Source organism: Photorhabdus aegyptia (assembly GCF_000612035.1).
In the GTDB taxonomy this organism is placed as follows: domain Bacteria; phylum Pseudomonadota; class Gammaproteobacteria; order Enterobacterales; family Enterobacteriaceae; genus Photorhabdus; species Photorhabdus akhurstii.
This window is the reverse complement of sequence record NZ_JFGV01000043.1, coordinates 1-45,102: the sequence shown is the minus strand read 5'-3', so window position 1 is coordinate 45,102 and position 45,102 is coordinate 1. Positions and strand designations below refer to the sequence as shown.

The following is a 45,102-nucleotide window of genomic DNA, read 5'->3' as shown; positions in this document are numbered from 1 at the left end:
AAAAGCTCCTGAAGACGTTTTTGCTTGTATTGGCTAATCCGACTTTTTCTCATTTGGATATCCTAGATCAAATTACTTATCTAGGACAGCCCCTATTAAAACTATCATGATACTTAGGATAGCGACCAGTTATACTGACAAAAATAATAAAGAAGAAAGAATAAAAAAGCAGAGGAGAAAAAAATAATATAATAATAACACTACTTGAGAATGTTATTTTCTCATCCATTTTGACTAAAGAAACTAAATTTCCCCCTGCCAAAAAGACAGCGAATAACGTCAAAATAAAAATAGCAAGAGTACCGATAATACGTATAATCTTTTTTTTATTTTCCATACTGCCCCCAATTATGAAGAAATTGATTGAAGTCAAATATAACAATATCAACCACATAGCTTCATATCTTTTACATAAGTATTCGGAGACATCCAAGATATTCTTGGACATACCAAATAGTTATCACTTCTTAACTTATAATTCACATACAAAGATGTAGGAAAACTTAAAAAAAGTGAAATAATGGCTATCGAACCAAAGTATTTTATAAAACTATCATGGTACTTTGGGCAACGGTTTGTTATATTAGAAAGAATAATAGAAACCATACAATACCAAATCAAAGGAGAAAAAAATAACATAATAATAACACTACTTGAGAATGTTATTTTCTCATCCATCTTAACTAAAGAAACCAGATTTTCTCCTGTCAAAAAGAACCCTAGTGATACTAAAACAAAAGTAGCAGCAGCAACGGTGATATGTATAATCTTTTTTTTATTTTCCATACACCCCCCAATTATGAAGAAACCGATTAAAATTAGCTTCTGGAATTCTTGGTTTTCTTTCCATCTCTTTTTTGAGGAGATTAATGATAGTTTCACTAATTTTAAATTTTTTATCTACACTATCAAGTATATACACTGTGAAAACACCTATACCAAACACAATACCAGCTACAACAATTACACCAAAAGTGACAATAGATGTAGATATCATCAAAGCCCCAACAGCCCAAGAAACAAAAGCTGTTACTACTGTCTTAGCCAGATCTACCGCAATATTACCTAGAAAATCAGCCAGTGTGTATTCATCCTTAAACATAAGTTCAACCGTTCGATAAGCCGCAGAAAAGAATATACTAAACTTCATTCCTTTAACTATGCCGCTATTTAATCCTTTCTGCCCAATCCCCATAGATACCACCTTCATGTTAGAAGCTTTATATCTTGAAGCAGTAATGATCTTTCTAACGCCCGCATAACCTGATATTTTAATATATCTATTTCCATCCTTACCCACATACTCTGTCGCTTTAATCCCTAATCTTTTAAATTCCCCTATAACATTAAAGAGATCAAAAGAATCATGAATGTTACCTGCATAGGGTGATATGGGATCGGTAATCTCAAATATTTTCTTTATAAATGGACTTTTTGGTTTTGGCGAATCAATATCTTCCAGAACATCTTTCGCTTCATCTAACGATAGCAGCGCAATATAGGTTGTATTCTCTCTTAACTGCTTTTCAAGACCAATGGCATCAAAGAATTCATGCTGAGGTTTTAATTGGTTAACCCCAACCTGACCTCTCAGGAAATCCCCCATATAGCCCTCTGGCGAGGGGTTGTATTTTTTATATGTCATTGTGAAACCCTTTTAATATTCTTACTGCCTATCCCAATAAGACTATTGGGATAGGCACTTTAAAATCAAAAATCATCACATCAGTGTTTAACCGCCGGAGCTTCCATTTCCAATTTGAGTGAAAGGACGCGGCCATCTGAAGTCTTCATATCTATCGCACTGGCTTGAGTTGACAATAATAGCTGAAAACACTGCATCATCATCATTGCCAGTTTTTCCTCTGGGATTAACGGACTATTCATTAATACGTCGGTGAGCTGTTGTAATAACTGTTGTCTATCTCTATCGTTCATACGGCTAATCCCATTAACAATTAAAGGTTCAAATACCGCACTATATTACATAAGAAATAGCCATGTCGACCATATAATAGCAAAAAATTAAAAAACCGTAGAATACCAACAGTTAAGTTCCTGTATAGCAACACAAAAATAACAGCTGATGTTTAAGCGTGAAAGTAATAAATACATCATCGATCAAAGAATTTTTATTTTTTATCACTGATACTATCCTTTAAGAAAAAAACCAACATTGAACTCTTAATTTCTTTATATTTTAGTGTTAAGGTCGTACCTTGACAGCCTAAACATATCGTTTTAGGTAACTTAAATAAAGAATTTGTATGGTAATCGCTTATGTCACATATAATCTATTTATCGTTAAATGGTAAGACGCAAGGTTTAATTTCTGCCGGTTGTTCAACGCTAGACTCTATAGGGAACCGATATCAAAATGGGCACGAAGATCAAATACAAATATTGAGTTTAAAGCACTCGATAACTCGCCAACAACATGTCGATCATCACCCTATACAATTTCTCAAGCCAATAGATAAATCATCCCCGCTGTTAGCCTCCGCAATATCTTCAAACGAGCTAATCAATGCGATTTTCTTCTTTTACAGAACAAATATGGCTGGACAATTAGAACTTTTCTATGAGGTCAAATTAACAGAAGCGAGTATTACTGATATTGCTTGCGTTTACCCGCACTCAATAAATGATAATGAAGTGATGCCGTACGAAAAAGTCTTTCTCAAATATAGATCCATATCTTGGAATCACATAACCGCCGGCACATCTGCTTACAGTATATGGGATGATAGAGTTTATTGAAAATAAACCGAGTTAAGCATATATATTTATATATGCTTAACTCTTTCTAATACGCAAAAAAACAAAAATGGTAACAACAACAATACCTAATAATGTCAATCGACCCCACATATCAGGAAAACAACCGGCAGCCATAGCCGACCAAGCTATAATCACTATAAAAGGAACTGTGTTCCATAAAAGATCTTTAATCCATATAAAAAAAAGATCCTTTAACCATGCCTTACTAAACATCCTTCTTTTTTCATTCATATTAATATCCTAATTCATCATTTCAACAAATGCAGAAATTATATCATTTTTCCCAATTTATAGCCCTTTTTGCTCTACACCCCATAAAATGCATTCACAAAGCTATCACTTTTATCGAAACATTGACCAAATTTGCTCTTTATGACAAATAAGAGTAAATAACTATTTATCACTTCAAGAATATTCCCACTAGGAAAATAATATGAAAATCAATCTCAACAGTATGGTCACTGAAAGCCGCAATCCCGTCAGTGCCAATATTGATACTTTACCAACCCTTGAAATGCTAAAACTGATTAACGATGAAGATAAAAAAGTCGCACTGGCTGTAGAGCAAACTTTGCCGAAAATCGCTGAAACGGTAGATAAAATTGCCGAAGCATTTCGTCACGGCGGTCGTTTAATTTATATCGGTGCCGGTACATCGGGCCGATTAGGGATTTTGGATGCCAGTGAGTGTCCACCCACTTATGGCACCAAACCGGAACAAGTGGTTGGATTAATTGCTGGTGGATATCAGGCCATTCTACATGCGGTTGAGAATGCAGAAGATAACCAACAACTGGGCGCAAATGATCTTCAAGCGCTAAACTTTAATGCAAAAGATGTACTGGTTGGCATTGCCGCCAGCGGCCGTACACCTTATGTCTTGGGTGCGATGGCGTATGCGAAATCCGTCGGCGCCACCGTTGCCTGCATTAGCTGCAACCCGGCAAGTCCGATGACACAAGCAGCCGATATCGCTATTACACCAATAGTTGGGCCAGAAATCGTCACAGGCTCATCACGTATGAAAGCCGGTACAGCACAAAAGCTAATTCTGAATATGCTGACCACCGGCGCCATGATCCGTACAGGTAAAGTTTATGGCAACCTGATGGTGGACGTAGAAGCGACGAATGCCAAACTGGTTGAAAGGCAGAAAAATATCGTTATGGCCGCCACCGAATGTAACCGTGAACAAGCGGAGCAGGCACTGGCTGAATGTGATGGACATTGTAAAACCGCCATTGTGATGATTCTGGCTGGCGTCAATGCTCAACAAGCAAGGGCTTTACTGGAAAAACATCACGGTTTTATTCGACCGACGATCTCAGCCGTTCGGTAACAACTTCCCTGCTAAGGAGGAGTAAGATGGCTAAAATTAATCAGACAGTCATTGCCCAGATCCTTAAAGCTATCGGCAATGCAAATAATGTGGCGCAATGTGGCAACTGTATGACCCGTCTGCGACTAACACTGCGTGACAGTACGCAAGTGGATAAAACCGCGCTAAAACAGATCCCCAATGTGTTAGGTATTGTCGAAAGCGACAATCAGTTTCAGATTGTGCTTGGGCCGGGAAAAGCTCAAGCAGCGGCTGAAATAATGAATGAATTACTAAATTCTTCTCCCCCTACAGAACAATCAAAACCAAGCGGCACTGATTTAACCAATATTGCTTCTGCTAATAAAAAGCAACTTAAAGAGAAACAGGTAAGTGCGGTACATAAATTCCTGACCAAATTCGCTACCATTTTTACGCCATTGATCCCCGGTTTCATTGCCGTTGGTTTACTTCTCGGTTTTGCCACTTTACTTGAACAGATAGCCATTCAAGGTGTTAAACACCCTAATACCATTTTGGTTGAAATCATCGGCTATATGAAAGTTTTCAGTAAAGGCATATTCAGTTTTCTGAGTATTCTGATCGGTTATAACGCGCAAAAGGCATTTGGTGGTTCGGGAATAAACGGTGCCATTATTGCTTCGCTGTTTGTGCTCAGTTATAACCCAGATGCCACCAGCGGTTTTTATTCCGGTATTTCTACTTTCTTTGGTTATAGCATCGATCCACGCGGCAATATTATCGGCGTTCTTATCGCCGCTATTCTGGGAGCATGGGTAGAACGGCAAGTGCGTAAGATCATTCCAGATAATCTGGATATGATCCTCACTTCGGCTATTACTCTGCTAATCATGGGAGCCATTGCCTTTATCTTTATCATGCCATTGGGGAGTTATCTATTTAGCGGCATGTCATGGTTATTCCTTCACCTTAACGGTAATCCTTTTGGCACGGCGATATTGGCCGGGCTATTTTTACTCGCTGTTATGTTTGGTATTCACCAAGGGTTTGTTCCCGTCTATTTCGCACTCATGGACGCACAAGGCTTTAATTCTCTGTTCCCAATCCTGGCAATGGCAGGCGGCGGACAGGTTGGCGCAGCGCTGGCGCTGTATGTCAAAGCGAAAAAAGGCTCTCTGCTGCGCACGCAGATAAAAGGCGCCATTATTCCTGGCTTGCTCGGCATCGGTGAACCCTTGATTTACGGCGTCACACTTCCACGGATTAAACCTTTTATCACCGCCTGTTTGGGCGGTGCCGTCGGTGGTTTCTTTATCGGTTTAGTGGCTTATTTGGGATTACCTGTTGGGTTGAATACGGTTTTTGGTCCATCTGGATTGGTAGCACTGCCACTGATGACCTCGAACAGCGGTATTTTTGTCGGAATGGTAGTGTACGCCGCCGGGCTAGTAGTTGCTTATATCAGCGGCTTTGTCATGACTTTGCTATTTGGCAGTAAGAATGTCGATTTGACCTGATGATAGTGAATGATTCCTTTCATTCACTATACCCGTTATCTTTCAAGTTGCCTCTTTGTTGGCTGCACTCACCCCGGTCACATAGTTATCTATGCTCCCGGGGATTCGCTCCCTTGCCGTCGCGATGCATCTTGAAATCCATAAGGTATATCAACTCACTTTTTCATTGGCGCTATAAAAATAACGCGGTTTGTCACCCAGAATCGTTGCTCGGTGCATAATCCTGCGCTGAGGCAGATAATCCGCATTAGCATAGTGTTGAGTCACCCGATTATCCCAGATAGCAATGTCATTTTCCTGCCAGCGCCAACGCACCTGAAACTCAGGTTTAGTAACATGAGCAAATAGAAAGTTCAAAATCGCTTCACTCTCCTTATCACTAAGGCCAACAATCCGGGTGGTGAAGCCTTCATTAACAAACAGTGCTGAACGACCAGAAACAGGATGTGTCCTGACAACCGGATGTAACAGAGGCGGGTTTTTCTCTTTACCCGCTAGCCAGCGCTGATGTTGATCTTTAGAACTTCGATGTCGATGTTCAGGAAAAGATTTAGTGAAATCATGCTCCGCCTCCAGCCCTATCAGCAATGTTTTGAAAGGCTCTGACAATGCTTCGAACGCAGCGATACCACTGCACCACAGCGTATCTCCACCAAACGGCGGGACTTTTTTAGCCGCCAAAATGGCACCCATCGGTGGTGTTTCAATGAAAGTCACATCCGTATGCCAGTTATCATTATCAGGCGGATTGTTGTCATGAGTATCCAAAACAATAATCTCTTCACTTTCTGGTGTATGAGGGTAAACCGGATGAATATGTAAATCACCAAATTGGCCTGCTAAATCACGTTGCTGTATTGGTGTAATAGGTTGATTACGAAAGAATAATACCTGATGCTTTAACAGTGCGTGATACAGTTGTTCAAACTGAATATCTGTCATCGGCTTAGTGAGATCGGTCTGTTCCACCAGCGCGCCAATATAAGGTCCCAACGGGATGATGTTTAGACGTTCATTCATGACTGTTTACCCCATGCCACGGCATTAAGTGACGTTGAATGGCCCGCAACCCCAACTCTAAGCCACATGCAATCAGCGCAATGACAATGATTCCCGCCACCACCATATCAGTTGCCAGAAACTCACCCGCCGATTGCACCATAAAACCTAACCCTTGTGTGGCGGCAATCAGTTCTGCGGCCACTAAAGTCGACCAGCCAACACCAAGCCCGATACGCAGGCCAGTCAATATCTCCGGCAAAGCATTAGGCAGAATGACGTGTTTCAATAGTTGCCAACGACTGGCGCCCAACGCCTGGGCCGCTCTTATTCGCACTTGCTCAACATTTTGTACCCCTACCACGGTAGATAACGTCACCGGCGCGAAAATTGCCAGCCAGATCAGTAAAATTTTTGAGGTTTCCCCGATCCCAAACCAAATGACAATCAAGGGTAAATAAGCTAACGGCGGGACAGGTCGGTATAACTCAATCAAAGGATCTATCACTGCCCGGATTTTTTCATTCAGCCCCATTGCTATTCCTACCGGAATAGCAATGGCTACCGCGGCTAATAAAGCCAGCAACATTCGGCTCAAACTGGCGGCTAAATGTTGCCATAATGTCGCCCCCATAAACCCTTGTTCACTCGCTGCGGTTATTAATTGATGTACCACCTGACCCGGCGCCGGTAATAATACGGATTCAATCAAGCTCAATGTTGTCACCAGCCACCAGATAAATAATAAAGTAACCACGGTAATTAATCGCCATAACACCCCGACAGGAATCGGTTTAAAACGTCTTTTACTATTTTTCAGCAATGCCACCACACCGGCTTCCTGTTCCTGATAAAGAGTCATACCAAAGCCCTCCGGTATCTGAACACGCGTTCCAACACGTATTCACGGCAGATAATAAAATCGGGATCAGATTTAATACTGCGGCTACATTCTCCATCTGCAAATCGTTGACCAAAATCGAGGGTAATCCGTTCAACAATTCTTCCCGGCGAAGATTCCATTAAATAGAGATCAGTTGCCATAAATATGGCTTCCTCAATATCGTGAGTAATCAACAGACACTGTTTTTTGCTGTCACGCCAGATAGTCAGCAACAGTTCCTGCATCTGTTCTCTGGTATAAGCATCAAGCGCTGCAAACGGCTCATCCAGCAGTAACAGTTGAGGTTCCACCGCCAATGCACGCGCAATACCCACCCGCTGTCGCTGGCCGCCAGACAGTTGCCAAATATATTTATCCTCGCAATCCCTCAAACCAACTTGATGAATGATCTGCCGAGCGGTCTCCAATCTCTGTTTTTTAGGCACACCGGCAAATTTCAGCCCCAAAGCCACGTTATCCAGTACCTTCAGCCACGGCATCAATCCTTCATGTTGAAACACCACTCCACGCTCCACTCCGGGACCAGTTACTGGTTTACCATTTAGCCAAATATCACCGGAGAAAGGGGTGAGAAAACCCGCGATCAGATTCAACAAGGTTGTTTTGCCACAACCGGATGGCCCAAGGATCACCACAAATTGCCCGGCGGTAATATCAAAACTGATATCACGAAGAACTTCTTCGTCCTGATATCTGGCTGTTAAGCCACTAATTTGTAGCATCGTTCCCCCCTGTTATGGTTGATGAAACGATCTCCTTGATAAATTTATCCGTCACATAATCTTGATAATTATCAGCAACCTGTGAAACTTTACCCTGTTGTTGCAGAAATCTAGCCGTATCACGAATCACTTTCGCCATTTCTGACTTTAATAAACTCAACTGCTGATCAGCATTCAGATAACGATTGGTGAGTATCCATTGACTGATTTTGTCTTCCGCTAACCCACTCAATCTCGATACCGCCGCAATATTCTTTTTATTTGCCAACCATTTTTCAGGAGAAGTCAGATAGCGCTGATTTTCATCCAGCACACTTTTCACAAATATCGTGACCAATTCAGGATGTTGTTCCGCGAAATCATTACGAACAACCCATACGTCCAGCGTTGGCGCTCCCCATTGAGCAATTTGTGCTGCATCGGTCAGTACACGGCCCGTTGCAGCTAATTCATTCACGGCAGGTAACCAGACAAAAGCTCCATCAATATCACCGCGCTTCCATGCAGCAACAATCGCTGGTGGTTGTAGATTAATAATCTTGATCAGCTTTGGATCTATCTGCCAGTGATGTAATGCCGCCAACAGGCTGTAGTGGGCGGTGGAAATGAAAGGAACGGCAATTCGTTTGCCGATAAGCTGAGAAGGTTCAGTGATTTTTTGATTAACAATCAGTGCTTCCGATTGCCCTAACTGGGAAGCAATCAGAAAAATTTTTACCGGCAATTTTTGGCTGGCAGCAACCGCTAACGGACTAGAACCCATATTGCCGATCTGCACATCACCAGAAGCTAACGCTCGCAGCACCGCAGAACCGCTGTCAAATTTCCGCCATTGAACATCAGCACCCGATCGCCGGGCAAAATCGCCGTTATACTGAGCAACTTTTGCCGGCTCTGGTGAAGTTTGATAAGCAATCGTGACTTGCTGACTGTTCGCCTGAACAGCGGGAGCCAATAGCAAGAGCGCCAGAAAAAAAAGATAAACCACAAGAGCGGATCTACCCACTTAAACACCTCCAATGTCATAATTAAAGACGAGGTACATCAGAGTAAGTGTTGTAGATATTTGCTAAAGTAAAAAAGAATAAAATAATATTTTCTATAACTAAAAACGCAATTAACTGCTTGAATTACCCAATCCAGATTAATGGCACACAAGTTGCCGTTAATACGCCCATCATGATATTGAAAATAAACCAAGCATTGCGACTACGGAGTAACGTCCCTATCAACGAACCAAAACCCGCCCACACCATGCCGCACAAGAAATTAATAAACATCACTGCAATACTGATCACGATGATGGAATAGAGATAGTGATCACCGGCAATACTGTAGCTGCCAACCGCACCCAACCCCATCAACCAGGCTTTGGGATTTAAAAACTGCAACAACCAACCTTGATACCACCGTACCGGCTTGATAACAGCGCTGTCTTTGGTATCCAGACGCCGGTAACTGGCCGTTGCTGTTTTCCATGCTAACCACAGCAAATAGAGGCTACCTGCTATTTTCATCACCGTGTGAATAGCAGGATAGACCAACAGTAACGCCGCTATTCCGAAAGCAGCCAGATATAAAATCGTCTGCATGCCCAAAACAACGCCAAAGAGCAAACCCAAAGAACGGGTAAAACCGAAGTTAGCGCCTGATGAAGTCAACAACATGTTGTTTGGACCCGGGGTAATGGCAGAAATAAACAAAAAAGTCGTTAATGAAAAAATCAGGCTTGCTGTCATGAAGCGTTTCCTTTCATCCTGAATAATGGCGTTTCCCTTTCACAGAAAATATCAGTATGTTATTCACCATACAAGATAACTAATCAATTTAACTCGAAACCATTATGACCGATATCTTTCGTCCTCTAACCGGAGCCAGTAATCCGCATTTGCAGACATTACTCCCGCGTCTGGTGCGGCGGTATCCTGAACTGCAACCATATTGGCAACGACTTAATTTACCGGATAACGATTTTGTTGATCTGGCGTGGAGTGAAGATCCCGCCACCGCAGCACATAAGCCGCGACTGATCCTGTTTCATGGTCTGGAAGGCAGTTTCCACAGCCCTTATGCCCACGGTTTGCTCCATATCTGCCAAGAAAAAGGCTGGCTTGGGGTTGTCATGCATTTCCGCGGATGCAGTGGTGAACCGAACCGCCAAAAACGTCTCTATCATTCCGGCGAAACAAGCGATGCCCGTTATTTTCTGAGTTGGTTAAAACAGGCCTACGGTGATGCGCCCACCTCAGCCGTAGGTTATTCAGTCGGCGGTAATATGCTGGCCTGCTATCTGGCAGAAGAAAAAACAAACGCCCAGATCAATGCTGCCGTCATTGTTTCCGCCCCTTTGATGCTGGAAGCCTGTTCTTCTCGGATAGAAAAAGGATTTTCCCAGGTTTATGAACGCTATTTACTTAATAGCCTGAAACGTAATGCCACCCGTAAATTGTTACGCTACCCCGGTTCACTCCCCATAAATCTGTCTCAGGTAAAAAGATTGAAACATATTCGAGAATTTGATGAAATTGTAACCGCAAAAATTCACGGTTTTAAAAATGCAGCGGACTACTACCGCCAGTGCAGTGCTCTGCCGCGTCTGCCTGATATTACTGTGCCACTGTTGATTATTCATGCTAAAGACGATCCCTTTATGGCACCGGAAGTTATCCCTGATCTCAAAATGTTACCCAAAAATATTGAATACCAAATGACAGAATATGGTGGACATGTCGGCTTTGTCAGTGGTTCGTTGAAGAAACCACAAATGTGGCTGGAACAACGCATCCCAAGTTGGCTGTCATCTTATCTGGAGCAACCACAATGATTATTCCATGGCAACAACTGGAACCAAACACTCTGCTAAATTTGATAGAGAGCTTTGTCCTGCGGGAAGGCACTGATTATGGCAAAGATGAAAAATCGCTGGAGCAGAAGGTCACTGACATACGCCGTCAGTTGGAACGGGGAGATGTTATGCTAGTGTGGTCTGAACTGCATGAGAGCATCAATATTGTGCCAAAAGAAATGTTCCATTCTTAACATTATGGAGTTTACTGTATGTCCGCCAAACATCCGATTATTGCAATTACCGGCTCTAGCGGCGCCGGAACCACCACCACCAGTTCAGCTTTCCGTAAGATTTTCCAGCAACTTAACATCAGTGCCGCACAAATAGAGGGGGATAGTTTCCACCGCTATACCCGCCCTGAAATGGATGCCGCAATCCGTAAAGCCAAAGAGCAAGGCAGGCATATCAGTTATTTTGGGCCGGAAGCCAATGATTTTGGCATGCTGGAAAAAACCATGATTGATTATGGTGAAACCGGTGAAGGCCGCCGTCGGAAGTACCTTCATACCTATGACGATGCCGTCCCTTACAATCAGCTCCCCGGTACATTTACGCCGTGGGAATCTTTACCCAAGCAGACCGATGTACTGTTTTATGAAGGTCTGCACGGCGGCGTTGTCACACCACAACATAACGTTGCCAGTCATGTTGATCTGCTAGTGGGAGTTGTGCCGATTGTCAACCTTGAATGGATACAGAAACTGATCCGCGATACCGGAGAACGAGGGCACTCGCAGGAAGCCGTGATGGATTCCGTCGTGCGTTCTATGGATGATTATATCAACTACATTACGCCACAGTTCTCGCGCACACATATCAACTTTCAACGTGTCCCTACCGTTGATACATCCAATCCATTTTCAGCTAAAGCCATTCCATCATTGGATGAAAGTTTTATCGTCATCCGCTTCCGTGATCTGACTCAAATTGATTTCCCATACTTGTTAGCCATGTTACAAGGCTCATTCGTTTCAAGCCTTAATACCATCGTGGTCCCTGGCGGAAAAATGGGATTAGCAATGGAATTAATTATGACGCCATTGGTACAGCGACTGCTGGAAGGGGGAAAAATTAGTTAATCAGCGCCTGAGATAAATCGAGAAAATCCGGCAGTTAAAATTTACATCTTATATTATTCAGTTAAAAAAACAGGTAACTGAGATATTAGTTACCTGTTGTTATTTTCCAACCAAGAAATAATTTTTCAATCTATATCTTTAATTTCAAAACTGTGAGTAATTTCAACTGATTTCCCCAACATCAATGAAACAGAGCAATATTTTTCCGCGGACAACATGACGGCACGTTCCACCGCTTTATCTGTCAAATCCTTACCCGTAACAATAAAATGCAGATTAATATGAGTAAACAAGCGTGGCGCCTCTTCACGACGGCGGGAAGTTAATTTTACTTCACAATCTCTTATGTCGTACCTGCCTTTCTGCAAAATAGAAACTACATCAATCGTACTGCAACCACCGGCTGCCATTAATACCATTTCCATTGGGCTCGGCGCCTTATCGCCGGCATTACCATCCATCATGATCTGATGACCGGAAGATGACTCCCCCAAAAGAGACAATCCTTCAACCCATTTTACCCGCGCTTGCATAAATACCTCTTAAGTCGTTCTTTGCATTCAAGCCTACTCTTTCAGTATTAAACTGGCAATCTAATGAGCAGTTTAATATGCTGAAAACAATACAAGACAAGACAGAAGCCTTTTCCTGTGTTAAAAACAGAAGTGGGCCAGGTATATATAGGTTAAGATCAATACGTAAGGTTCAAATTTCAGATAACCTATATAAAAACCTTATCTGTCAGTTTTTCAACAAACAATATGTTAAGCTAGTGTCTTTATAAGCCAGCCTGACGAGAAACTTTTAGATTCTCGTGTTATTTAGGCAGCGATAACAACAGAGGATGAAACGAATGGTTCTCGGCAAGCCACAAACAGACCCGACTCTTGAATGGTTTTTGTCACACTGCCATATTCATAAATATCCATCTAAAAGTACGCTTATTCATCAAGGCGAAAAGGCAGAGACGCTTTACTACATCGTAAAAGGCTCTGTTGCGGTTTTGATTAAAGATGAAGAAGGCAAAGAGATGATCCTCTCCTATTTAAATCAGGGGGATTTCATTGGTGAACTTGGATTATTTGAAGAGGGGCAAGAGCGTACAGCCTGGGTACGGGCCAAAAGCGCCTGTGAAGTGGCTGAAATCTCCTACAAAAAATTCCGTCAACTGATTCAGGTAAACCCGGATATTTTGATGCGTTTATCTGCCCAAATGGCAAACCGTTTGCAAACAACTTCTGAGAAAGTCGGTAATTTGGCTTTCCTGGATGTTACCGGCCGGATTGCCCAAACTTTATTGAATCTGGCGAAACAACCAGATGCAATGACCCACCCGGACGGAATGCAAATCAAAATCACGCGTCAGGAAATTGGTCAGATTGTTGGCTGTTCCCGTGAAACGGTTGGTCGTATTCTGAAAATGCTAGAAGATCAAAACTTGATCTCCGCACACGGTAAAACTATTGTCGTCTACGGTACACGTTAACGCTTGATTAATCAGCGCATAATCCTGCGCTGATTTTTCTTGTACTTAATTACACCAACTGATTAATTGCCTGTTCCAGCCGTTCCATGCCCTGAGCAATCTCTTCTTCACTGATAATCAACGAAGGCGTGAAACGCAATACATCACCACCCGCACTCAACAACATCAAGCCATTTTCAGCCGCCAGTTGCAGAATATCTTTTGCTTTTCCCCGATACGGCGCTTTGAGTTCAGCGCCAATCAGCAGGCCCTTTCCTCGGATTTCACCAAATATCGAATATTTCTGATTAATATCATTCAGAAAATTCACTATCAAATTATGGCGTTTTTCAACTCCCGCCAGAACCGTTGGTGTATTGATAATATCAAAAGCAACATTTGCAACCGCACAAGCCAACGGATTACCGCCATAAGTTGTACCGTGAGTTCCCGGCGTCATCGCCGAAGCAATATTCTCTGTCGTCAGCATAGCGCTGATAGGAAAGCCATTTCCCAATGCTTTTGCTGTGGTAATGATGTCCGGCGTAACATCATAATGCATATAAGAAAATAGTTTACCGGTACGCCCCATCCCACTTTGTACTTCATCAAACACCAACAATACCTGATGCTTATCGCAAAGCTCACGCAACCCACGAATAAATGCCGGTGCTGCCGGCGTAACTCCCCCTTCTCCCTGAACAGGCTCCAATACAACAGCACAAGTATGGTCATCTATGACGGCCTTCACTGCGTCTAAATCATTAAAAGGCACATGAATAATATCCGCGGGTTTTGGCCCAAAACCATCAGCATATTTTGGCTGACCACCCACAGAGACGGTAAATAAGGTGCGACCATGAAAACCCTGATGAAATGCGATAATTTTGGTTTTATAGGGGCTGTGACGAGTAATTGCATAGTGGCGAGCCAGTTTAAGTGCCGCTTCATTCGCTTCCGCTCCTGAATTGGCAAAAAATACCCGCTCAGCAAAAGTCGCATCAATCAGTTTCCGCGCCAGAATCAAAGCGGGTTCATTGGTGAAAATATTACTGATATGCCAAAGTTTCTCCCCTTGCTGCTTCAAAACATCCACTAACGCAGGATGACAATGGCCCAAAGCCACAACAGCAATCCCCCCCGCAAAATCAATATACTCTTTCCCTTGTTGATCCCATACATGACTACCTTGCCCTCTCACCGGAATAAACTGCGCCGGTGAATAAATTGGCAACATAACTTGATCGTATGTGTTTCTATTTACTGCGGCATGCCCCTTCATTTTCCCACCCGTTTTTTATATATACACCATTCAGAAGTGAAATTATAATCACTGAATATGCATAAAAAATCAAAGATGGGCAAATGAAAAAGGTGGATAAATGAAGAAATTATCGATATCTGGTTAATATCTCAGAAAGTTGCTCAGTAACTGGTGACCTTGTTCACTGAGAATACTTTCAGGATGGAACTGTACCCCTTCCAACGGTAGAGTGCGATGACGAATGCCCATAATTTCATCGACATTGCCATTATGCTGGCTCCATGCGGTGACTTCAAATGAGGCCGGTAATGTCTCTGCGGCAATCACCAATGAATGGTAACGCGTCGCGGTTAATGGCCGGTTAAGACCTTTGAACACACCTTGCTGATTATGGTGAATAGCAGAAGTTTTTCCATGCATCACTTCCCTGGCTTTTACCACGCTGGCGCCAAACGCCTGCCCAATTGCCTGATGCCCAAGGCAAACACCAAGAATCGGCAATTTATCCGAAAAATGAGAAATCGCCTCCAGAGAAATTCCGGCTTCATTTGGGGTACAAGGACCTGGGGAAATCACCAAATGAGTAGGCATCAACCTCTCAATATCTTCAAGTTGCAATTCATCGTTGCGCTTAACTAAAACATCTGTACCCAATTCACAAAAATATTGATATAAGTTATATGTAAAAGAATCATAGTTATCTATTATTAGTAACATAGGAGTCTATCCTACTCATTTTTATCGCTGTATTTGTTGCCCTGCCACTCCTGCAATTTGTTTATCCTGCACAACATGGCTCCAGGTAAAACGGCCTCGCGACAACGGGGCGGCTATCATAGCACATCAATATTTGTAGCATAGTATAACAAAATAGATGGCTATTTTTTCCTCAATCAACCTACTCTCATACCCTACAAAACATAGGCTCTATTTTGATATTCAATAAGTAAAGGTAATTGTTATGAAGACAAAACTGATTATAGCATCTCTTTTTTTACTGTCCTTCTCCACGCTGGCTGTGACTAAAACTGCCAACATTTTCTTCCCGGAAAAAGGGGTGGTTTGTGATAAAAAAGGAAAATATTGCGCTGATCAACAAGGGGTATCGATAAAATTAACCGAAAGGTATTTAGGGAAAAAAGCCGCAGGACGCCTGAAAAAAGAGTTTGGTGATGGGCAATATATTGACTTTTCATCTTACACTTTAAGTAATGGGGTACATTGTGAGAGTAAAGAGAAAAAATGTTACAAAGACAGATATTATCCACAAACCGAAGTAAATAAAGAATTTACCCAAAAGATGTATGAATAACGGCGAAACTGGCCTTCATTTAATGCAGGCCAGTTTTTCAATCTGATGAGAGTTAACTAGAAACTACCACAATCAAGATAATAAAATTAAGGAATAATCTCCGCAGATAGAATAACGACAGGCTTAACCGGCACATTCTGATATGGACCAACGTTTCCCGTTTTGACTTGAGAGATTTTATCCACAACATCCATGCCTTTTACGACCTTACCAAATACTGCATAACCAAAGTCACGCTGACCGTGATCAAGGAAAGCATTATCCGCTACATTAATAAAGAATTGGCTGGTAGCACTGTCTTTATCGGCGGTACGTGCCATAGAGATAGTTCCGCGTAAATTACGCAGTCCATTATCTGCCTCATTTTTAATAGCGGCTTTAGTCGCTTTTTGCTGTAAATCTTTGGTAAAACCGCCACCCTGCACCATAAATCCAGGGATTACCCGATGGAAGATTGTATTGTTGTAATAACCCTCATTGACGTATTCAATAAAGTTTTTCGTTGTAATTGGCGCTTTCTGGTCATTTAATTCCAGTTCAATATTACCCTCCGTTGTGGTCAGCTTCACATGGGTTTCTCCCACAGCCAAAGCCAGAGGCGCCATTGCGCTCAGAGAACATGCAGTTACAAGTGCTACTAAAATACGTTTAAACATTCTGGGTTCCTATATTATTAAGGTCAACAACACAAATTAAATCAATTCTAATAATCTCTTCAACATCGTGCTCAATATTTACCTACATTTACGCTATCAATCGACGGGGGCTTTAAAGAAAAATTTATCCTTGCAATAATAGGTTAGATTTTATTTCACAAACCGGATCATCATCGCTAACAAAATAGCAAGCTCAGTTCAACCCATCAGAAATATGTCATTATTTTTAATCCTGTCAACCAACAGTGGCTATCGGTATAATCTCCTTTGCCATATATTCAGTGCATTTCTCAGGGAGATAATCATTTTGACCATCAAAAACCACAACTATCATATGACCCGTTTTATCACGAGCGCACCTGATATTCGCCATCTGCCTCAAGATATGGGCATTGAAGTCGCGTTTGCCGGTCGCTCAAATGCAGGTAAATCTAGCGCTCTGAATGCTCTGACGAACCAGAAAAGCCTCGCCCGTACCAGTAAAACGCCTGGCCGAACGCAACTCATCAATTTATTCGAAGTAGAAGAAGGTATTCGCCTGGTTGACTTACCGGGTTATGGTTATGCCGAAGTGCCGGAAGAGATGAAACGCAAATGGCAAAAAGCATTGGGTGAATATCTGCAAAAACGCGAATGCCTGATCGGACTGGTCGTACTAATGGATATCCGTCACCCATTGAAAGATCTTGATCAGCAGATGATCCAATGGGCAGTCACAATGCAAGTACCGGTTATGGTGTTGTTGACTAAAGCCGACAAACTGGCATCCGGCGCCCGTAAAAGTCAACTGAATAAGGTCCGTGACGCCCTGCTCGCGCTTAATGGGGATATTCAAGTGGAATATTTCTCGGCCCCGAAAAAAATCGGTATTGATAAACTACAACAGAAACTGGATATGTGGTTCAGCCAGAAAGCCGCTCAAGTTGAAAACCATAGTTAATCCATCCTTTCTTTATACACTTACGTGTTAAATTCAGTTGAAAAAAATGCCCCAGTCAAAATTGACTGGGGCAGCTAATATTCAGCTAAATCCGATTACGTGAAGTAAAAGGTCTGAAAGATAGAACATCTTACCTCTGTACCCTACGCCAATAACTCTACCCTATTTTATTTATTAGAAAAAGCCTTTTTGTAATTTATTTTCATAAATTATCTCGATTCAGCTAGGAATTTTGCTCATTTTGACACCATGAAATGTAGTTTAATTACATATTTATGCGATCTGGATCTAAATATGCATTACATGGACAACAAATCAGTACTAATGCGTACAAAAAATATTACATTAGCTATGTTGACCTTACAGCAACACATGAACTTAAAACCACCCAGGAACCGTTTCACATTACACTTATCTACCCTTTCATTCTGCAATTACCCAGCTACAAGATATCGGTCAAAGAAGGAGAAACCATAAGAGCCAAAACCAGGATTGAAATTGGATCACATAGAACCACAGATATTCCGAGATAATATCAGGGTAAAAACATGTGAGGATGACTCAAAAGAAGAAATTTATATGATTTATCTGATCCTTAGTTGCCATGCAAAAAAGTCATTATTAACGATGAATTCGAAACTTATGCGTAGGGAGGAAAGATGATTTATATAAGTATTATTTAAATGAATAAACTAAAATAACGTTAAAACAAAAAAATCTAATTTAGAAACAATCGTTGTATCTCCCCAGTTAGAAAACTAGGGAAACACGAATAAACTGGATACAACTTGTTTTATTTCAAATACTTAAACAAATACCAAACATAATATCACAGCTCATGAGAGCTTTGTTTTGCAAAAATATATCAGCCATACAATCATCTGATAGCTTTTTCTTATTACACTTTTCCACATTAACCAATTAATATTACTTAATTAAAGTAGCAATATAACTTAGCCCACAAAGGGTAAGTGTCACTGTACAGACTCCCTGCGGGCAAAGGTAAATCCAATACAACCTTATCAGGAGAGCAATATGAACCAACATGATAACTCATCACCAAACACAAGTAATGATAATAGTTCTTCTTGGGAAGGATATGCATTTGAAGATAATTGGCCACTTTATTGGAAAAAATATTCATTTAACAGCAACAACAGAGTTATTGCATCTACTCTCTCAGCAACTGCCATGCTATTGAAAAATGGTAGTGTCATCGCCTGGGGGAATACAAGGTTTGGCGGCTATGTTCCGCCTGAAATTGCTCAACTACGGGATATCGTCAGCCTGAGTTCAACAACTTATGCTTTTACAGCGCTACGAGCGGACCGTAGTGTGGTTATTTGGGGAGACATCGACCCAGTTTCACCCGAAATTACCCGACTAAAAGATATCGTCAGCCTAAGTTCAACCCCTTTTTATTTCATAGCGCTACGAGAGGACCGCAGCATAGTTGCTTGGAGCAGTATAATAATTCCACCCGAAATTGCCCAACTAAAAGATATCGTCAGCTTGAGTTCAACAACTTTTTCTTTCGCAGCGCTACGGGCGAACCGTAGCGTAGTTGCCTGGGGAGATCTGAGTTCTGGTGGTAATCTCCCATCCGAAATTGCCCAACTACAGGACATTGTTAGTCTACGTTCAATAGGAGGGGGATTCGCAGCCTTACGGGCAGACCGTAGCATGGTTGCTTGGACCAGCGGCATAATAGCCTCACCCGAAATTACCCAACTAAAAGATATCGTCAGTTTGAGTGTAGCTAGCTATGCATTCGCGGTGCTGCGGGCAGATCGTAGCGTAGTTGCCTTGGGAAGTATAATTCCACCCGAAATTGCTAAACTGAACGATATTGTCAGTCTGAGTACGACAAATCAAGCATTCGCGGCGCTACGGGCGAACCGTAGCGTGGTTGCCTGGGGACTTCCGGATCATAATGTCTGTATCCCACCCGATATTGCCCAACTACAGGATATTGTTAGCTTGAGTACAACAGCAGATGCATTTACAGCTTTGCGGGCGAATCGCAGCATAGTTTGCTGGGAAGATTCGGGTAAGGATAATCGAGTTCAAATTCCATACGAGATTTCTCAACTAAAAGATATCATCAGCCTAAGTTCAACAGAGGGAGCATTCGCAGCGCTGCGAGCAAACGGTAGTGTAGTCGCCTGGGGACACGGACAACATGGTGGTTATGTTCCCCCCGAGATCGCAAAATTAAAAGATATTGTCAGTCTGAATTCAACAGCCACTGCTTTTTCAGCTTTGCGAGTAGACGGCCGGAGAGTCGGCTGGGGCGGAGGAGATCTTTTAGAACATGGCGAATATAATTAGCTGGCTATTAGACATTATATTTTCATCACAAATAAGAAGACCATTGATATCCCTAAACGAAAGCGGCCCCCCAACTTAGCCCGTAAGGGTAAGCAAGTTTCACGACAACAAACTCCCTATGGGCAAAGGTAAATCCGATACGACCTTATCAGGAGAGTAATATGAATCAACCTAATGATTTCTCACCAGATATAAATACTGACGATAGTTTTATAAAACAATACTGTAAATCTGCAAGATATAGTAATGATAGTAACATTGATCATAATAATAGCTATATTGTCACCAATGAAAGAGTAACCGCCATGTTATTACAAAATGGCAGTGTAATCACTTGGGAAAGCCCCTTTTACTGGTGGGACGGTGACAATCATGGCAGCCTAATCCCCCCTGAGATTATTGCATTGCGAGATATCACCAGCTTGAGTGCAACTAACCGTGCATTCGCAGCGCTACGGGCAAATCATAGCGTGGTTGCCTGGGGAGATGAGAATTATGGTGGTCAGCTCCCACCCGAAATTGCCCAACTACAAGATATCGTCAATCTGAGTTCAACACGTGGAGCATTCGCAGCTCTGCGGGAAGACCGCAGTGTGGTTTCTTGGGGAGATCTTTATTTAGGCGGAAGAATGCCACCCGAAATTGCCAAATTGAAAGATATTATCAGCCTAGGTGCAACACAATTGACATTTATAGCTATACGGGAAAATGGCAAGAGAGTAGCTTGGGGAGGCGGTGACACCAGAGCACATGGTGACTATGATTAGCAGAACTATTAAACATTGCTGTTTATGGTGAACAGTTCAAAAAAGGCTGAGCCAAATACATAGCTCAGCCATCGCGGGTTAACTCAGAATATCAATGCGCCTGATCCCAATTGTCACCGATACCTACATCTACTTTCAATGGAACATCAAGCACCATACTCTTCTCCATCAATTCACGAATTTTCTGTTCTGCATTTTCAAGTTCTGATTCATGAACCTCAAATACCAGCTCATCGTGCACCTGCATAATCATACGAACTTTCGGCGCTTCACTGACAATCCAGTCATCCACCGCAATCATCGCTTTTTTGATGATATCCGCCGCAGTTCCCTGCATTGGCGCGTTAATAGCTTCACGCTCTGCTGCCTTACGGCGCATGGCATTGCGAGATTTGATATCTGGCAGATAAAGACGACGACCATCCAGCGTTTCAACGTAACCCTGCCCTTCCGCTTGTTTACGAGTACGCTCCATATACGCCAATACCCCCGGATAGCGCTCAAAATAGAGATCCATATAGCGTTGAGCTTCACCGCGAGGAATACCTAACTGACGGGAAAGACCAAATGCACTCATTCCATAGATCAAACCAAAGTTAATCGCTTTGGCACTACGGCGCTGCTCACTGGTTACTTGTTCCAACGGCAAACCAAAGACTTCCGCCGCCGTTGCCCGATGAATGTCTTTCCCCTCAGCAAAAGCCTTCAACAACCCTTGATCTTGAGACAAATGAGCCATTATCCGCAACTCAATCTGAGAATAGTCAGCGGCCATAATCCGATAACCTTCAGGAGCCACAAATGCCTGACGAATGCGGCGGCCCTCTTCATTACGGACAGGAATATTTTGCAAATTAGGATCACGTGAAGAGAGACGCCCGGTTGCCGTTACCGCTTGGTGATAAGAAGTATGCACCCGTTTGGTCAGCGGATGGACCATTTGTGGTAGTTTATCGGTGTAAGTGGATTTCAATTTTGCCAACCCACGATGCTCTAAGATCACTTTCGGCAATGCATGGGTATCTGCCAACTCTTCCAATACCTCTTCATTAGTGGATGGCGCACCATTTGGCGTTTTCTTTACCACCGGCAATTGCAATTTTTCAAACAATATCGTCTGTAACTGTTTTGGCGAAGCCAGATTGAAAACCTCACCTGCTAATTCGTGTGCTTCTTTTTCCAACTCATCCAGACGAGCAGTAATCTCTTTTGAATGCTCAGCCAAAATATTTGCATCAATGAGTACACCTGTACGCTCCATGCGGGAAAGCACCATAACCAGTGGCATTTCTGTATTCAGGAATACTTTTTCTAGCGTCGGCGCTTTCTCCAATTGCGGCCACATAGCCTGATGCAGCAATAAAGTAACATCTGCATCTTCTGCGGCGTACATTGCGGCCTGTTCCACCGGGACTTGATTAAAAGTGAGCTGATTTTTACCTTTACCAGCAATCTCTTCAAAAGTCGTGGTCTTATGATTCAAATGACGTTCAGCCAAGCTATCCATATCATGCCGACCCATGCCTGCAACGCTATTAAGTACGTAAGATTCCAGCATAGTATCGTAAGCAATGCCTTGCAGTTCAATGCCGTAACGCGCCAACACGCCACGATCAAACTTAATATTCTGACCAATTTTCAGCAGGTTACTATCTTCAAGCAGCGGTTTTAATGCCGCCAACACAACTTCTCTGTCAAGTTGTTCAGGCGCTCCCAGATAGTCATGGCCTAGAGGTAGATAAGCTGCATCGCCGGCAGAAATCGCAAATGACACTCCCACCAGATTAGCAGTTAAAGTATCAAGGCTGTCAGTTTCAGTATCAAAAGCAAAAACCAGCGATTTTTTCAGTTTCTCAATCCACTCATCAAAGCTTTGCTGATTAAGAATAGTCTGATAATTATCAGAAGAGAGTGTGGCCGCCGCAGATTTATCCTCCGTCGGAGATGATTCATCATTGCCAGTGGATACCGGTTTTTTGCCTTTCTCTGCCAGCCAATCACCGTTTGCCACATCACTTAACCAGCGTTTAAACTCATAACGAGAAAACAACTGATGCAGCTTCTCCGTATCAAGCTCTTTGACTGACAAAGCAACGCAGGTTTTATCCAACTCAACATCGGTTTTGATAGTTGCCAGTTGATAGGAGAGATAAGCGACATCTTTATGCTGCACCATCTTATCCGCCAGCGTTTTCGCCCCACGGAAACTGAGCCCGGCAATTTTATCCAGATTGGCAAAGATATCATCCATGCCACCAATCCCTTGCAGTAATCCCAGCGCGGTTTTTTCTCCTACGCCAGGTACGCCAGGAATGTTGTCAGAAGAGTCTCCCATTAATGCCAGAAAATCGATAATCAACTCTGGCGGCACACCATACTTTTCAACGACCTCTTCCGGCCCCAAAATGGTGTTATTCATGGTATTGATAAGAGTGATATTTGGCGTTACCAGTTGCGCCATATCTTTATCGCCAGTGCTGATAAGTACCGCACGTCCCTCTTTTTCTGCTTGTAACGCCAAAGTCCCGATAACATCATCAGCTTCTACTCCTGGCACCACCAGCAATGGTAATCCCATAGCTTCGACCATCTGATGTAGCGGTTCTATCTGAGTACGCAGATCATCCGGCATAGGAGGACGATGAGACTTATACTCAGCGAACAATTCATCACGAAAAGTTTTGCCTTTAGCATCAAATACCACCGCTACATGGCTTGGTTTGTACTGCATTATCAAGCTGCGTAGCATATTCAATACACCATACATGGCTCCGGTCGGCTCCCCTGCGCTATTTGTCAGCGGAGGGAAAGCATGATAAGCACGATAAAGGTATGAGGAGCCATCAACCAAAATCAGGGGATTGTCTGCTATCTGAGCCATAAATCTTCTTCATTATCTGTATTTGTTACGGGTGTGATAAGGAAATAGGATGCCACAGCAAGAAGTAGGAAACGAACTTTATGTGAATTTTCTTTTGAAACCCGATTCTGATATTCACATCCTGCTATAAAATCTGTGGATAACTTTGTGTATAGATATTACAAGTTTTATTTAGGTATTGATCGTTGATAAAAAAAACTTATCAACCTTAGGTAAAAAATCAATGACTTATAATCTTAGTCATAAAACTGTCATATTGCCTTATAGATCACGGAGTTGTGGATATAACCAGAGTTTGTTTTACATAAAATCTTTTTAGCATGCATTGTGCCAAAGATTCTCAAGTTGGTGGGTAGGCCGTTTGTGATGTAACTTACTTTTGCCTTACCAGAAGTTGTTCGATTTCAATGTCAATTCTTGCTTTTTTATATCCTTTATATAAGCACGTGAGTAGTGTTAAATATGAGTGAAAACGAGATTTACAGACGCATAAAGCTTGCTTTTGACAAAGCGCCAAGAAACCAGTTTACGGTTGAGTTACATTTGCAAATGCTCAAACATGCCGACGAATTAAAACACATTATAGCGAGGGAGTTTTGTGAAGGTGTAAGTCTTCACCCGAGCTTCGGCACGGAGTTTAGTAAAATACGTAATTTGACCTCTCATCTTAAAGCTGCTGGTCTTGACACGAATCTTCTTTGAACAAAATATTTTTGGAAGGGGGTATTAATGAGTGACGACACTTTTGAATATGGCAGCCGGTGGCTCAAGACGGATTTTCACCTCCATACCCGTGCGGATAAAGAGTTCAAATACACGGGTGCAGATAACGACTACGTGAATCAATACGTACATTCGCTAAAAGATGCCGGTATTGGCCTTGGTGTGATTACCAACCATAACAAATTCGATATGCCTGAATTTAAGAGTCTGCGCAAAAAGGCCCAAAAATCCGGCATTGGTTTGCTGCCCGGTATTGAACTCTCGGTAAAAGATGGGAAAGCGGGTGTACATACCCTGGTAGTGTTTTCCGATGAGTGGATAAGCAACAAGGAGCAAAAAAACTATATCCAGGACTTTCTCACTGTCACCTTTACCGGGAAAGCTAATTTTGAGCAGGAAAATGTGCATTCGAATCACGATATTCTCGAAACCATTAAAATCTTGGATGGTTATCACAAAGACTATTTTTTAGTTTTTGCTCATGTGGAAGCACCCAACGGTTTATGGGGTAGTTTAACGCCGGGTCGGATAAAAGAACTTTTCGACAATGCTTCTGTTCGATGCAGAGCTTTGGCTTTCCAAAAGGTTCGCACCCGAGATGAGCGCTCTAAGATCCAGCAAGCACTGGGTGACTTATATCCTGCTGAAGTGGAAGGTTGCGACGCCAAGAACCTTGCCGATATGTCGGCCAGAAAGGAAGCCAGTTATCTCAAACTCGGCGCGTTCAGCTTTGAGGCCGTAAAATTTGCCTTGCGGGATAAGACATCTCGCGTACAAGCTAAACTACCTGACTATCGCCATTCATTTATTCGTAAAATCAGTTTTGAAGGTGTGGGCACCTTAGGTGGCACTGAAATCTGTCTATCGCCGGAACTGAATACTTTGATTGGTATTCGTGGCAGTGGTAAATCTTCCGTATTGGAAGGCATTCGCTATGCCCTGAATATCCCGTTTGGCGATAAGTCCTCTGACATTGAATATAAAGAAGGTTTAGTAAAGCACCTGCTATGTAGTGGCGGAAAGATCACTATCGACGCGATTGACCGGCGAGGCCAGCCTTACCAGATACGCCGTATATTAGGTGAACGTCCTGATGTATATGTTAACGGGCAATTACAGCCAGGTGTGTCGATTCGAGAAACCGTCCTACATCAACCCATTTACTTTGGTCAAAAAGACCTGTCGAGCACTGGCGCTGGATTTGAAAAAGACCTCATTGAAAAGCTGGTTGGGGAAGCTTTAATTCCTGTTCGCCAAAAGATAGAGCAAGGCCGTCAGCGCGTAGTGGATGCTATTGATCAGATTAAACGTTTAACCCGTGATGCCTTGCAGAAACAAGAGTGGCTGCAAAAAAAGCAGGATGTTGAGTTTAAGTTAAGGTTTTACCAACAACACGGCGTAGAAGCCAAACTGCAAAAGCAGATTGATTTTGATCGGGATGAGCGCAAAGCGCAGCAGATGATCCAAGGGGCACAGCATTATCTGACCGAGCTAAATAGCTTTATTGCCAGCTTTGAAGATGAACTGAAAAACCAGATTCTGTATAAGTCAGCACAGAATAAGCCTTTTTTTGATGGCTTTTTTGCGGTCTATCAACAGTTGCTTACTGGCTTTGATGAAATTAAGCAAGTGGCTGGAAGTGATCAAGCGACAGTTCACCAATTGCAGCAAAAGCTGGCGGGCTTTCAACAACAAAAACAAGCGTTGAAAGAAGAATTTGCGGAAATCGAGCGCAAGTTAGCCAGTGAGTTTCAACAAGCGGGTGCACAAGCAATCAGTCCGCAAGAGTTTAAGCAGTTTAAAAGTCAGCTCGATCAGGCTGAGCAAATGCTGGTGGTATTGGCCAAGAGTGAGCAGCAATATGCGGATTTGAATCAAGGAGTTGAACGGGAATTGGATCAACTTAATAACCTTTGGTTTGAAGAATACTGCGCTATTGAGCAAGTGCTGAATAAAATCAATCGAGTGGATTCGCCGTTAAAAATTGCGCCGAAATTTAAAGATAACAAAGCGGCCATGCTCAAGCATATTCAGGATTTATACCGCGGTAGCCATATTCAAGAAGCTACATTGAAAACAGTGGTGGACAAGTTCAGCGATTTTGGCGCGGTATGGCGAGAAAAAGATAAGTTGAAAGCGCTGCTTGGTGGTTCGTTCGATACCTTCTGGCAGCATTTTGAAGATAATCTAGACGCTTTGCTGACTTGGCAGGTGCCGAATGTTTTCACCATTGAATACCACGGTAAGACTCTGGCTCATCATTCATTAGGGCAGCGCGCATCTGCATTAATACTGTTTGTTCTAAACCAACAAGAAAATGATGTTGTGATCATCGACCAGCCAGAAGACGACTTGGATAACCAGACGATCTATGACGATGTTATCAAGCTCATTCGTGAGTTAAAGCCAAAAACGCAGTTCGTCTTTGCCACTCATAACGCCAACATTCCAGTGTTAGGCGATGCTGAGCAAGTCATCGCCTGTGAATATCAGGATGATCATATTAATATTGTCAGTGGCAGCATTGACTGCGCGGATGTTCAGCAGCGTATAGTCGGTATTATGGAGGGTGGTGCAAAAGCCTTCGAGAAACGTAAACAGGTATATGAAGCATGGAAACCCAAGAACTCTTAGCAATAATTGCACGTGATGAAGATAGCCGTCATCAATTTAAAGCAGACGTCAACAATGCATCTTCGTTGGGTGCCGAAATGGTAGCGTTTTCCAATGGTACTGGAGGCTTAATTCTCATTGGTGTTAACAATGGCGATGGGTCTCGATCTGGATTGACGAGAGAAGATATCGGTCGAATTAATCAAGTCATAGCGAATGCTGCTACAAATAATGTTCGCCCCCCAATAAATCCTGTTACTGAAAACATTCAACTCCCCGATGGTCTGGTCATTGCTGTACATATAGAGCAAGGCATCAGTAAACCTTATATGGATACTCAGGGCTATGTTTGGGTGAAAAATGGTTCTGATAAGCGAAGGGTGACTGCTCGCGAAGAGTTGCAGCGAATGTTTCAGGAGGCGGCACTGATTCATGCAGATGAGACACCGGTAAGTGGTACGTCAGTAGCCGACATCGATCAGGAGTTCTTTGATTCGTTTTTTGAGGGTGAATACGGAGAGAGGGTTGAGGAGCAAAGTGTATCTCGCTCTCAGCTTTTAGAAAATATGAATTTGGCTAAAAATGGTCAATTGAATATTTGTGGTACTTTGTTGTTTGCATCGCGACCTCAGATTCGTCTTCCTGTTTTTATCGTAAAGGCTGTTGCTTTCCCCGGCGTGGATATTGAAGATGAGCACTATATTGATAGTCAGGATATCAATGGCAAGCTGTCGGATGTGTTCCAAAAGGTGCTGGGGTTTGTATTGGCAAATATACGACATATTCAAAATAAGCAAAGCTTTAACTCACTTGGCGAGCCTGAAATCCCGAGGATTGTTTTAGAAGAACTGATTTCCAATGCGCTTATTCATCGCGATTACTTTGTGTCAGCCCCCGTTAAAGTGCTGGTTTTTGCAGATCGAATTGAAATTATTAGCCCCGGCCACTTACCCAATAATTTAACCATTGAGAACATCAAGATGGGGAACTCTAATATTCGTAACCCAATCTTGGCTTCATTTGCTTCTAAGGTATTGCCATACAGAGGCTTGGGAAGTGGTATTAAACGTGCAATCAAAGCATACCCAGATATTGAATTGATTGATAATAGGGAGGGGAATACATTCAAAGCTATCATTAGCCGAATGCTACCCGATGAGTGACGCCAAATCATTTCACTGAGTATTTTCCGCTTGTATTTTGTGACGAAAACAGGCAAAAGCAGAAATCCGACACCTGAGCAATCAGACTGTCGCCTACTAAGAGGAATCCCCCTCCTGAGTCACGGAGTGCGAAGGTGGGGGAGGATGTCGAAGTATTACTTCTGATTTAACAGGAAGTTAACAACGTCTGAATAGGATTTCCCATAGTTATCAGCAGAAGTGGCATCAATGCCGTCATTTTTCACCATATACTTGCCGTTAACAAACATTGCCGGTACACCTCGCAGTTGCAAATCCTGAGCGGCTTTTTGCTGCTTAACAACTAAGGATTTCACCACAAAACTACTCATGGCAGCATCATAATCCTCTGCCGTTACCCCGGCTTTGATAAAGGCATTGCGAATATCATTCGGAGTCTTAATAGTCAGTGTGTTCTGAATACCCTCAAACAGCACCGGAGTCACTTTGTCTTCAACACCCATTGCCATTGCCGCAGCCCAAGCCGTCGTCAATTCTTTACCCAGTGGCCCTAAAAAATCCACATGATAACGAACAAGTTTTGTCCCTTCCGGTAAATACTGTTTCACCGTCTGAGGAACTTTAAAAATCTCTTCAAACTGATAACAGTGGGGGCAATAGAAAGAGAAAAATTCTAGCACCTGTGGTTGATCCGCCGCCGGCGGCTTCAATTCAGTATATTGTTTTCCTTCGGTAAAATTGGCGGCAGATGCGCTAAATGCCATCATCATTCCGACTAAAGCTAACCACAACTTCTTCATAACTATCTCCATGATAAACATTAATACATCGGGTTAAGCTGCAAAGGTGATTCCTGTAACAGCTTAATCTGTTCAGAAAAAAGTGACGTCTGTTTTAACCAAAAATCGGTATCTGTCATCCAAGGAAACGCCTTGGGAAAAGCAGGATCCTGCCAACGTCGGGCAACCCATGCCAAATAATAGATCATCCGCATAGCACGCAATGGCTCTATTAATGACAGCTCCTTCGGATCAAAATCTGCAAATTCACTATAGGCTTCCAACAGTGTATCTAACTGCAATAGCTGTTCCTGACGGGAGCCATGAAGCAACATCCATAAATCCTGAATTGCCGGACCGTTACGCGCATCATCAAGGTCAACAAACCAAGCTTCGTCACGCCACAAGATATTACCCGGATGGCAGTCACCATGAAGCCTCAATATTTGCCAATCATCACGCCAATATGATGCTACGGCATTTATCAAATCATCCAATACTGCCAAAAATTGCCTTTTCTGTCCCTCAGGAACCAACTCACATGCAGCCAAATACTGTCGTGGCTGATGCAGATACTCATTTAACCCGATAGTTGGACGAGAAGTGAATTTTTGTCGGCGGCCAATCTGATGAATTCTCCCTAGCAAACGCCCTACATCCTCTAACTGAAAAAGATTATCGGATTCATACTGACGCCCCCCAATGCTTGGAAAAACGGCAAAAAAGAAATCCTGACAAGTCAGCAAAGTTTGCTTATTAAATACCAAAGGCGCCGCAACAGGTAAATCAGCCTGTTGTAACGCCAAAGCAAAATCATGCTCTTCCTGAATCTGCTGCTGATCCCAACGTAATGGCCGGTAAAATTTCACAACATAACGTTTACGATCTTCATCCGTAAACTGATAAACACGGTTCTCATAACTGTTTAATTCTGTCAGCCCGGAATCGATATACAGCCCGGTCTGCACCAATGCATCCATAATCAAATCCGGCGTTAACTCCCGGAAATTAAAAGCAGACTGGTTTGTTAGCACATTCTATTCTCTTGATTAATCTGTAATAACGGCTATACAAATTAACAGGGATGACCGCCCAGAGAAAGGATTGCTCTGTCAATAAGCGTAAAGATGACCCTTTTATCAGCAAGTTATCCGGTGCTCCTATTTTAAAAACGCTTAGTTGAACCCAAATAATCGAGCTAAAAGGAGTTATATTCAGTAATAACTACCTCAGTTGATAACTTGAACATTATGCAACCAAAGATAAGCGGTGTGATCCTTGCAGGAGGTCGCGCCACCCGTATGAGCGGCAATGACAAGGGACTAATTTTCCTAAACAAAAAACCACTGTACCAACATATTGCGGATAAGCTACTTCCACAAGTAGATGAATTAATTATCAACGCTAACCGCAATCTGGATATTTACCGACAAAGTGGTTATCAAATTGTTCCAGATTTAACACCAGACTTCTCTGGCCCCCTTTCAGGAATGCTAACCGCCCTAAAATCAGCTAGTCACGACTGGGTTATGTGTGTTCCTTGTGATGTGCCAACTCTCCCCACTGATTTGGTCACTCGCTTATGGCAAGGAAAACAGCAAGCATTAGCAACCTATGTAAATGATGGCAACCGAGCTCACCCTACCATCGCTTTACTACACCGCAGTCTTTTTTCTCAATTAGAAAATTATCTGGCTAACGGTGATCGCAAATTGATACTGTTTATGCATAAGATCAGAGCGATAGCTGTTCAGTTTGATGACAATTCTACTGCTTTTACTAATCTGAACACACCGGAAGATTGCCAACATTGGGAGAATACACAGGAGATCAAAAAATGAGTACCAAACCACTTCCGCTATTAGGCATCACCGCTTATAGCGGAACAGGAAAAACTACACTTCTCAAACAAGTGATTCCACTATTACGTCAACGGCAAATCCGGGTTGGTCTGATAAAACACACTCATCACAATGTGGATGTGGATAAACCGGGCAAAGACAGTTATGAGCTGCGCAAAGCTGGTGCAGAGCAAACTCTGGTTGCCAACCAACAACGCTGGGCATTAATGACAGAAACGCCAGATTTACAGGAATTAGATTTGAACTATCTTGCCAGCCGTTTTGATCCAGATTCACTGGATCTGATTCTAGTGGAAGGTTTTAAAGATGAGCCAATCAATAAAATCGCTCTATACCGCAACACTCTTAACCACCGATTAAGCGATCTGCTTGATCAACATGTAATTGCTGTTGCCAGTGATGAAAAATTGGAGACTATCTTGCCACAATTGAATATCAATCAACCTGAACAAGTAGCTGATTTTATTGTCGACTGGCTAAATATGGAACGTTAAGTCACTTCCGCCTGTACTCAGCAATATGAAAACTTCCGAAACACAGGCACAAGATCAAAAACAACCATTGATAAGAGAAAGGCCGAATGGAATCGGCCTTTAGAAAAATATTATAGATAGGGTTCAACAATATCACCGCATTGTTACAAACTCTTCCGCCGCAGTGGGATGAATTGCAACCGTGTTATCAAAGTCTTTCTTCGTTGCCCCCATCTTCAACGCAACAGCGAAACCTTGCAGCATTTCATCCATTCCGAAGCCGATACCATGAATGCCAACAATCTTCTCTTCCGGCCCGACACATACCAATTTCATCCGGCACGGCTGGCGATGTTGAGTGACAGCGGTATACATTGCAGTAAAAGAAGATTGATAAGTTTTCACCTGTTCTTCACCAAATTGCGCTTTCGCCTGAGGTTCAGTCAGCCCCACAGTACCAATAGGCGGATGGCTGAATACGACAGTTGGAATATTGGTGTAATCCAAATGTTCCTCTGGTTTATTGTTAAACAAGCGCTCAGACAGACGACGACCTGCGGCAACCGCAACGGGAGTTAACTCCACTGCACCGGTGTTATCACCTACTGCATAAATCCCTTTCACATTTGTGTTCTGATATTCATCAACTCTGATGTAGCCTTTTTCATTCAACTCAACACCGGCTACAGACAGGTTCAGATTATCCGTTACTGGTTCGCGGCCAATAGCCCAGATAAGGGTATCAACGGTTTGTTCTTTACCATTTTGCAGTTGCAAGGTCAGGCTACCATCCGCATTTTTACTTACTGATTTTGGCACCGATTCTGTATGCAAAGTAGGTCCTTCGGTATTGATAACTTCCAAGAGTGTTTCAACAATCATCGGATCAAAAGAACGCAACGGTGCATGTTGACGCACAAATAGATGGGTTTCACTACCAAGAGCATGCAATACACCGGCAATTTCTACGGCAATATAGCCTGCGCCAACAACCGCAACCCGCTTTGGCATCTCTTCCAATGCAAAAAAACCATCAGAATCAATACCATATTCTGCCCCTGGTATATCAGGCCGCACAGGACGACCACCTGTCGCAATCAAAATATGATCTGCGGTGATTTTTTCACCATTCACTTCAACAGTATGTGCATCAACAAAACGGGCAAACCCCTGGATCACATCAACTTTATTGTTACCCAAGCCACGTTCATAAGACTGGTGGATACGATCGATATAAGCCGTGCGACTGGCAATGAGTGTCTTCCAGTTAAAGCGGTTGATTGTCGCATCAAAGCCATAATCTGGCCCATATTGGTGGATAGATTCAGCAATTTGCGCCGCATGCCACATCACTTTCTTCGGCACACAGCCCACATTGACACACGTTCCACCCAATGCCTTGGCTTCAATTAAGGCACATTTCTGCCCGTACATAGCCGCACGGTTAATTGATGCTATGCCGCCACTGCCACCACCAATCGCTATATAATCGTAATGTTTGCTCATCCGGATTGTTTCCATCTAATCAATTCAAGGGAGTTAATACCCAAAGCCTAATTATGGCAAAAAATATCAAGCAGTCGCGATGGTTCTGGCTCTCGCTGCCATTGCTAAAAACTATTCTGGCGCCACCCATTTAACCAAGGTGTGACCAATTCCTTCCGGCACCAGAACCTGATGTAACCACGGCAACACCGATTTCATCTGCTGTTCCAGTTTCCAAGGCGGGTTAATCACGATCATGCCAGAGGCGGTCATTCCTCGTTGATCGCTATCAGGCCGGACAGCCAACTCAATTTGTAGAATACGGCGGATGCCGGTTGCTTCCAGCTCTTTAACCAGTCGTTTGATCTGCTGGCGTAATACCACTGGGTACCACAACGCATAAACACCGGTTGCAAAACGCTTATAACCTTCCTGAATTGCCTGTACAACCGCCTGATAATCCGATTTCAGTTCATAAGGCGGATCAATAAGAATGAACCCACGGCGACTCGGCGGCGGCAATTGTGATTTTAATTGCTGATAACCATCTTCACGCACAACCCTAGCGCGGTTATCGCGGGAGAATTCATTACGTAATAAAGGAAAATCACTCGGATGCAGTTCTGTCAGATTGAACTTATCATCCTGCCGTAGTAAATGGCGGGCGATAAAAGGCGATCCCGGATAGTAACGTAAGTTGCCACTCTGATTCAGTGCGGCCACTGTACTTATATAAGCGTTCAATTCCTGCGGTAAATCTTCACGCTGCCAAACGCGGGCAATCCCTTCCAAGTACTCACCAGTACGCTCAGCATGTTCACTGCTGAGTTGATAGCGCCCCGCACCAGCATGAGTATCCAGATAGAGAAAAGGTTTTTCTTTTTCTTTAAGAGATTCAATGATTAAGCTTTGTACAGTGTGCTTGAGCACATCGGCATGATTACCAGCATGAAAACTGTGGCGATAACTTAGCATTAATTTCAGACCCCAGAGCAGAGAATAGGTTGATTGTCAGATAGAGTACCTGACAACTAAAAACCCATCCCAGTAGATGGGACAGATAGTAAGGCCCTATTATAGCCCCATTAACGACAAAAATGTCAGGCTCCTCATCTTTCTCCTGACGATCCCTTTAATCATATTAATAAAAATTTAGGATAAGTGAAAAACTCTGCCCAGACCAACACGATGTTTAATTAAGTAATACTATTTACATTTTCACTGATAATCATAAGTAATACTTACGTAATTACAAACAATAAGAATTGTGCAATTAAAAAAACAAGACATCAAACGAACAATTAAATATACGAGATTTTATGTTAATGCTCACGAAATCACCAATCAGGAACAGAGATTGGAAAATGTTAACTCTCGCTTATGGAAAAATGATCAAAAGAAAAACCAGAAAAAATAACTTAATGTTATCGAAACTATTAAGCAATATCGTTAAATAGTACGTGTAAAAAATTGAAGGGAAAATAAAGAAGAAAATCAAAAAAGCTGAAAAAAGTTGAAGACAGTTATTAGAAATCTTCAACTTAAAATAAAGAAAAATTAAGTGTTTCAGCCAATGAAGAGATATTTCATTGGCTGAATAATTATATTACCTATTAGGCAACAATAGGCGCACGCCAATCATCTGCGCCGGAAGTACCTGCGGTTGTATGCTCCCAGTTAATCTTACGATAAGACAGAGAAACACGAACCAACTGAGTAAATTCAGCTTTTGTTGGGTCCTGGCAATGAGGCATATTGCAATCGATGTCGATAATAGTGGCATCTTCCAACTGCGTCGTGAAGAAGTGTTCTTGTTTCCCTTCAACCGAAGTGCGATACCATTTCAATACTACACTTGTCAGCATTTCACCCGAAGCCAATGCGTTATAAAGCAATGGAACAGATTTATTTAATGCCACAGTAAAACGGAATGGTTTATGAGCACGCTGACCTGATGGCTGACCTGATTGAGGATCAGTTGGTACGGTGACGACATGATCAAATGCTTGAACCAGCATTTCATCTTCATGGCCCTGAACATAAATATTACCCACTGATTCAGCAGTGAATGAACCCGCAGTAATATTACCCTGTGTTTTTCCAGTGATGGAAATATAACATGGAGTTGGCATTGCAAATATCCTTTATAGAGATTGTGTCAACATTAAGGTAACGCTCATATTACTTTCAATAGTGATTATTTCATCTTGGAAAAAATCACTTACAATGTATTGAACGCTGAAACGAATAATAAATACCAACCAGCTCATTTCAAAATAAAATCTAAATTGCAAAATTATCAACCTATCATCAACAAATGAAAATATTATAATTAATGCCATTTTAAAAAATAACTTTACAATTTTCTTAATTCACAGAACAATTAACTGTTTATTCTGATCTAATTTAAAGGCGGAATGACATATCTATATGAAATAAAACATTTTTAATGATTGCCACCTAAATTATATTTTGGGCAATTAAAAATTGAGAGCTGGATCAAAAAATTCAGCTTCTTCACTTAGTTAATAACTAAATTAATATTTTCAATATGAAACCAACTCCAAGATGTAAACAAAAATACATCTAGAAATACTTTGTTACACAATGAAACAAAAAATCACAAATACAAAAAAATAGATGATACTCAATAACTATATAGAGTTCTTTTACCAATAAACAGCTTAAGAAAACACCTAATTGTAACTTATTGCCAAATATCATAAAATCATCAAAATGCCGAATAGGGGGGTATACCTATATATATTTTAGCTTTACAATAAAAAAACAAAATGCGAGACTTTGCTTTGCAAAGTGTTCTATATTGATGCTATTGTTCGATGAGTAAGAATATTCTGAATTTCGTATTTATCTATATGCTCATAGAAAGTCAGCTTACTATCCAATCCAATGCAGTGAATCTCCCGCTCCTTAATCCGGGAGAATTTTATGGTCTCCGTCACATATAGGTAGGTATCTAAGGGCAACTCTCTCATCCAATATTGTTATCAGATAATTCCTAATTGCCTAATTGTATTACCCAAAGGATTCTAATATGAGTAAAGATAGTTCAGGTAGCGTAGCGCCAAAAGAAAGGATTAATATCAAATACGTTCCGAATACCGGTGATCAGGTAGCCGAAATTGAATTACCTCTCAACCTGCTGATCGTCGGTGACCTTAAAGGAACAAAAGAAGATATGCCAATTGAAGAACGGCAAGCTGTTTCTGTGCACAAAAATAACTTTAATGCCGTGATGAATGAAGCCAATATCAACCTCACTTTTAGTGTCCCTAATCGCCTCAAAGATAATAGCGGAGATGACCTACCAATTAACCTAGAAATAAAATCACTCAATGATTTCTCACCCGACAACGTAGCGAAGAAAGTGCCTGAATTAAATAAACTTTTAGAGCTACGTGAGGCGCTTGTCGCACTAAAAGGGCCATTAGGAAATATTCCGGCATTCCGCACCCGCTTACAGGAATTATTGGGTGACGAGAAAGTCCGAGAACAACTTCTAAAAGAGCTTGAAATCGTCAATCAAAAGTAATTGACTAAAAAGGAGTTTTTAACATGTCCTTGCATGAAGAGAGCAGTACAACATTAACCCCAGGGTCCACTACCTCTTTGCTTGACGAGATTATGTCTCAGGCAAGAATGACGCCGGAAAATGATGGCTACCATATCGCGAAACAGGGTGTTGCCGCTTTTATCAGCAGCATTTTGGATACCGGCGCTAACGAAGAACCTGTCAACAAACTTGTCGTTGATAGAATGATTGTTGAGCTTGATAAAACACTCAGCACTCAAGTTGATGAAATTATGCATGCCAAAGAGTTCCAAGAGCTGGAATCATCATGGCGTTCACTGAAATTGCTGGTTGATCGTACCGATTTCCGTGAAAACATCAAAATCAACATCATCCATGCGACCAAAGAAGAGTTACTGGAAGATTTCGAATTTTCGCCAGAAATCATCCAATCAGGCTTATACAAACATGTCTACTCAACAGGTTATGGGCAGTTTGGCGGCGAACCGGTTGCTGCGGTCATCGGTAACTATGCATTCAGCAGTAGCTCACCTGATATCAAACTGATGCAATACGTCAGTGCGGTTGGCGCAATGGCTCACGCGCCATTCCTCTCTTCCGTTTCACCTGATTTCTTTGGTATCAGCAGCTTCACCGAGTTGCCAGCGATTAAGGATCTGAAATCTGTCTTCGAAGGTCCGGCACACACTAAATGGCGTTCACTGCGCGAATCGGAGGATTCACGTTACCTCGGTCTGACAGCGCCGCGCTTCTTGTTGCGTCTACCTTATTCAACCGTCGAAAACCCAATTAAAAACTTTAACTATCAGGAAGATGTCAGCAAAGATCACGAACATTTCCTATGGGGTAATACCGCTTATCTGCTGGCAACATGTTTGACTGACAGCTTCGCCAAATATCGCTGGTGCCCGAATATTATCGGCCCGCAAAGCGGGGGGACTGTCAGCGATCTACCGGTTCACCTATTCGAAGCAATGGGACAGATCCAAGCCAAGATCCCAACAGAAGTTTTAGTTACCGATCGTCGTGAATTCGAATTGGCGGAAGAGGGCTTTATCACCCTGACAATGCGTAAAGGCAGTGACAACGCTGCATTCTTCTCTGCTAACTCAGTTCAGAAGCCAAAAGTTTTCCCAAATACTCGCGAAGGGAAAATGGCTGAAACCAACTACAAACTGGGTACTCAACTGCCCTATATGTTCATCATCAACCGCCTTGCACACTACATCAAAGTGTTACAACGCGAGCAGATTGGTTCCTGGAAAGAGCGTCAGGATTTGGAGCGTGAACTGAACACCTGGCTGAAACAGTACATTGCTGATCAGGAAAATCCACCGACAGATGTCCGTAGCCGTCGCCCTCTGCGTTCTGCCCAAATTCAGGTTTTGGATGTGGAAGGAGATCCAGGCTGGTATCAAGTGGCAATGCAGGTTCGCCCTCATTTTAAATATATGGGAGCCAGCTTTGAGTTGTCACTAGTCGGGCGTTTGGATAAGGAGTAATGAGTCATGGCTGCGCTGTACAGTTGGAATAGAGAAGGCTCTGCCAGCCTGTTCGAGCGTATTCAGGGGAAGAACTCCGGTTCTTCCCGCCAATCAAGAATGCGTGAGCTGCTCAACTCCATAAAACGGCACTTGAATCATGTTCTCAATACCCATCCGGGTGCCTGTCAGAGTGCGGCTGATCTTGGCGTTATTGATCTCAATGACGCCACAACCACGGCAACTGACTTTAAACAGAGTATTGAGCAAGCAATAGTGCACTGCATCACAAATTATGAACCAAGAATATCGTCAGTCACGGTCAGTGCAATCCACGATGATAGTGATCCGCTGCTGTTACGTTTTCACATCAGCGCCCAGGTATCCCTGGATGATATTCATGACGCTGTTGAATTTAACATTCAACTAGATAACAACCGGCGTTATTGCCTAGAGAGGACTCAATAAAATGTCACTTGAAAAATATTTTAGAGAGGAACTGGATTACCTTAGACAATTGGGGCGACAAGCTGCAATTGAACATCCTCACCTCGCCTCATTTTTGTCTGAACAAGGCTCTGACCCGGATGTTGAGCGTTTACTCGAAGGATTTGCCTTTCTCGCAGGTAACTTACGGGCAAAAATTGATGATGAATTCCCTGAACTCACTCATGGATTGTTGCACATGCTATGGCCAAATTACCTGCGGCCAACGCCTAGCATGACCATTATCCAATATATGCCTGATGATAGTACCACCACAAAAGCGACGCAGATACCACGTGGAACTCAAATCAAAAGCCGTCCGCTGACGGATGATAGCGAAAATGATGAGGATGAAGACAATTACTTAAGCAATACCAATGCTCAAAAAACAGGCCAAGACAATCATCGCTGTACTTTCACTTTATGCCGTGATGTTTGGCTGCTTCCGATGTCTATCCGGGACATTTCGGTCAATAATAGTAACGAACAAGGCGTCATCGGTCTGAATTTCACCTCAAAAACAGAACTTAACTTACAAGAACTGCAACTTGATAAGCTGCGTTTTTATCTAAGCGGCGATGATTACAGCAGTACACAACTCTATTTCTGGCTCAGTTATTACCTTGAAGATGCAAAACTTGTTGTAGGCGATACCACGATTTCATTACCGGATTTTGACTTCGTTCCGGTGGGTTTTAATCGGGAGGACGCCCTATTGCCTTACCCGAAAAATGCCTATATGGGTTATCGCGTCTTACAAGAGTACTTCTGTTTTTCTGAAGGTTTCTTATTTTTCGATGTCACTGGCATCCCTAAATTACCGGCAAGTCTTAAAGCCACAGATTTCACGTTGAATCTCTACTTCTCAGAAGCATTGCCGCCAGAAATCAAAATCCGTCAGGATACTTTTCGGCTGCATTGTGTCCCGGCAATCAATCTCTTTCCAATAGATAGTGAAGTTATTCAACTAGATGGTAGTCAGGACGAATACCCATTGAAAGTCAGCTATAGTCATCCTAATCGCTATGATATTTTCTCCGTAGATAAAGTGGAAAGCTATCTGCTCAATAATGACGGTACACTCGACCGCGCCAGAGGGGCGGAACGGATCTATGTGCCCTTTGAAAGCTTTCATCACCAAATCGAACACGAAAGCGAACTCAACACTCGCTATTTCCGTATTAGGGTTAAAGAATCACCCTTTCGTAACGGGCTTGAACACTATATCTCTTTCGTACGTGGCGATGCATCATTGCTGCTGGAATTGGAGCGTAGTGAAAGTATCTCTATCCGACTAACTTGTACCAACCGCGAATTACCGCTGCAACTCCGGGTAGGTGATATTAATTACCCTTTAGAAGGAAACCCTTCATTTGCGCCATTTCGCAACATAACCCGCCCATCCGTTCCACTCTATCCACTGCTGAGCGGCAAGTATCACTGGGAGCTTATTTCCAATATGTCACTGAACTATATGACACTATTGAACAAAGACGCATTAAAGGAGGTACTGAGTACTTACGATCTCCCCAGCCGATATAACCGACAATCCTCACGATCATCCCAAAAACGGCTAGATGCAATTGAACGGATCGAAACGAGGCAAATAGACCGACTATTTAAAGGTCTCCCGGTACGTGGTTCGGAATCAACATTGTATATCCGGCAACAGGCTTTCTGTTCTGAAGGAGAGCTCTATATGTTCGGCACCATACTGTCACGCTTCCTTGCGTTATATGCCAGCATTAACTCCTTCCACATGTTGAAGGTGATCAATCTAGATAATCAGGAATGCTATCAATGGCCGGTACAAATAGGTCAACATCCGTTGATGTAACAGATAACAACTCGTCAGCAAAACGCTCGTTGGATGTATCAAAATACGATTTTTATCAATTGGTCGAATTACTCAACCAATTGGCGGTAGCGTGGGAAAAAACTGGGCAAACTAATCGTCCTGACCGTGAAGCAATCCGTTTTACATCCAGTGCCAGCCTGGCTTTTCCAACTAGAGATATTGTTTCTGTAAAACGTACCAAACAAGGTCGTTTTCATGTAGAAGTCTCTTTCCTTGGGCTACATGGCAGCCAGTCTCCCATGCCTGGTTACTACCTTGATTCGCTAGCATGGGAAGACGCCCAGGATGAAAACCGACTGACAGACTTTTTGAATGTTTTCAATCACCGTTCAATCGTTATGCTTCATCAGATCTGGCGGAAATACCGCTATTACATCTGTTTCGACAAGAATGGACAGGATGATTTTTCTCAGCGTATGTTCTCTTTGGTAGGGCTTGGCAGTCGTGTGAACCGTACTCATTTGAAGATCAACCATAGCAAAATGCTAGCCTATGCAGGTCTGTTAGCCAACCCGGGCCGATCACCAGAAGTGATATGCAGCCTGGTTTCACATTGCTTTGATTTGCCAGATGTTACTGTTCATGGCTGGCAATTACGGAAAGTCGCCATTCCCTCATCACAACAAAACCGTTTGGGTGAAGAGCTGACAATAGATGGTGATAGAAATACGAAAATGTCCGTATTAGGTGAAAACTTCACCATCGGATCATGGGTAAAAAACTACAATAGTAAGTTTATGTTATGCATCAACGATCTATCCCGTGAACATTTCCTGTCATTTCTTCCCGACGGCAAAAATTTCCTACCACTGGTGATGTTTATCTGTTTTGTCCTGCGTGATCAATTGGCCTGGGATCTGCGTCTTGGCTTAGCTGAAAACCAAGCAGGCGGCATGGTGCTTGGCACGAAATTAAACAATAACCTGGGGTGGACCAGCTTTCTCGGCGAGCCGGAAAAGAAACCTTTTATCACGATTTCAGTGAGTGGATAAAGACGATGGAAAAACAACAGCCAACCCTTTCATTACGAGTACTCAATAGTGATCAACTGGAAAGCGGTAAATCCGCCAGTTGCCTATTCTCCACTCAAGGTGGCACTGTCGGCAGCAGTGAGAGCCATCTTTGGTCCATTCAGGATCTGCAAGGCAATATCAATCCTTCACAATTTACTATCCAGTGGCGTGATGGCGCATTTTGTCTGCAAATGATCGCTGGCCCCCTGTTTGTGAATCAGTCACCCTTGACTTCTGGCGCCGGTTTCATCCGCCTGCAACAAGCGGATGAAATTACCATTGGTAAACTGGTGATCAAAAGCTATATCAGTTTTTCCGATGCGGATCGCATTGATCCCATGACAGTATCACCGGAATCACTGGTCTCCAGCTATAGCAATCCACTGGACGCAATGATGGAAAAAAAACCAGTCCAGGATACCGCGTTCACCGATCATGGTTCTTTAGCACCCACGATTAAACACGATTTCAGCCACGATCCACTCAAGGTTCTCGACAGTGAAAATCTAACCACACTGGAACAGACCTTAGAGAGTGACGACATAAGTCAAAGCCTACAACAGGGCCATTACCAAGCTCCATTATTCTTCTCTCCCCTCTCAGATAACAGAGGCAATGCTATGGATCGGGATTTTGTTGATTTACCGAATATCTCTTCACCTTTAAGTGAACAGTATCAGGACATGGAACAGCAACATGTTGCTATCACCCCCCTGATGAGAGGTCTGAACACACAATTGCCTTTACATAACAGCCAACAGGCTAACGACTTTCTGGAAGAAATGGGCAAAACCATGAAAGCGGCCATTGAAGGTCTACTGGTACTACAGCGTACACAGCATGGACTGCGTGATAAACAATTGCGCCCTATTGAAGATAACCCATTACGGCTGAACATGGATTACAACACCACTATGCAGGTGATGTTTGCAGATCAAAAAAGCCCGGTACATCTCTCTGCCCCCTCCGCTGTCGCTGAAAGCTTACATAACCTGCAATTGCACTATCAGACTAACCGGATTGCGATCACTGCCGCCTTGAACACCATGCTGGATGCTTTCTCACCGGAACACCTACTGAATCGTTTTGCCCAATACCGCCGCAGCAATGAAACACAGGAAAAAGATGCAACCTGGGCATGGGAAATGTACACCAGTTACTACCGCGAACTGGCTTCCAGCCGCCAACAAGGGTTCGAAAAACTGTTCGGTGAAGTCTATGAACAAGCTTATGACCGCGCCCTGCGTCAAGGTTTAGAGGATAGCCAGTAATGAAGCGCTCCGGCGGTAATACCTCATGGTCCGGTAGTTATACCGTATGGTTTGTATTGCTGGCAGCGCTGATATTAAGCGGCTGTAGCAGTGCATGGCAAGCAACGAAGAAAGTCGGGCAGGTAGTCTGGGACCCATCAACTCCAGTTGGTCAACCCGCGGACTTACCTTCCACCGTCGCGATCACTTTGCTGGCAGAACCTGATATTAACCCCAATAAAAATGGAGAAGCCACTCCGGTTGAAATGCATCTGCTCTATCTCAGTGAAGATTCCCGTCTACTTGCCGCTGATTATGACCAACTGGCGAGTGACAAGCTGGATAAAGCGCTGGGGAAAAATTATATCGACCATCAGGATTACACCTTATTGCCGGGGCAGTACAAACCACTGCCAGTCATCCCGCTGGAAAAAAATAGCCGTTACATCGGCGTTATCGTTCGCTATGCCGATATTAATCAATCCGAATGGAAAAAGGTCATCCGAGTGAAAGACACAGGACAGCAATACCACATTCTGGTGCATATCAGAACGAACGAAGTTGAACTTAGAAAAGAGGAGCAATAACTATGTCAGGTAAAAATCGGGTGATTTGGCGCGAAGGATTATTCATCAAGCCACAACACTTTCAGCAGCAACAAAAACATAATGACTATCTGGCTCATAGCCGCCTGACAACCTTTATCGAACACTATTACGGTTTCAGTTCCCTGACTATCGACAAAGATCTTCTTGCGCTTGGGCGTATCAGTATTACCGAAGCCAGCGGTATTATGCCGGATGGCACCATATTCTCGATTCCCCATCAGGATGCCACTCCCCAACCGCTTAATGTGATCGATATTAACGGGCCTGGCAGCAAAAATATCTACCTGGCTCTTCCCATAACTAACGATACCCTTAATGAAATCTCCCATCCTGAATCCAGGCATGCTGGGGCTGTACGTTACCGTGCACACATAAATAATATCCGTGACTTGCATACGGATGATGGTGATGTCAGCCCCGTCACTCTGGCACAACTGACACCGATTCTGAAACAGGGATCAGAAGACCTCAGTGCTTTTTCCTTGCTGCCACTATGTCGGATAAAAGAGGGGGCTAAAGGTGCAGCCCTCGCTCTTGATGAGGATTTCATCCCAACTTGTACTGCTGTCAAAGTATCCAAAAAACTGCAACGCTATATGGGTGAAATAGAAAATACACTAACGGAACGAGCTCAAACTCTTGCGAAGCAGATTGGTTCACCTGGTCAGCAAGGCGTTGCTGATGTGTCTGAATTTATGATGCTCCAGTTACTTAACCGAGTTCATCCGTGGTTTACCCATTATTCTAAGCAAGCTCTTCTTCACCCTCAGGACTTCTTCACCCAAGTTCTCCAAACTTGGGCTGAATTGAAAACATTTACGGATAAATCCCGTTTGGTCGGCAATGTACCAAATTATGATCATAGCAATCTGACTGACACATTCCTGAACCTCATGCGTCACATGCGCCGGGAAATGAATGTCGTTCTGATGCCACGAGCAGTCGCCCTACCGCTACAGATTCAGGGGAATGGTTTCCGGGTAGCAACCATCCATGATCCCGATCTATTGCACAAATCAGCTCTCATCTTGGCCGTTCGCGCGCAGATTCCACAGGAGCAGTTACGCCGACAGTTCGTTCAGCAGATCAAAGTTGCATCGCAGGAAAAAATCCGCGAAATGGTCAGCGTCCAGTTACCCGGGGTCGCTATAGAGGCGCTTTCCGCCGCTCCACGTCAATTGCCTTATCACGTCGGTTACACCTATTTCCGTTTTGATCAACAAGGTCCGGCATGGCAAGAGATTTTGAAGGGCAACTCCATCGCTTTCCACGTTTCAGGAGAATTCCCTGGATTAGATATGCAGCTCTGGGCAGTCAGTAACGGGATTGATTAATGAAAACTGAAACCATAAATGACAATCCTGTGCCGACGCAGGGAGTCACTGATAATACTGTGCATTTTCAGTATCAGTTACCGCTACGCGGAGAAAGCCTAAACCCGATGATCGATGCCGCTACGCCGCTGCTCGGCATGGTCATGCGTCTAAAAGACATGGGCGAACAACCGCTGCCGGACCAGCTTTATCAACAGGTCGTTACTGATATTCAGGCAATCGAACAACTTCTACAAACCAAAGGCTATGAGCCAGGCGCAATTATCTCTTTTCGCTATACGCTCTGTACCTTCATTGATGAAACCGCATTGGGTCATGGTTGGAATAGCAAGAATGAGTGGTTACAACAATCACTACTGGTTCGATTCCACAACGAAACTTGGGGTGGTGAAAAAGTCTTTCAATTGTTAGATCGTTTGATGGGTGAACCACAGCGCTATCAACATCTGCTGGAGTTTATTTATCTCTGCTTTTGCCTCGGTTATCGTGGTCGCTATAAAGTTGCTTCGCAGAAAAGTGATGACTTTGAACGTTTATTCCGTCGATTACACCAACAACTGCACGCGCTGCGGGGCGAAGCACCACCCATCATTCTCCACAATAACGCCAATGAGCGTAATGATCGCTATCGCTTGGGTAAGCGTCTGACTATTAAACATCTGTTCTGGAGCGGTAT

At 43.0% G+C, this 45,102-nt stretch carries 46 protein-coding genes; 25 read left to right on the top strand and 21 right to left on the bottom strand.

Annotated features, from left to right (window positions below):
* Positions 1-76 precede the first annotated feature (76 nt).
* The 4 genes from BA1DRAFT_RS14065 to BA1DRAFT_RS14050 form a co-directional block, all read right to left on the bottom strand.
* Positions 77-337, bottom strand: a complete 261-nt coding sequence (locus tag BA1DRAFT_RS14065; protein WP_082303689.1) for a DUF1240 domain-containing protein — start codon at positions 335-337, stop codon at positions 77-79.
* 47 nt (positions 338-384) lie between these two features.
* On the bottom strand, positions 385-786 hold the full coding sequence (locus tag BA1DRAFT_RS14060; RefSeq protein WP_036780274.1) for a DUF1240 domain-containing protein: 402 nt from the start codon (positions 784-786) through the stop codon (positions 385-387).
* A complete protein-coding gene (locus BA1DRAFT_RS14055) occupies positions 776-1,645 on the bottom strand; it encodes a hypothetical protein (RefSeq protein ID WP_200868787.1) in 870 nt (289 codons plus the stop codon). Before BA1DRAFT_RS14055 ends, BA1DRAFT_RS14060 begins: the two co-directional genes overlap by 11 nt.
* 80 nt (positions 1,646-1,725) lie before the next feature.
* The gene (locus BA1DRAFT_RS14050) at positions 1,726-1,938 is read right to left on the bottom strand and encodes a hypothetical protein (protein ID WP_036780271.1); all 213 of its coding nucleotides are present in this window, start codon (positions 1,936-1,938) and stop codon (positions 1,726-1,728) included.
* A gap of 342 nt (positions 1,939-2,280) precedes the next feature.
* On the opposite strand from BA1DRAFT_RS14050, the gene BA1DRAFT_RS14045 reads away from it, so the two are divergent.
* Positions 2,281-2,760, top strand: coding sequence for an Hcp family type VI secretion system effector (locus BA1DRAFT_RS14045; protein ID WP_036780268.1), 480 nt, complete (start codon positions 2,281-2,283; stop codon positions 2,758-2,760).
* A gap of 36 nt (positions 2,761-2,796) precedes the next feature.
* Here the strand turns inward: BA1DRAFT_RS14045 and BA1DRAFT_RS14040 are convergent, their stop codons facing one another.
* Positions 2,797-3,012 carry a hypothetical protein gene (locus BA1DRAFT_RS14040; protein ID WP_036780265.1) on the bottom strand — a complete coding sequence of 72 codons (216 nt, stop codon included), beginning with the start codon at positions 3,010-3,012 and terminating at the stop codon, positions 2,797-2,799.
* A gap of 202 nt (positions 3,013-3,214) precedes the next feature.
* Here BA1DRAFT_RS14040 and murQ point away from each other — a divergent pair, with 202 nt between their 5' ends.
* Complete coding sequence (murQ, locus tag BA1DRAFT_RS14035; RefSeq protein ID WP_036780263.1) at positions 3,215-4,120, top strand: N-acetylmuramic acid 6-phosphate etherase; 906 nt, start codon at positions 3,215-3,217, stop codon at positions 4,118-4,120.
* Positions 4,121-4,146: 26 nt separating this feature from the next.
* Positions 4,147-5,598, top strand: coding sequence for a PTS N-acetylmuramic acid transporter subunit IIBC (gene murP / locus BA1DRAFT_RS14030; protein WP_036780261.1), 1,452 nt, complete (start codon positions 4,147-4,149; stop codon positions 5,596-5,598).
* Positions 5,599-5,748: 150 nt separating this feature from the next.
* On the opposite strand, the gene tauD is transcribed toward murP, so the two are convergent.
* The 5 genes from tauD to BA1DRAFT_RS14005 all read right to left on the bottom strand — a co-directional run bounded on the left by tauD (position 5,749) and on the right by BA1DRAFT_RS14005 (position 9,962).
* Complete coding sequence (gene tauD / locus BA1DRAFT_RS14025; RefSeq protein ID WP_036780259.1) at positions 5,749-6,618, bottom strand: taurine dioxygenase; 870 nt, start codon at positions 6,616-6,618, stop codon at positions 5,749-5,751.
* A complete protein-coding gene (tauC, locus tag BA1DRAFT_RS14020) occupies positions 6,611-7,459 on the bottom strand; it encodes a taurine ABC transporter permease TauC (RefSeq protein WP_036780257.1) in 849 nt (282 codons plus the stop codon). The genes tauD and tauC overlap by 8 nt, the downstream gene beginning before the upstream one ends.
* Entirely contained in the window at positions 7,456-8,223 is a 768-nt protein-coding gene (tauB, locus tag BA1DRAFT_RS14015) for a taurine ABC transporter ATP-binding subunit (protein ID WP_036780255.1), read from the bottom strand. The genes tauC and tauB overlap by 4 nt, the downstream gene beginning before the upstream one ends.
* The gene (tauA, locus tag BA1DRAFT_RS14010; RefSeq protein ID WP_051560795.1) at positions 8,210-9,229 is read right to left on the bottom strand and encodes a taurine ABC transporter substrate-binding protein; all 1,020 of its coding nucleotides are present in this window, start codon (positions 9,227-9,229) and stop codon (positions 8,210-8,212) included. The genes tauB and tauA overlap by 14 nt, the downstream gene beginning before the upstream one ends.
* Before the next feature lie 124 nt (positions 9,230-9,353).
* Entirely contained in the window at positions 9,354-9,962 is a 609-nt protein-coding gene (locus tag BA1DRAFT_RS14005) for a LysE family translocator (RefSeq protein WP_036780252.1), read from the bottom strand.
* 104 nt (positions 9,963-10,066) lie between these two features.
* Between BA1DRAFT_RS14005 and BA1DRAFT_RS14000 the strand changes: the two genes are divergently transcribed.
* Genes BA1DRAFT_RS14000 through BA1DRAFT_RS13990 form a run of 3 tightly spaced genes read left to right on the top strand, consistent with a single transcriptional unit; the run spans position 10,067 to position 12,150 of the window.
* The gene (locus BA1DRAFT_RS14000; protein WP_036780250.1) at positions 10,067-11,047 is read left to right on the top strand and encodes a hydrolase; all 981 of its coding nucleotides are present in this window, start codon (positions 10,067-10,069) and stop codon (positions 11,045-11,047) included.
* Entirely contained in the window at positions 11,044-11,262 is a 219-nt protein-coding gene (locus tag BA1DRAFT_RS13995; protein ID WP_036780247.1) for a YheU family protein, read from the top strand. Before BA1DRAFT_RS14000 ends, BA1DRAFT_RS13995 begins: the two co-directional genes overlap by 4 nt.
* Positions 11,263-11,280: 18 nt before the next feature.
* Positions 11,281-12,150 carry a phosphoribulokinase gene (locus tag BA1DRAFT_RS13990; protein WP_036780244.1) on the top strand — a complete coding sequence of 290 codons (870 nt, stop codon included), beginning with the start codon at positions 11,281-11,283 and terminating at the stop codon, positions 12,148-12,150.
* Between the two features lie 125 nt (positions 12,151-12,275).
* On the opposite strand, the gene BA1DRAFT_RS13985 is transcribed toward BA1DRAFT_RS13990, so the two are convergent.
* Complete coding sequence (locus BA1DRAFT_RS13985) at positions 12,276-12,683, bottom strand: OsmC family protein (RefSeq protein ID WP_036780242.1); 408 nt, start codon at positions 12,681-12,683, stop codon at positions 12,276-12,278.
* A gap of 320 nt (positions 12,684-13,003) precedes the next feature.
* On the opposite strand from BA1DRAFT_RS13985, the gene crp reads away from it, so the two are divergent.
* Positions 13,004-13,636, top strand: coding sequence for a cAMP-activated global transcriptional regulator CRP (crp, locus tag BA1DRAFT_RS13980; protein ID WP_010848517.1), 633 nt, complete (start codon positions 13,004-13,006; stop codon positions 13,634-13,636).
* Between the two features lie 49 nt (positions 13,637-13,685).
* Here crp and argD read toward each other — a convergent pair whose 3' ends face one another.
* Positions 13,686-14,897 (bottom strand): bifunctional acetylornithine/succinyldiaminopimelate transaminase, encoded by a 1,212-nt coding sequence (argD, locus tag BA1DRAFT_RS13975; RefSeq protein WP_036780239.1) that lies wholly within the window; start codon positions 14,895-14,897, stop codon positions 13,686-13,688.
* Positions 14,898-15,020: 123 nt separating this feature from the next.
* A complete protein-coding gene (locus BA1DRAFT_RS13970; RefSeq protein WP_036780237.1) occupies positions 15,021-15,596 on the bottom strand; it encodes an aminodeoxychorismate synthase component II in 576 nt (191 codons plus the stop codon).
* Between the two features lie 244 nt (positions 15,597-15,840).
* Here BA1DRAFT_RS13970 and BA1DRAFT_RS13965 point away from each other — a divergent pair, with 244 nt between their 5' ends.
* Positions 15,841-16,191 carry a YcgJ family protein gene (locus BA1DRAFT_RS13965; protein ID WP_036780235.1) on the top strand — a complete coding sequence of 117 codons (351 nt, stop codon included), beginning with the start codon at positions 15,841-15,843 and terminating at the stop codon, positions 16,189-16,191.
* Positions 16,192-16,277: 86 nt separating this feature from the next.
* Here the strand turns inward: BA1DRAFT_RS13965 and ppiA are convergent, their stop codons facing one another.
* The gene (gene ppiA / locus BA1DRAFT_RS13960; protein ID WP_036780232.1) at positions 16,278-16,847 is read right to left on the bottom strand and encodes a peptidylprolyl isomerase A; all 570 of its coding nucleotides are present in this window, start codon (positions 16,845-16,847) and stop codon (positions 16,278-16,280) included.
* Between the two features lie 307 nt (positions 16,848-17,154).
* On the opposite strand from ppiA, the gene yihA reads away from it, so the two are divergent.
* On the top strand, positions 17,155-17,787 hold the full coding sequence (gene yihA, locus BA1DRAFT_RS13955) for a ribosome biogenesis GTP-binding protein YihA/YsxC (RefSeq protein ID WP_036780230.1): 633 nt from the start codon (positions 17,155-17,157) through the stop codon (positions 17,785-17,787).
* Positions 17,788-17,868: 81 nt separating this feature from the next.
* On the opposite strand, the gene spfP is transcribed toward yihA, so the two are convergent.
* Positions 17,869-17,916 (bottom strand): small protein SpfP, encoded by a 48-nt coding sequence (gene spfP / locus BA1DRAFT_RS24825; protein ID WP_438361642.1) that lies wholly within the window; start codon positions 17,914-17,916, stop codon positions 17,869-17,871.
* Positions 17,917-18,822: 906 nt separating this feature from the next.
* Between spfP and BA1DRAFT_RS13950 the strand changes: the two genes are divergently transcribed.
* On the top strand, positions 18,823-20,118 hold the full coding sequence (locus BA1DRAFT_RS13950; RefSeq protein ID WP_036780228.1) for an RCC1 domain-containing protein: 1,296 nt from the start codon (positions 18,823-18,825) through the stop codon (positions 20,116-20,118).
* A gap of 161 nt (positions 20,119-20,279) precedes the next feature.
* Positions 20,280-20,885 (top strand): RCC1 domain-containing protein, encoded by a 606-nt coding sequence (locus tag BA1DRAFT_RS13945; RefSeq protein ID WP_051560794.1) that lies wholly within the window; start codon positions 20,280-20,282, stop codon positions 20,883-20,885.
* A gap of 91 nt (positions 20,886-20,976) precedes the next feature.
* Here the strand turns inward: BA1DRAFT_RS13945 and polA are convergent, their stop codons facing one another.
* Positions 20,977-23,766, bottom strand: coding sequence for a DNA polymerase I (gene polA / locus BA1DRAFT_RS13940; protein ID WP_036780226.1), 2,790 nt, complete (start codon positions 23,764-23,766; stop codon positions 20,977-20,979).
* 462 nt (positions 23,767-24,228) lie between these two features.
* Here polA and BA1DRAFT_RS24115 point away from each other — a divergent pair, with 462 nt between their 5' ends.
* Genes BA1DRAFT_RS24115 through BA1DRAFT_RS13925 form a run of 3 tightly spaced genes read left to right on the top strand, consistent with a single transcriptional unit; the run spans position 24,229 to position 28,265 of the window.
* Entirely contained in the window at positions 24,229-24,468 is a 240-nt protein-coding gene (locus BA1DRAFT_RS24115) for an HTH-like domain-containing protein (protein WP_036780224.1), read from the top strand.
* 27 nt (positions 24,469-24,495) lie between these two features.
* Positions 24,496-27,123, top strand: a complete 2,628-nt coding sequence (locus BA1DRAFT_RS13930) for a TrlF family AAA-like ATPase (RefSeq protein ID WP_036780222.1) — start codon at positions 24,496-24,498, stop codon at positions 27,121-27,123.
* Positions 27,102-28,265: an RNA-binding domain-containing protein gene (locus tag BA1DRAFT_RS13925; RefSeq protein ID WP_036780220.1), complete on the top strand. Its 1,164-nt coding sequence runs from the start codon at positions 27,102-27,104 to the stop codon at positions 28,263-28,265. Before BA1DRAFT_RS13930 ends, BA1DRAFT_RS13925 begins: the two co-directional genes overlap by 22 nt.
* Before the next feature lie 155 nt (positions 28,266-28,420).
* Here BA1DRAFT_RS13925 and dsbA read toward each other — a convergent pair whose 3' ends face one another.
* Both dsbA and BA1DRAFT_RS13915 read right to left on the bottom strand, forming a co-directional pair.
* Entirely contained in the window at positions 28,421-29,044 is a 624-nt protein-coding gene (gene dsbA / locus BA1DRAFT_RS13920) for a thiol:disulfide interchange protein DsbA (protein WP_036780217.1), read from the bottom strand.
* Between the two features lie 20 nt (positions 29,045-29,064).
* Positions 29,065-30,057: a serine/threonine protein kinase gene (locus BA1DRAFT_RS13915; RefSeq protein WP_036780215.1), complete on the bottom strand. Its 993-nt coding sequence runs from the start codon at positions 30,055-30,057 to the stop codon at positions 29,065-29,067.
* A gap of 216 nt (positions 30,058-30,273) precedes the next feature.
* Between BA1DRAFT_RS13915 and mobA the strand changes: the two genes are divergently transcribed.
* Together mobA and mobB are read left to right on the top strand one after the other, a co-directional pair.
* A complete protein-coding gene (mobA, locus tag BA1DRAFT_RS13910) occupies positions 30,274-30,864 on the top strand; it encodes a molybdenum cofactor guanylyltransferase MobA (protein WP_036780279.1) in 591 nt (196 codons plus the stop codon).
* On the top strand, positions 30,861-31,379 hold the full coding sequence (gene mobB, locus BA1DRAFT_RS13905) for a molybdopterin-guanine dinucleotide biosynthesis protein MobB (protein WP_036780213.1): 519 nt from the start codon (positions 30,861-30,863) through the stop codon (positions 31,377-31,379). The genes mobA and mobB overlap by 4 nt, the downstream gene beginning before the upstream one ends.
* A 132-nt stretch (positions 31,380-31,511) precedes the next feature.
* Here mobB and gorA read toward each other — a convergent pair whose 3' ends face one another.
* The 3 genes from gorA to BA1DRAFT_RS13890 form a co-directional block, all read right to left on the bottom strand.
* Positions 31,512-32,864 (bottom strand): glutathione-disulfide reductase, encoded by a 1,353-nt coding sequence (gene gorA / locus BA1DRAFT_RS13900; protein ID WP_152544328.1) that lies wholly within the window; start codon positions 32,862-32,864, stop codon positions 31,512-31,514.
* A 111-nt stretch (positions 32,865-32,975) separates the two neighbouring features.
* Positions 32,976-33,818, bottom strand: coding sequence for a 23S rRNA (adenine(2030)-N(6))-methyltransferase RlmJ (locus BA1DRAFT_RS13895; protein WP_036780209.1), 843 nt, complete (start codon positions 33,816-33,818; stop codon positions 32,976-32,978).
* 638 nt (positions 33,819-34,456) lie between these two features.
* Positions 34,457-34,975 carry an Hcp family type VI secretion system effector gene (locus BA1DRAFT_RS13890; RefSeq protein ID WP_036780207.1) on the bottom strand — a complete coding sequence of 173 codons (519 nt, stop codon included), beginning with the start codon at positions 34,973-34,975 and terminating at the stop codon, positions 34,457-34,459.
* Between the two features lie 923 nt (positions 34,976-35,898).
* Between BA1DRAFT_RS13890 and tssB the strand changes: the two genes are divergently transcribed.
* The 9 genes from tssB to icmH form a co-directional block, all read left to right on the top strand.
* Positions 35,899-36,396 (top strand): type VI secretion system contractile sheath small subunit, encoded by a 498-nt coding sequence (tssB, locus tag BA1DRAFT_RS13885; protein ID WP_036780205.1) that lies wholly within the window; start codon positions 35,899-35,901, stop codon positions 36,394-36,396.
* A 23-nt stretch (positions 36,397-36,419) separates the two neighbouring features.
* A complete protein-coding gene (tssC, locus tag BA1DRAFT_RS13880; RefSeq protein ID WP_036780202.1) occupies positions 36,420-37,898 on the top strand; it encodes a type VI secretion system contractile sheath large subunit in 1,479 nt (492 codons plus the stop codon).
* 6 nt (positions 37,899-37,904) lie between these two features.
* Entirely contained in the window at positions 37,905-38,345 is a 441-nt protein-coding gene (gene tssE / locus BA1DRAFT_RS13875; RefSeq protein WP_036780201.1) for a type VI secretion system baseplate subunit TssE, read from the top strand.
* A gap of 1 nt (position 38,346) precedes the next feature.
* Positions 38,347-40,200, top strand: a complete 1,854-nt coding sequence (tssF, locus tag BA1DRAFT_RS13870) for a type VI secretion system baseplate subunit TssF (RefSeq protein ID WP_036780198.1) — start codon at positions 38,347-38,349, stop codon at positions 40,198-40,200.
* Positions 40,164-41,213 carry a type VI secretion system baseplate subunit TssG gene (gene tssG, locus BA1DRAFT_RS13865; RefSeq protein WP_036780196.1) on the top strand — a complete coding sequence of 350 codons (1,050 nt, stop codon included), beginning with the start codon at positions 40,164-40,166 and terminating at the stop codon, positions 41,211-41,213. The genes tssF and tssG overlap by 37 nt, the downstream gene beginning before the upstream one ends.
* A gap of 5 nt (positions 41,214-41,218) precedes the next feature.
* Complete coding sequence (gene tagH, locus BA1DRAFT_RS13860) at positions 41,219-42,505, top strand: type VI secretion system-associated FHA domain protein TagH (RefSeq protein WP_036780194.1); 1,287 nt, start codon at positions 41,219-41,221, stop codon at positions 42,503-42,505.
* Positions 42,505-43,071, top strand: a complete 567-nt coding sequence (gene tssJ / locus BA1DRAFT_RS13855; RefSeq protein ID WP_051560793.1) for a type VI secretion system lipoprotein TssJ — start codon at positions 42,505-42,507, stop codon at positions 43,069-43,071. Before tagH ends, tssJ begins: the two co-directional genes overlap by 1 nt.
* A 2-nt stretch (positions 43,072-43,073) precedes the next feature.
* A complete protein-coding gene (gene tssK, locus BA1DRAFT_RS13850; protein ID WP_036780192.1) occupies positions 43,074-44,426 on the top strand; it encodes a type VI secretion system baseplate subunit TssK in 1,353 nt (450 codons plus the stop codon).
* Positions 44,426-45,102: type IVB secretion system protein IcmH/DotU (gene icmH, locus BA1DRAFT_RS13845; RefSeq protein WP_036780190.1), on the top strand; the 677-nt coding region annotated here is incomplete at its 3' end. The genes tssK and icmH, both read left to right, overlap by 1 nt.

What these genes read in the sequence shown, in the direction of transcription:
- BA1DRAFT_RS13930 (WP_036780222.1), top strand. Translation starts at nt 24,496, where the DNA reads ATGAGTGACGACACTTTTGAATATGGCAGCCGGTGGCTCAAGACGGAT.
- tauC (WP_036780257.1), bottom strand. Translation starts at nt 7,459, where the DNA reads ATGACTCTTTATCAGGAACAGGAAGCCGGTGTGGTGGCATTGCTGAAA.
- BA1DRAFT_RS13890 (WP_036780207.1), bottom strand. Translation starts at nt 34,975, where the DNA reads ATGCCAACTCCATGTTATATTTCCATCACTGGAAAAACACAGGGTAAT.
- BA1DRAFT_RS13950 (WP_036780228.1), top strand. Translation starts at nt 18,823, where the DNA reads ATGAACCAACATGATAACTCATCACCAAACACAAGTAATGATAATAGT.
- tssB (WP_036780205.1), top strand. Translation starts at nt 35,899, where the DNA reads ATGAGTAAAGATAGTTCAGGTAGCGTAGCGCCAAAAGAAAGGATTAAT.
- tssF (WP_036780198.1), top strand. Translation starts at nt 38,347, where the DNA reads ATGTCACTTGAAAAATATTTTAGAGAGGAACTGGATTACCTTAGACAA.
- BA1DRAFT_RS13985 (WP_036780242.1), bottom strand. Translation starts at nt 12,683, where the DNA reads ATGCAAGCGCGGGTAAAATGGGTTGAAGGATTGTCTCTTTTGGGGGAG.
- BA1DRAFT_RS13990 (WP_036780244.1), top strand. Translation starts at nt 11,281, where the DNA reads ATGTCCGCCAAACATCCGATTATTGCAATTACCGGCTCTAGCGGCGCC.
- tssE (WP_036780201.1), top strand. Translation starts at nt 37,905, where the DNA reads ATGGCTGCGCTGTACAGTTGGAATAGAGAAGGCTCTGCCAGCCTGTTC.
- BA1DRAFT_RS14040 (WP_036780265.1), bottom strand. Translation starts at nt 3,012, where the DNA reads ATGAATGAAAAAAGAAGGATGTTTAGTAAGGCATGGTTAAAGGATCTT.
- BA1DRAFT_RS14000 (WP_036780250.1), top strand. Translation starts at nt 10,067, where the DNA reads ATGACCGATATCTTTCGTCCTCTAACCGGAGCCAGTAATCCGCATTTG.
- tssK (WP_036780192.1), top strand. Translation starts at nt 43,074, where the DNA reads ATGTCAGGTAAAAATCGGGTGATTTGGCGCGAAGGATTATTCATCAAG.
- BA1DRAFT_RS24115 (WP_036780224.1), top strand. Translation starts at nt 24,229, where the DNA reads ATGAGTGAAAACGAGATTTACAGACGCATAAAGCTTGCTTTTGACAAA.
- tssC (WP_036780202.1), top strand. Translation starts at nt 36,420, where the DNA reads ATGTCCTTGCATGAAGAGAGCAGTACAACATTAACCCCAGGGTCCACT.
- BA1DRAFT_RS13945 (WP_051560794.1), top strand. Translation starts at nt 20,280, where the DNA reads ATGAATCAACCTAATGATTTCTCACCAGATATAAATACTGACGATAGT.
- BA1DRAFT_RS14065 (WP_082303689.1), bottom strand. Translation starts at nt 337, where the DNA reads ATGGAAAATAAAAAAAAGATTATACGTATTATCGGTACTCTTGCTATT.
- crp (WP_010848517.1), top strand. Translation starts at nt 13,004, where the DNA reads ATGGTTCTCGGCAAGCCACAAACAGACCCGACTCTTGAATGGTTTTTG.
- mobB (WP_036780213.1), top strand. Translation starts at nt 30,861, where the DNA reads ATGAGTACCAAACCACTTCCGCTATTAGGCATCACCGCTTATAGCGGA.
- tauD (WP_036780259.1), bottom strand. Translation starts at nt 6,618, where the DNA reads ATGAATGAACGTCTAAACATCATCCCGTTGGGACCTTATATTGGCGCG.
- murP (WP_036780261.1), top strand. Translation starts at nt 4,147, where the DNA reads ATGGCTAAAATTAATCAGACAGTCATTGCCCAGATCCTTAAAGCTATC.
- BA1DRAFT_RS14005 (WP_036780252.1), bottom strand. Translation starts at nt 9,962, where the DNA reads ATGACAGCAAGCCTGATTTTTTCATTAACGACTTTTTTGTTTATTTCT.
- tagH (WP_036780194.1), top strand. Translation starts at nt 41,219, where the DNA reads ATGGAAAAACAACAGCCAACCCTTTCATTACGAGTACTCAATAGTGAT.
- BA1DRAFT_RS14055 (WP_200868787.1), bottom strand. Translation starts at nt 1,645, where the DNA reads ATGACATATAAAAAATACAACCCCTCGCCAGAGGGCTATATGGGGGAT.
- BA1DRAFT_RS13995 (WP_036780247.1), top strand. Translation starts at nt 11,044, where the DNA reads ATGATTATTCCATGGCAACAACTGGAACCAAACACTCTGCTAAATTTG.
- tssG (WP_036780196.1), top strand. Translation starts at nt 40,164, where the DNA reads ATGGCCGGTACAAATAGGTCAACATCCGTTGATGTAACAGATAACAAC.
- BA1DRAFT_RS13970 (WP_036780237.1), bottom strand. Translation starts at nt 15,596, where the DNA reads ATGTTACTAATAATAGATAACTATGATTCTTTTACATATAACTTATAT.
- BA1DRAFT_RS13965 (WP_036780235.1), top strand. Translation starts at nt 15,841, where the DNA reads ATGAAGACAAAACTGATTATAGCATCTCTTTTTTTACTGTCCTTCTCC.
- BA1DRAFT_RS13895 (WP_036780209.1), bottom strand. Translation starts at nt 33,818, where the DNA reads ATGCTAAGTTATCGCCACAGTTTTCATGCTGGTAATCATGCCGATGTG.
- polA (WP_036780226.1), bottom strand. Translation starts at nt 23,766, where the DNA reads ATGGCTCAGATAGCAGACAATCCCCTGATTTTGGTTGATGGCTCCTCA.
- tssJ (WP_051560793.1), top strand. Translation starts at nt 42,505, where the DNA reads ATGAAGCGCTCCGGCGGTAATACCTCATGGTCCGGTAGTTATACCGTA.
- dsbA (WP_036780217.1), bottom strand. Translation starts at nt 29,044, where the DNA reads ATGAAGAAGTTGTGGTTAGCTTTAGTCGGAATGATGATGGCATTTAGC.
- BA1DRAFT_RS13925 (WP_036780220.1), top strand. Translation starts at nt 27,102, where the DNA reads ATGGAAACCCAAGAACTCTTAGCAATAATTGCACGTGATGAAGATAGC.
- argD (WP_036780239.1), bottom strand. Translation starts at nt 14,897, where the DNA reads ATGAAGGGGCATGCCGCAGTAAATAGAAACACATACGATCAAGTTATG.
- BA1DRAFT_RS14050 (WP_036780271.1), bottom strand. Translation starts at nt 1,938, where the DNA reads ATGAACGATAGAGATAGACAACAGTTATTACAACAGCTCACCGACGTA.
- mobA (WP_036780279.1), top strand. Translation starts at nt 30,274, where the DNA reads ATGCAACCAAAGATAAGCGGTGTGATCCTTGCAGGAGGTCGCGCCACC.
- tauB (WP_036780255.1), bottom strand. Translation starts at nt 8,223, where the DNA reads ATGCTACAAATTAGTGGCTTAACAGCCAGATATCAGGACGAAGAAGTT.
- ppiA (WP_036780232.1), bottom strand. Translation starts at nt 16,847, where the DNA reads ATGTTTAAACGTATTTTAGTAGCACTTGTAACTGCATGTTCTCTGAGC.
- gorA (WP_152544328.1), bottom strand. Translation starts at nt 32,864, where the DNA reads ATGAGCAAACATTACGATTATATAGCGATTGGTGGTGGCAGTGGCGGC.
- BA1DRAFT_RS14045 (WP_036780268.1), top strand. Translation starts at nt 2,281, where the DNA reads ATGTCACATATAATCTATTTATCGTTAAATGGTAAGACGCAAGGTTTA.
- murQ (WP_036780263.1), top strand. Translation starts at nt 3,215, where the DNA reads ATGAAAATCAATCTCAACAGTATGGTCACTGAAAGCCGCAATCCCGTC.
- BA1DRAFT_RS14060 (WP_036780274.1), bottom strand. Translation starts at nt 786, where the DNA reads ATGGAAAATAAAAAAAAGATTATACATATCACCGTTGCTGCTGCTACT.